The 53513-nt window shown below is 67.4% G+C and carries 56 protein-coding genes and 1 riboswitch; of the genes, 40 read left to right on the top strand and 16 right to left on the bottom strand.

The annotated features are described in order from the left end of the window. Positions 1-8: 8 nt before the first annotated feature. From VHL31_RS13445 to atpC, 3 genes are read left to right on the top strand one after another with little or no spacing between them, the layout of a single operon-like run. Complete coding sequence (locus tag VHL31_RS13445) at positions 9-893, top strand: F0F1 ATP synthase subunit gamma (protein ID WP_349262437.1); 885 nt, start codon at positions 9-11, stop codon at positions 891-893. A 25-nt stretch (positions 894-918) separates the two neighbouring features. After that, a complete protein-coding gene (gene atpD, locus VHL31_RS13440) occupies positions 919-2349 on the top strand; it encodes a F0F1 ATP synthase subunit beta (RefSeq protein ID WP_349262434.1) in 1431 nt (476 codons plus the stop codon). Between the two features lie 20 nt (positions 2350-2369). Further along, a complete protein-coding gene (gene atpC / locus VHL31_RS13435; protein WP_329661731.1) occupies positions 2370-2786 on the top strand; it encodes an ATP synthase F1 subunit epsilon in 417 nt (138 codons plus the stop codon). A 117-nt stretch (positions 2787-2903) separates the two neighbouring features. On the opposite strand, the gene VHL31_RS13430 is transcribed toward atpC, so the two are convergent. From VHL31_RS13430 to apbC, 3 genes are all read right to left on the bottom strand, one after another. Further along, on the bottom strand, positions 2904-4091 hold the full coding sequence (locus tag VHL31_RS13430; protein WP_329661730.1) for a GAF domain-containing sensor histidine kinase: 1188 nt from the start codon (positions 4089-4091) through the stop codon (positions 2904-2906). A gap of 95 nt (positions 4092-4186) precedes the next feature. Next, positions 4187-4573, bottom strand: a complete 387-nt coding sequence (locus VHL31_RS13425; protein WP_329661729.1) for a VOC family protein — start codon at positions 4571-4573, stop codon at positions 4187-4189. Then, positions 4573-5697, bottom strand: a complete 1125-nt coding sequence (gene apbC / locus VHL31_RS13420; RefSeq protein WP_329661728.1) for an iron-sulfur cluster carrier protein ApbC — start codon at positions 5695-5697, stop codon at positions 4573-4575. The genes VHL31_RS13425 and apbC overlap by 1 nt, the downstream gene beginning before the upstream one ends. Before the next feature lie 133 nt (positions 5698-5830). On the opposite strand from apbC, the gene hflK reads away from it, so the two are divergent. From hflK to VHL31_RS13400, 4 genes are all read left to right on the top strand, one after another. Next, positions 5831-7021 (top strand): FtsH protease activity modulator HflK, encoded by a 1191-nt coding sequence (hflK, locus tag VHL31_RS13415; protein WP_329661727.1) that lies wholly within the window; start codon positions 5831-5833, stop codon positions 7019-7021. Beyond that, positions 7018-8007, top strand: coding sequence for a protease modulator HflC (hflC, locus tag VHL31_RS13410; protein ID WP_329661726.1), 990 nt, complete (start codon positions 7018-7020; stop codon positions 8005-8007). Before hflK ends, hflC begins: the two co-directional genes overlap by 4 nt. Before the next feature lie 68 nt (positions 8008-8075). Next, positions 8076-8261: a DUF2065 domain-containing protein gene (locus tag VHL31_RS13405; protein WP_329661725.1), complete on the top strand. Its 186-nt coding sequence runs from the start codon at positions 8076-8078 to the stop codon at positions 8259-8261. Between the two features lie 148 nt (positions 8262-8409). Continuing rightward, positions 8410-9924 (top strand): DegQ family serine endoprotease, encoded by a 1515-nt coding sequence (locus VHL31_RS13400; protein ID WP_329661724.1) that lies wholly within the window; start codon positions 8410-8412, stop codon positions 9922-9924. A 33-nt stretch (positions 9925-9957) separates the two neighbouring features. Here VHL31_RS13400 and serB read toward each other — a convergent pair whose 3' ends face one another. Then, entirely contained in the window at positions 9958-10833 is an 876-nt protein-coding gene (gene serB, locus VHL31_RS13395) for a phosphoserine phosphatase SerB (RefSeq protein ID WP_329661723.1), read from the bottom strand. Positions 10834-10875: 42 nt separating this feature from the next. Here serB and miaA point away from each other — a divergent pair, with 42 nt between their 5' ends. From miaA to ilvC, 4 genes are all read left to right on the top strand, one after another. After that, positions 10876-11796, top strand: coding sequence for a tRNA (adenosine(37)-N6)-dimethylallyltransferase MiaA (gene miaA / locus VHL31_RS13390; RefSeq protein ID WP_329661722.1), 921 nt, complete (start codon positions 10876-10878; stop codon positions 11794-11796). Between the two features lie 124 nt (positions 11797-11920). Further along, the gene (locus tag VHL31_RS13385) at positions 11921-13723 is read left to right on the top strand and encodes an acetolactate synthase 3 large subunit (RefSeq protein WP_329661721.1); all 1803 of its coding nucleotides are present in this window, start codon (positions 11921-11923) and stop codon (positions 13721-13723) included. Positions 13724-13809: 86 nt separating this feature from the next. After that, complete coding sequence (gene ilvN / locus VHL31_RS13380; RefSeq protein ID WP_329661720.1) at positions 13810-14325, top strand: acetolactate synthase small subunit; 516 nt, start codon at positions 13810-13812, stop codon at positions 14323-14325. Between the two features lie 39 nt (positions 14326-14364). After that, complete coding sequence (gene ilvC / locus VHL31_RS13375) at positions 14365-15384, top strand: ketol-acid reductoisomerase (protein WP_329661719.1); 1020 nt, start codon at positions 14365-14367, stop codon at positions 15382-15384. Positions 15385-15514: 130 nt separating this feature from the next. Here the strand turns inward: ilvC and VHL31_RS13370 are convergent, their stop codons facing one another. Further along, positions 15515-16234, bottom strand: coding sequence for a hypothetical protein (locus tag VHL31_RS13370; RefSeq protein ID WP_329661718.1), 720 nt, complete (start codon positions 16232-16234; stop codon positions 15515-15517). Between the two features lie 212 nt (positions 16235-16446). On the opposite strand from VHL31_RS13370, the gene VHL31_RS13365 reads away from it, so the two are divergent. Further along, on the top strand, positions 16447-18255 hold the full coding sequence (locus VHL31_RS13365; RefSeq protein ID WP_329661717.1) for a pentapeptide repeat-containing protein: 1809 nt from the start codon (positions 16447-16449) through the stop codon (positions 18253-18255). Positions 18256-18492: 237 nt separating this feature from the next. Here VHL31_RS13365 and VHL31_RS13360 read toward each other — a convergent pair whose 3' ends face one another. Next, on the bottom strand, positions 18493-19521 hold the full coding sequence (locus VHL31_RS13360; RefSeq protein ID WP_329661716.1) for an alkaline phosphatase D family protein: 1029 nt from the start codon (positions 19519-19521) through the stop codon (positions 18493-18495). A gap of 287 nt (positions 19522-19808) precedes the next feature. Here VHL31_RS13360 and VHL31_RS13355 point away from each other — a divergent pair, with 287 nt between their 5' ends. The 13 genes from VHL31_RS13355 to VHL31_RS13295 all read left to right on the top strand — a co-directional run bounded on the left by VHL31_RS13355 (position 19809) and on the right by VHL31_RS13295 (position 33333). Then, the gene (locus tag VHL31_RS13355) at positions 19809-21362 is read left to right on the top strand and encodes a 2-isopropylmalate synthase (protein WP_329661715.1); all 1554 of its coding nucleotides are present in this window, start codon (positions 19809-19811) and stop codon (positions 21360-21362) included. A gap of 106 nt (positions 21363-21468) precedes the next feature. Continuing rightward, positions 21469-22044 carry an aminotriazole resistance protein gene (locus tag VHL31_RS13350; RefSeq protein ID WP_349262433.1) on the top strand — a complete coding sequence of 192 codons (576 nt, stop codon included), beginning with the start codon at positions 21469-21471 and terminating at the stop codon, positions 22042-22044. Between the two features lie 39 nt (positions 22045-22083). Further along, positions 22084-23604 carry an ABC transporter ATP-binding protein gene (locus VHL31_RS13345; RefSeq protein WP_329661713.1) on the top strand — a complete coding sequence of 507 codons (1521 nt, stop codon included), beginning with the start codon at positions 22084-22086 and terminating at the stop codon, positions 23602-23604. Next, positions 23601-24278 (top strand): energy-coupling factor transporter transmembrane component T, encoded by a 678-nt coding sequence (locus VHL31_RS13340; protein WP_329661712.1) that lies wholly within the window; start codon positions 23601-23603, stop codon positions 24276-24278. Before VHL31_RS13345 ends, VHL31_RS13340 begins: the two co-directional genes overlap by 4 nt. Continuing rightward, positions 24275-24898, top strand: a complete 624-nt coding sequence (locus VHL31_RS13335) for a phosphoribosyltransferase family protein (RefSeq protein ID WP_329661711.1) — start codon at positions 24275-24277, stop codon at positions 24896-24898. The genes VHL31_RS13340 and VHL31_RS13335 overlap by 4 nt, the downstream gene beginning before the upstream one ends. Positions 24899-25021: 123 nt before the next feature. Next, on the top strand, positions 25022-26062 hold the full coding sequence (locus VHL31_RS13330; protein ID WP_329661710.1) for a rod shape-determining protein: 1041 nt from the start codon (positions 25022-25024) through the stop codon (positions 26060-26062). 175 nt (positions 26063-26237) lie between these two features. Beyond that, complete coding sequence (mreC, locus tag VHL31_RS13325; RefSeq protein ID WP_329661709.1) at positions 26238-27149, top strand: rod shape-determining protein MreC; 912 nt, start codon at positions 26238-26240, stop codon at positions 27147-27149. After that, a complete protein-coding gene (gene mreD / locus VHL31_RS13320; protein ID WP_329661708.1) occupies positions 27146-27667 on the top strand; it encodes a rod shape-determining protein MreD in 522 nt (173 codons plus the stop codon). The genes mreC and mreD overlap by 4 nt, the downstream gene beginning before the upstream one ends. After that, complete coding sequence (mrdA, locus tag VHL31_RS13315) at positions 27651-29510, top strand: penicillin-binding protein 2 (RefSeq protein ID WP_329661707.1); 1860 nt, start codon at positions 27651-27653, stop codon at positions 29508-29510. Before mreD ends, mrdA begins: the two co-directional genes overlap by 17 nt. A gap of 9 nt (positions 29511-29519) precedes the next feature. Next, entirely contained in the window at positions 29520-30656 is a 1137-nt protein-coding gene (gene rodA / locus VHL31_RS13310) for a rod shape-determining protein RodA (RefSeq protein WP_329661706.1), read from the top strand. Between the two features lie 48 nt (positions 30657-30704). After that, positions 30705-30824: riboswitch (TPP riboswitch) on the top strand. After that, complete coding sequence (locus VHL31_RS13305) at positions 30818-31621, top strand: ABC transporter ATP-binding protein (protein WP_329661705.1); 804 nt, start codon at positions 30818-30820, stop codon at positions 31619-31621. (Overlaps the previous riboswitch by 7 nt.) Beyond that, positions 31618-32373, top strand: a complete 756-nt coding sequence (locus tag VHL31_RS13300; protein ID WP_329661704.1) for an ABC transporter permease — start codon at positions 31618-31620, stop codon at positions 32371-32373. The genes VHL31_RS13305 and VHL31_RS13300 overlap by 4 nt, the downstream gene beginning before the upstream one ends. Before the next feature lie 15 nt (positions 32374-32388). Further along, the gene (locus VHL31_RS13295) at positions 32389-33333 is read left to right on the top strand and encodes an ABC transporter substrate-binding protein (RefSeq protein ID WP_329661703.1); all 945 of its coding nucleotides are present in this window, start codon (positions 32389-32391) and stop codon (positions 33331-33333) included. Positions 33334-33355: 22 nt separating this feature from the next. On the opposite strand, the gene VHL31_RS13290 is transcribed toward VHL31_RS13295, so the two are convergent. From VHL31_RS13290 to VHL31_RS13255, 8 genes are all read right to left on the bottom strand, one after another. After that, positions 33356-33799, bottom strand: coding sequence for a hypothetical protein (locus VHL31_RS13290; RefSeq protein WP_329661702.1), 444 nt, complete (start codon positions 33797-33799; stop codon positions 33356-33358). Positions 33800-33928: 129 nt separating this feature from the next. Next, positions 33929-34843: an Hsp33 family molecular chaperone HslO gene (locus tag VHL31_RS13285; protein WP_329661701.1), complete on the bottom strand. Its 915-nt coding sequence runs from the start codon at positions 34841-34843 to the stop codon at positions 33929-33931. Then, positions 34840-35754, bottom strand: a complete 915-nt coding sequence (argF, locus tag VHL31_RS13280; RefSeq protein ID WP_329661700.1) for an ornithine carbamoyltransferase — start codon at positions 35752-35754, stop codon at positions 34840-34842. The genes VHL31_RS13285 and argF overlap by 4 nt, the downstream gene beginning before the upstream one ends. Beyond that, the gene (locus tag VHL31_RS13275) at positions 35751-36938 is read right to left on the bottom strand and encodes an aspartate aminotransferase family protein (RefSeq protein ID WP_329661699.1); all 1188 of its coding nucleotides are present in this window, start codon (positions 36936-36938) and stop codon (positions 35751-35753) included. The genes argF and VHL31_RS13275 overlap by 4 nt, the downstream gene beginning before the upstream one ends. Positions 36939-37151: 213 nt before the next feature. Further along, positions 37152-38195, bottom strand: coding sequence for an LLM class flavin-dependent oxidoreductase (locus tag VHL31_RS13270; protein ID WP_329661698.1), 1044 nt, complete (start codon positions 38193-38195; stop codon positions 37152-37154). A gap of 317 nt (positions 38196-38512) precedes the next feature. After that, a complete protein-coding gene (locus tag VHL31_RS13265) occupies positions 38513-39376 on the bottom strand; it encodes an ABC transporter permease (protein WP_329661697.1) in 864 nt (287 codons plus the stop codon). Positions 39377-39513: 137 nt separating this feature from the next. Continuing rightward, entirely contained in the window at positions 39514-39954 is a 441-nt protein-coding gene (locus VHL31_RS13260; protein ID WP_329661696.1) for a hypothetical protein, read from the bottom strand. A gap of 248 nt (positions 39955-40202) precedes the next feature. Then, the gene (locus VHL31_RS13255; RefSeq protein WP_329661695.1) at positions 40203-40430 is read right to left on the bottom strand and encodes a DUF6898 family protein; all 228 of its coding nucleotides are present in this window, start codon (positions 40428-40430) and stop codon (positions 40203-40205) included. Positions 40431-40695: 265 nt separating this feature from the next. Between VHL31_RS13255 and VHL31_RS13250 the strand changes: the two genes are divergently transcribed. The 15 genes from VHL31_RS13250 (at position 40696) to VHL31_RS13180 (ending at position 52615) form a co-directional block, all read left to right on the top strand. Beyond that, complete coding sequence (locus VHL31_RS13250; protein ID WP_329661694.1) at positions 40696-41613, top strand: ABC transporter permease subunit; 918 nt, start codon at positions 40696-40698, stop codon at positions 41611-41613. 3 nt (positions 41614-41616) lie between these two features. Next, positions 41617-43092, top strand: coding sequence for a high-affinity branched-chain amino acid ABC transporter permease LivM (gene livM / locus VHL31_RS13245; protein ID WP_329661693.1), 1476 nt, complete (start codon positions 41617-41619; stop codon positions 43090-43092). Continuing rightward, on the top strand, positions 43089-43934 hold the full coding sequence (locus tag VHL31_RS13240; RefSeq protein ID WP_329661692.1) for an ABC transporter ATP-binding protein: 846 nt from the start codon (positions 43089-43091) through the stop codon (positions 43932-43934). Before livM ends, VHL31_RS13240 begins: the two co-directional genes overlap by 4 nt. Then, positions 43934-44644, top strand: a complete 711-nt coding sequence (locus VHL31_RS13235; protein WP_329661691.1) for an ABC transporter ATP-binding protein — start codon at positions 43934-43936, stop codon at positions 44642-44644. Before VHL31_RS13240 ends, VHL31_RS13235 begins: the two co-directional genes overlap by 1 nt. Positions 44645-44654: 10 nt before the next feature. After that, positions 44655-45005 (top strand): DUF6867 family protein, encoded by a 351-nt coding sequence (locus VHL31_RS13230; RefSeq protein ID WP_329661690.1) that lies wholly within the window; start codon positions 44655-44657, stop codon positions 45003-45005. Between the two features lie 126 nt (positions 45006-45131). After that, complete coding sequence (locus VHL31_RS13225; RefSeq protein WP_329661689.1) at positions 45132-46250, top strand: branched-chain amino acid ABC transporter substrate-binding protein; 1119 nt, start codon at positions 45132-45134, stop codon at positions 46248-46250. Positions 46251-46414: 164 nt separating this feature from the next. Further along, the gene (locus VHL31_RS13220) at positions 46415-47551 is read left to right on the top strand and encodes a M20 aminoacylase family protein (protein WP_349262436.1); all 1137 of its coding nucleotides are present in this window, start codon (positions 46415-46417) and stop codon (positions 47549-47551) included. A 188-nt stretch (positions 47552-47739) separates the two neighbouring features. Next, a complete protein-coding gene (locus VHL31_RS13215) occupies positions 47740-47949 on the top strand; it encodes a hypothetical protein (RefSeq protein WP_329661687.1) in 210 nt (69 codons plus the stop codon). A gap of 4 nt (positions 47950-47953) precedes the next feature. Then, positions 47954-48097: a hypothetical protein gene (locus tag VHL31_RS13210; protein ID WP_329661686.1), complete on the top strand. Its 144-nt coding sequence runs from the start codon at positions 47954-47956 to the stop codon at positions 48095-48097. Next, on the top strand, positions 48094-49146 hold the full coding sequence (locus VHL31_RS13205) for a Rieske 2Fe-2S domain-containing protein (protein ID WP_329661685.1): 1053 nt from the start codon (positions 48094-48096) through the stop codon (positions 49144-49146). Before VHL31_RS13210 ends, VHL31_RS13205 begins: the two co-directional genes overlap by 4 nt. A gap of 2 nt (positions 49147-49148) precedes the next feature. Then, complete coding sequence (locus VHL31_RS13200; protein WP_329661684.1) at positions 49149-49907, top strand: hypothetical protein; 759 nt, start codon at positions 49149-49151, stop codon at positions 49905-49907. Further along, positions 49904-50104: a hypothetical protein gene (locus tag VHL31_RS13195; protein WP_329661683.1), complete on the top strand. Its 201-nt coding sequence runs from the start codon at positions 49904-49906 to the stop codon at positions 50102-50104. Before VHL31_RS13200 ends, VHL31_RS13195 begins: the two co-directional genes overlap by 4 nt. A 40-nt stretch (positions 50105-50144) precedes the next feature. Continuing rightward, entirely contained in the window at positions 50145-50852 is a 708-nt protein-coding gene (locus VHL31_RS13190; RefSeq protein ID WP_329661682.1) for an SDR family NAD(P)-dependent oxidoreductase, read from the top strand. A 104-nt stretch (positions 50853-50956) separates the two neighbouring features. Further along, positions 50957-51499: a hypothetical protein gene (locus tag VHL31_RS13185; RefSeq protein WP_329661681.1), complete on the top strand. Its 543-nt coding sequence runs from the start codon at positions 50957-50959 to the stop codon at positions 51497-51499. Further along, a complete protein-coding gene (locus tag VHL31_RS13180; RefSeq protein ID WP_329661680.1) occupies positions 51500-52615 on the top strand; it encodes an FAD-dependent oxidoreductase in 1116 nt (371 codons plus the stop codon). Positions 52616-52636: 21 nt separating this feature from the next. On the opposite strand, the gene VHL31_RS13175 is transcribed toward VHL31_RS13180, so the two are convergent. Beyond that, positions 52637-53224 carry a cell cycle transcriptional regulator TrcR gene (locus VHL31_RS13175; protein WP_414653723.1) on the bottom strand — a complete coding sequence of 196 codons (588 nt, stop codon included), beginning with the start codon at positions 53222-53224 and terminating at the stop codon, positions 52637-52639. 121 nt (positions 53225-53345) lie between these two features. Further along, the coding region (locus tag VHL31_RS13170) for an SDR family oxidoreductase (RefSeq protein ID WP_349262435.1) at positions 53346-53513 on the bottom strand (168 nt) is incomplete at its 5' end.

Raw genomic sequence — 53513 nt, 5'->3', positions numbered from 1 at the left:
GCCGAACCATGCCAAGCCTCAAGGATCAACGCGCCCGGATCGCGAGCGTCAAGCAGACGCGCAAGATCACGAGCGCCATGAAGCTGGTCGCCGCCAGCAAGCTCAAGCGCGCCCAGGACCAGGCCGAGGCGTCGCGCCCCTATGCCAGCCGCATGGCCCAGATGCTGGGCAACCTGGCGGCGGGCGTGGCGGGCCAGGCCGGGGCGCCGCCGCTCCTGGGCGGCACCGGGCAGGAGCAGACCTACCTGCTCATCGTCGCCACGGCCGACCGCGGCCTGTGCGGCGGTTTCAACACATCGATCGCCAGGGGTGCCCGCCGCCGGATCCAGGAGCTCCAGGGCCAGGGGAAGACGGTCAAGGTCATCTGTGTCGGCCGCAAGGGGCGCGACGCGCTCCGGCGCGACTACGGCAACCTGATCCTGCACACCTACGAGGGCGTGGCCGGCAAGAAGCGGATGGAGTTCGCGGATGCGGACGCCATCGCCGAACGTATCCTGACGATGTTCGACGCGGGCGAGTTCGACACCTGCGAGATCATCTTCAACAAGTTCCTGTCGGCGATCCGCAACGAGCTCACGCTGCTCCAGCTGGTGCCGGCGCAGATCCCCGAGGTCGCGACGAAGCAGGACGAGGCATCTGCCCCGTACGAGTTCGAGCCCGGGGAGGAGCAGATCCTCACCGAGCTGCTGCCGCGCAATCTGGGCGTGCAGATCTACCGGGCGCTCGTGGAGAACGCCGCGTCTGAGCAGGGTGCCCGGATGGCGGCGATGGACAGCGCCACCCGCAACGCGGGTGACATGATCAAGCGGCTGACACTGGTCTACAACCGGACCCGTCAGGCGCAGATCACCAAGGAACTGATCGAGATTATTTCCGGCGCCGAGGCGGTGTAGGCCGAAGGGAACCCCCATGAGTGACATGAGCAAAGAGAACATCGCCACCGGCCGGGTCACGCAGGTCCTGGGCGCGGTCGTCGACTGCCGCTTCGACAGCGGCAATCTGCCGGAGATCCTGACGGCGCTGCACCTGGAGAACCAGGGCAAGACCCTGGTGCTGGAAGTGGCCCAGCATCTCGGCGAGAACACCGTCCGCACGATCGCCATGGACTCGACCGAGGGTCTGGCCCGTGGCGTCGAGGTCATCAACACGGGTGCACCGATCTCCGTGCCGGTCGGCCGCGAGACGCTCGGCCGCATCCTGAACGTGATCGGCGAGCCCGTGGACGAGCGCGGCCCGCTCGGCAACACGCTGACCGCCCCGATCCATGCCCCGGCCCCGCTGTTCGTCGACCAGGCGACCGAGTCCGAGGTGCTGGTGACCGGCATCAAGGTCGTCGACCTGCTGACCCCCTACCCGAAGGGCGGCAAGATCGGCCTGTTCGGTGGTGCCGGCGTCGGCAAGACCGTGCTGATCATGGAGCTCATCAACAACATCGCGAAGGCGCACGGTGGCGTGTCGGTGTTCGCCGGTGTCGGTGAGCGCACCCGCGAGGGCAACGACCTCTATCACGAGATGATGGAGTCGGGCGTCATCAACCTGGAAGACCAGACCCAGTCCAAGGTGGCACTGGTCTATGGGCAGATGAACGAGCCGCCGGGCGCGCGTGCCCGGGTCGCGCTGTCGGGCCTGACCGTCGCGGAGTATTTCCGCGACCAGGAAGGGCAGGACGTGCTGTTCTTCGTCGACAACATCTTCCGCTTCACCCAGGCGGGCTCGGAAGTGTCGGCGCTGCTCGGCCGCATCCCCTCGGCCGTGGGTTACCAGCCCACGCTCGGCACCGACATGGGCGCCCTGCAGGAGCGGATCACGTCCACGAAGAAGGGCTCGATCACCTCGGTGCAGGCCGTGTACGTGCCCGCCGACGATCTGACCGACCCGGCACCGGCCACGACCTTCGCCCATCTGGACGCCACCACGGTGCTCAGCCGGCAGATCGCCGAGCTCGGCATCTACCCGGCGGTGGACCCGCTCGACTCCACCTCGCGCATCCTGGACCCCGGCACGGTCGGCCAGGAGCATTACGACGTCGCCCGTGCGGTGCAGTCGACCTTGCAGCGCTACAAGGGCCTGCAGGACATCATCGCGATCTTGGGCATGGACGAGCTCTCGGAAGAGGACAAGCTGGTCGTCGCCCGGGCGCGGAAGATCCAGCGCTTCCTGTCCCAGCCATTCTTCGTCGCCGAGATCTTCACGGGCTCGCCCGGCAAGCTCGTGTCGATCGAGGACACGGTGAAGGGCTTCAAGGGCATCGTCGACGGCAAGTACGACGACATCCCGGAGGCGGCCTTCTACATGGTCGGCACGATCGAGGAAGCCCTCGAGAAGGCCAAGAAGATGGCCGAAGCCTGAGCCGGGACGGGAGAACGGTCTTGGCCGACAAGGTGCAGTTCGATTTGGTTTCGCCCGAGCGGTCGCTCGTCAGCGAGGCGGTCGACATGGTGGTGGTGCCGGGCGTGGACGGCGATTTCGGTGTCCTGCCCCAGCATTCCCCGATGATGACCCTGCTGCGTCCGGGCGTGATCACCACCTACGAGGGTGACCGCCCGGTCAAGCGGATCTTCGTGGCGGGCGGCTTCGCGGAAGCCAACCCGGCAGGGGTGATCGTCCTGGCCGAAGCTGCCGACGTGGTGGGCGAAGTAACGGCCGATCAGGCGCGCCAACTCCTCAGGAACGCGGAGGAGGACTTGTCGGTCGCCGCCAGCGCGGCCGAGGCGGATCGGGCGAAGCTGGAGCAGGCTGTAGCGGTCGCTCAGGCCCGCGTCGAGGCGATGACCGCGCCGGCGTGACCGTCATCCGATCTTGCAGACACGAAAGGGCGACGTGCGGTTGTGCGTCGCCCTTCTTCGTTGCTGGATGAACCTGATCGGCCTGGTCAGCGCTGAGCTAAGGTGCTCGCCGGTGCGTCACCGGGCTTGGGTGGCGGAGCATCGGAAGGCGAACACCGTTCCCTCGCCCGGCGTCGAGGTCGCGCTTAGTTCGCCGCCATGTCCCCGCGCGATCTCCGCAGCAAGATAGAGGCCGAGCCCCAGGCTCGTCCGTGCCGGCCCCTGCGACGTACGTGGATGGGGCTGGAAGAATTGCGCCAGCACGTCCGGTGCGACCACCGCATCCCGGTTCGCGACGATCATCGTCAGTGTGTCATCCTCGAGCCGCACCGCCACCTCGACCGGCTGGCCGCGGGCGCCGCAGGACATGGCGCCGGCCATCAGGTTGGACAGGAGCTGGCCGAGCCGAGCCGGGTCGCAGGAGACAGACCCCTCGACCGCTATCTCGACGTCGATCCTGCGGTCCGGCTGTGTCTCGCGGTTCTCCTCGATCACCGTCGACAGCTGCTCCGCCAGATCCTCGACCGGCCGGCGGTCGATCGAGATCCCGCCGCCCAGCCGGCCCCGGGCGAAGTCCAGGACGTCGTCGATCAGCTTGCCCATCCGGGCACAGCTCTGCTGCATCTGGTCCAGGACGAAGGTGCCGCGCTCGTCCAACTCGTTCATCGACAGGAGGCGCAGGCCGGAGATGAGCGAGAAGAGGGGGTTGCGCAGGTCGTGGCCCAGCAGCGCGATGAACTGCTCGCGCAGCAGGGCGGCTTCCGTGGCATTGGCCAGCGCGAAGCGGCTCTCGCTCAGCTGGTCCTCCACCTGGAGCTGCGCACCGAGCAGCTGGGCGAACAGTTCTACGGTGGGCAGGATCTTCTTGTCCCGGAGCGACGCCGGCAGCGGGTCCAGCGCGCAGATCGTCCCGAACACCTGACCGTCGCCGAGGATGATCGGAACAGCGAGATAGCTCTCGAACCCGTACATCTTGGGCGTTGGATGCCTGCAATAGATCTCGTCCTCGCTGGCCTTCTCGATGACGATGGGCCGGTGAGAGTTGCAGATCTCCTTGCAGAAGGTCGTGTTGACCTCCAGCGGGTCGCCGCTCTTGAGCCCGAACTCGACCTGGTCCAGCACCGCACATGCGGTCCAGGACGTTGGCGTCACCCGGGCAACGGCCACGAACCTGAGCCCGGTGATCTCGGACACCAGGCGCAATATTGTCGGGACCGCGGTGAGCTGCTCGACCTTGGCGACGTCCCGCGCGATCGCAGGATCCATTCCAACCCCCAGAAGCGACCGGCAGGCCGCCGCGCCTTGTCCGGTGCTACTCTCGCGTCTGCGCGAGATCAAACGACTTGTATCGGCAGGGCGGGTCACGACCTCGCGTGCGTCACCGCCTCGATGCGGTTGCCATCCGGGTCCAGCAGGAAGGCGGCATAGTAATCAGCATGATAGGACGGCCGCAGGCCCGGCGGTCCGTCGCATCGGCCGCCATGGGCCAGGCCTGCGGCATGGAAGGCGTCGACGGCAGCCCGGCTCTCGGCCTTGAACGCCCAGTGCCGCCGGTCGGGTGGATAGGCCAGGCCCAGGCGCACCGTCAGGTAGGCACGCTCCGGGTGCTCGCTGTCCGCCCGCAGGCCAAAGCCCACGGCCTGCTCCTCCTGCCAAACGCAGGGATAGCCAAGCTTGGCCATGATCGCCGTGTAGAAAGCGAAAGCCTGCTCCAATCTGGCCACGGTGATCGACACATGATCGAGCATCACTGCCAGACGATCGTCGGGAACGGCTTCGCCGCACCGGTCATCGCGTCCATCTGCTGCCGCACCCCGGCCGCGATCGTGCGGTAGACCTCCGCATGGTGTGAAGCCGGGTCGGACGCCACGATTGGCGTCCCGCCGTCCGAGGTCTCCCTGATCCGGATGTCCAGCGGCACTTCCCCGAGGAAGGGCACGCCGTAACTGGCGGCACAGTCCCTGGCCCCGCCATGGGCGAAGATGTCGGAGCGATGGCCGCAATTAGGACAGCAGAAGTAGCTCATGTTCTCGACGATCCCGAGGATCGGGACGTCGACCTTTCGGAACATCTGGATGGCCTTGCGCGCGTCCAGCAGCGCGATGTCCTGCGGCGTGCTCACGATCACGGCCCCGGTGAGCGGCACCTTCTGCGACATGGTCAGCTGCGCGTCGCCGGTGCCCGGGGGGAGGTCGACCACCAGCACGTCCAGCTCGCCCCAGGAAACGTCGCTCAGCATCTGCTGGATGGCGCTCTGTACCATGGGCCCACGCCAGATCATCGGCGTGTCCTCCTCGACCAGATAGCCCATCGACATGGTCGGGATGCCCCAGGCCCGCATCGGCTCGAGCCTCTTGCCGTCCGGCGAGGTCGGCCGCCCGGTGGCGCCCACCATGCGCGGGATGGAAGGGCCGTAGATGTCGGCGTCGAGGATGCCGACCCGCTGGCCAATCGCGGCCAGGCCCAGCGCCAGGTTGATGGCGGTCGTCGACTTGCCGACGCCGCCCTTGCCCGAGGCCACGGCGATGATCGACCGGACACCTGGCACGCCCTGCGGTGCCGGCGGGCCCTGCGGCCGAGTGGCGCGGGGAGCATGATCGTGGCCATGGGCATGGCCGCCGGAACGCTCGGCGGTAAGAACCGCCGTGGCCGAGGTCACCCCCGGCAGCGCGCGCACCGCGGCCTCCGCGGCGCGCCGGACCGGTTCCATGGCTTCGGCCCGGGCAGGGTCGATCTCCAGGGAAAAGCCGACATTGGCTCCCTTGATGACGATGCCGCCGACGATGCCTGCATCGGTGAGCGTCGTCCCGCCGTCCGGCAGTCGGATGCCCGACAGTGCCTCCAGAACCCGTTCCTTGGTCAGATCAGCCATGTTGAACCCGATGGTTGTCGGGGACATATAGCGATAGGTAACGCAACTTGGAGGTGGAACGTGTACGTCCAGCTCCAGGAACGGCGTTTTTCACGAGATCCGGGACTGTGGTCCCTCCGGCAGGTGAGGCTCGATGCCCTGGAACCCGAATGGTGGTGGTGGTTGGAACGGAGGCCAGGGTGGCGGACCTTGGGCGCCTCGTCCAGGTGGCGGCGGATCGCAGCCGCCTGACCTCGAGGAACTGATCCGCAAGAGTCAGGAACGGGTTCGTCAGCTCTTCCCGGGGGGCGGGCGCCCGGGCTCGGGCGGCGGTGTGCCGAGCGTGCCGGTGGTCGCCACGATCGCCGGTCTGGCGCTTGGTGCCTGGCTGCTCAGCGGATTCTATTTCGTGCAGCCGGAAGAGAAGGGCGTCGAGCTCGTGTTCGGCAAGCTGAATGCCGTCACGGATTCGGGCCTGAACTACAATTGGCCCTGGCCGGTGGGCAACGTGCTCAAGCCGCAGGTCACCCGCGTGAACCGCGTCGAGGTCGGCTTCCGCTCGTCGGGTGTCACGACCGCCGGCAGCCGCATCAACGCCCGCGAGGTGCCCGAAGAGGCGCTGATGCTGACGGGCGACGAGAACATCGTCGACATCAATTTCGTGGTGTTCTGGCGGATCAGCGACCCCGCCCTGTTCCTGTTCAACATCCGCGATCCCGCCGAGACGGTGAAGGCTGCGGCCGAGAGCGCCGTGCGCGAGCTGGTCGGCCAGACTCCGATCGCCGAGGCCACCACCGAGGGGCGGCGCCAGATCGAGCAGCAGGGCCGCGAGATCATCCAGAACCTGATGAACGAGTACGGCTCGGGCATCGTGATCGACGAGGTTCAGCTGCAGAAGGCCGACCCGCCGCAGGAGGTGATCGACGCCTTCCGCGACGTGCAGCGTGCCATGGCCGACCGCGAGCGTGCCCAGAACGAGGCGGAAGCCTTCGCCAACGACATCATCCCGCGCGCCCGAGGCGAGGCGGAACGCCTCCTGCAGGAAGGCCAGGCCTACAAGCAGGAAGTGGTGGCCCGCTCCGACGGTGAGGCGCAGCGCTTTACCTCGGTGCTCGAGGAATACCGCAAGGCCCCCGACGTCACCATGCAGCGCCTTTATATCGAGACGATGGAAAGCGTCCTGGCCGGCACCGACAAGGTCCTGGTCGACCAGCAGAACGGCCAGCCCGTGGTCCCCTATCTCGCGCTGCCCGAGCTGCAGCGCAATAGCGGCCCGTCGCGCCAGGCTGATGGTGTCACCCCCACTGGGCGGCCGAACCAGCCTTCGGTCGGAGGCACGCAATGAACAACCGCCTGTTCATCACGATCGGTGCAGCGGCACTGGTCCTCCTGATCGGCATCTACTCCAGCGTGTTCACGGTCAACGAGGCCCAGCAGGCGCTGGTCGTGCGCTTCGGCAACCCGGTCCGCGAGGTCCGCGAGGCCGGCTTGCACATGAAGGTCCCGTTCATCGACAACGTGGCCTATTTCGACAAGCGCGTGCTGGACTACGACGCCAGCTCGGTCGAGCTGATCCTGGGCGACCAGAAGCGGCTCGTGGTCGACGCGTTTGCCCGCTACCGGATCAACTCGCCGACCCGGTTCCGTCAGGCAGCCGGCGACGAGGAGGCCTTCCGCAGCCGCCTTGGCCCCATCCTCTCCTCCAACCTGCGTGGTGTGCTGGGCGAGGTCGGGCTCATGCAGGTGCTGAGCACCGAGCGCAGCACGCTCATGCAGCGCATCCGCGAGCAGACCAACCGCTCGATGCAGGGCTTCGGCGTGGAACTGGTTGACCTGCGCATCAAGCGGGCCGACCTGCCCGAGCAGAACAGCCAGGCGATCTTCCAGCGGATGCAGACCGAGCGGCAGCGGGAAGCCAACGAGCTGCGTGCGCAGGGTGCTGAAGTGGCGCAGCGCATCCGGTCGCGGGCCGACCGCGAGCGGCGCGTGCTGATCGCGGATGCCCAGCGCCAGGCCGAGGTGTTCCGTGGCGAGGGCGACGCGGAAGCCACCAGGATCTTCGGCGAGGCCTTCGGCGCGGACCAGGACTTCTACCAGTTCTACCGCTCCATGCAGGCCTACCGCCAGTCGCTGGCGGACGGGCGGACCAACATGGTGATCTCGCCCGACAGCGAGTTCTTCCGCTTCTTCAACCAGCCGAACCTGTCGCCCGAATCGGCCAGCCCCGCGCCGGCCGTGCAGGGCAATGCGGCAGCAGCGCCTGTGGACGAGGCAGGTGCCGATCCGACCAGGCTGGGTGCTCTTGATCCGCAGCCGGCCCTGCAGCCTTGAGTGGCGGTTCGGCCTGAACGGTTCGAGGCTGGCGGGAAGCTCCCGCCGGTCGAAGGGAACGGCTTGCGATGATGGAGTTGCTGCAGGGCCTGGCGCTCGTCCTGGTCGTGGAAGGCGTGCTCTGGGCGCTGTTCCCGGGTGCGATGCGTCGTGCTGCCCAGACGGCGGCCGCGAGCCGGGACGGCGCGCTGCGCTTTGGCGGCCTCGTCTTTGCGATGGTCGGCGTCGCAGCGGTATGGCTGCTGCGGGGCTGATCGGCTGGTGCTGCGGGATTCGCAGGTGGCTATGGTTCTTGCTGGACCATCGACCTAGTTTGTTCTTGTACCGAGCCTTGGCTCGATATCCATTCCCGGCGAGGCCGGCTTTTCCGGCCGTCGCTGCCGTGCCTTCGGGATGTCGCGTATGATCGTTCGCAAGCTCGCTTCCCTTCGGCCGTCCAAGCGTACCGCGCTGGCGGCTGCCCTTGCGGCCGTGCTGCTGGGCGGGAGCCTGCCGACCGGTGCGGTACTGGCGCAGCAGGTGTCGCCGCCCAGCTTTGCGCCGCTTGTGGAGAAGGTGGCCCCGGCGGTGGTGAACATCTCCACGAGCAAGCAGGTCAAGGCCGGCGATCAGCAGGCCATGCCGATGCCGCAGTTCCCGCCGGGTTCGCCGTTCGAGGAGTTCTTCAAGGAGTTCTTCGACCAGAACCGTCGTCAGCAGCAGCAACAGCCCGAACAGCAGCGGCGGGCCTTTTCGCTGGGCTCAGGCTTCCTCGTTGATCCCGCCGGCTTCGTGGTGACCAACAACCACGTCATCGCCGATTCGGACGAGATCAAGGTCATCCTGAACGACGACAGCGAGTATGTCGCGAAGCTGATCGGCAAGGACTCCAAGACGGATCTGGCGTTGCTCAAGATCGAGCGGGACGAGCCGTTCCCGTTCGTGGAACTCGGTGACAGCGACCAGATCAAGGTCGGCGACTGGATGCTCGCCATCGGCAATCCGTTCGGCCTGGGCTCGACCGTCACGACCGGCATCGTCTCGGCGCGCAACCGCGACATCAATGCCGGCCCCTATGACGACTTCATCCAGGTCGACGCCGCGATCAATCGCGGCAATTCGGGGGGGCCGTCCTTCTCGCTGGATGGCAAGGTTCTGGGCATCAACACCGCGATCTTCTCGCCGTCCGGCGGCAATGTCGGCATCGGCTTCGCCATCCCGGCCAATATCGCGCGCCCGATCATCGATAGCCTGAAGACAACCGGCCGTGTGGCCCGTGGCTGGCTTGGCGTGCGCATCCAGAACGTGACCCAGGAGATCGCCGAGAGCCTGGGTCTGCCGGAAGGGAAGGGGGCGCTGGTCGCCAGCACCCAGGAAGGTGGTCCCGCGATCGCCGCCGGAATCCAGCCGGGCGACGTGATCCTGGAGTTCGACCACAAGGAGATCGGCAAGATGCGCTCGCTGCCGCGCATCGTTGCCGAGACCGCGGTCAACAAGGAGGTCGAGGTCCTGATCTGGCGCAAGGGCCAGGAGCGGACCGTGAAGGTGACGCTCGGCGAACTGCCCGAGGACGAGGTGCCGGCCGAGACCACCACGGGCCAGACCGAGCCGCAGGCCACACCTGGTGCCGTGGTCGCCGTGGACGCGCTCGGCCTGAAGGTGCAGGCGCTGACGGCTGAGAGCCGCTCGCAGTTCCAGCTGGGCGACGATGTCACCAAGGGCGTGGTCGTGACCGAGGTGACGCCCAACAGCGCCGCCGCCGAGGAGCAGCTTCAGCCGGGTGACGTCGTGGTCGAGGCTGCGCAGGACCCGGTGAACACGCCGGAGGATCTGCTGAACAAGGTCAGGCAGGCCCAGTCCGAGGGCAAGAAGAACGTGCTGCTGATGGTCGAGCGGCAGGGCGACCTGCGCTTCGTGGCGCTGCGTCTCGCCAGCTGAGCCGGCCGATGAGCCCGCGCCGGCGGCGCGGGCTCAGTGCCTGAAGGCGCTCTTTGGATAGCCCTGGATGAAGAGCAGTGCGGTCAGGTCGCCATTGCGGATCACGGCCGGTGCCACGGCGGCGACCTTGGCATGCGGCCTGAATCCGACGCCCAATCCGGCTGCCTTGATCATCGGGATGTCGTTCGCCCCATCCCCCGCGGCCAGCACGTCGTCGCGTGCCAGCCCTAGGCGCGCCGCCAACTCGTCGAGGGCCCGCAGCTTGGCATCGGCATCGAGCAATGGCGGCAGGAGCCGTCCGGTCAGCCGGTGGTCCGCAATCTCGAGCTCGTTCGCGCGATGCTCGTCGAAACCGGCCCGCGCCGCGACCGGGCCTGTGAACCGGGTGAACCCGCCTGAGATCAGGGCCGTATGCGCTCCATGCGCCCGCATCGTACGCACCAGCGTGCCCGCACCCGGCGTCAGATGGATCCGCTCGGCCAAGAGCCGCTCGATGGCACTTTCCTCCAGGCCCTCCAGCAGCGCCACCCGCGCCTTGACTGAGCTGGCAAAGTCCAGTTCGCCGTTCATGGTGTGCTCGGTGATGGCCGCCACCTCCGCGCGGATTCCGAGCAGGTCGGCCAGCTCGTCGATGCACTCCGTCGTGATGACGGTGCTGTCCATGTCGCAGATCAGGATGCGCTTGGTCCGGTTCGCCGCTGGCGTGACGACGATATCGACGGGCTGGTTGTCCAGGATGCCGGTCAGCCTCTGCCGCAGTTCCTGGTCGACGGCAGGCAGCCGGAACGCCACCGCCTCACGGTCGGCCAGGACCTCGGGCTCGGCCCCCAGCGCCTGCGCCAGCCCCGTGACCAGGTCGGGAACGAGGGCCAGCGCTTCCGGATCGCTCACCAGCGTGACCACGTTCATCCGACATCTCCCGGCCCGGCATCACGAATGCTGCACTGCAACATGACGCGGCTGCTGATCGTGATAGGCGGCCCCACCGCCAGCGGCAAGTCGGCCCTGGCGGTCGTACTGGCCCAAGGCATCGGCGGCGTGGTCGTCAACGCCGATGCGATGCAGCTCTACCGCGATCTGCCGATCCTGACGGCGCGACCCTCGCCAGAGGAGGAGGTGCTGGCTCCTCACCGGCTGTATGGTCTCTGGGGGGCGTCCGTCCAGGGATCGGCCGGCCGATGGCTGGACCTCGTCCAGCACGTGCTGCGTGACGAGCCGAATCGCCCGCTGATCGTAGTAGGCGGGACTGGTCTTTATCTCCACGCCCTGCTCCATGGGATAGCGGCCGTCCCGGAGATCGACCCGGCGGTGCGCGCCGACGTGCGCTCCATTCCGGCCCAGGCCCTGCATCCCCTTCTCCAGCAGGAGGATCCGGCGCTGGCCGCTATCCTCCATCCGACGGACCCGCAACGCCTGATGCGCGGCCTGGAGGTCATCCGCGCTACCGGACGTTCCCTACTGGCGTGGCAGTCGGACGAGCCCTACCGGATCGCGCTGGGTGCGGCCGATATGATCGGCATCGCGCTGATCCCGCCGCGCGCATCGCTGGTGGCCCGCATCGAGCGACGGCTGGCCACGATGATCGAGACAGGCGCCCTGGCCGAGCTGGAAGCCTTCCTCGCCGACCCGGCCAGCGCAAGTTCGCCGCTGCGCAAGGCCGTGGCGGTACCCGACCTGATCGCCCACCTGGCCGACGGGATACCCCTGGACACCGCCCTGGCCGCGGCGGTGATCTCGACCCGCCGCTATGCCAAGCGTCAGGTGACCTTTCTTCGCCATCGGCTGAGCCAGCTTCAGCAATACGCCGCTTTCGGCGACGAGGCGGCGCTTCAGCAGGAAATCCTCGACATGGTACGCCGCCACGTCCGTTGACGCTGGAATGCCACGAAGCTAGCTTGCCGCGCCCTTGGAAAAGGGGGCGTCCCTATTTCTTTGCCCAAGGGCCAAACCACCAAACCGTAGTCCCGGGCCAGGCATGCCCGGCGGAGTTCGACCGATGACCGACACCACCAAGCTCGCGACCGCAACGGCCGCCTCGCACGCCATGACGGGTGCCGAGGTAGTGCTCGCGGCCCTCGTAGAGCAGGGTGTAGAGGTCATTTTCGGCTACCCTGGCGGCGCCGTCCTTCCGCTCTACGACGCGATCTTCAAGCAGGACAAGATTCGCCACGTCCTGGTGCGTCATGAGCAGGCCGCCGTGCATGCCGCGGAAGGCTATGCCCGCTCGACCGGCAAGGTCGGCGTGGTGCTGGTGACCTCCGGCCCCGGTGCCACCAACACGGTGACCGGCCTGACCGACGCCCTGATGGATTCGGTGCCGCTTGTCTGCCTGACCGGCCAGGTGCCGACCCACATGATCGGCAACGACGCCTTTCAGGAGGCCGATACGGTCGGCATCACGCGTCCCTGCACCAAGCACAACTATCTGGTGAAGGACGTCGAGGAACTCGCACCCGCGATCCACGAGGCCTTCCATGTCGCCCGTACCGGCCGGCCCGGCCCGGTCGTGGTCGACCTGCCCAAGAACATCCAGATGGCCAAGGCGCCCTACCGGACGTCCGACGAGTCCCGGATCCGCGGCCGGGTGGAGGTGCGCGAGCCGTCCATGGAGCGCGTCGAGCAGGCCATCGACTTGCTCAAGCGCGCCGAGCGGCCGGTCTTCTACGTGGGCGGCGGCGTGGTGAATGCGGGACCCGAGGCCTGCGCGGTGCTGACCGAGCTGGTCCGCGCCACCGGCTATCCGATCACGCTGACGCTGATGGGGCTGGGCGCTTATCCGGCCTCAGACCCGCAGTTCGTGGGCATGCTCGGCATGCACGGCACGTACGAAGCCAACATGGCGATGCATGGCTGCGACGTGATGGTCTGCATCGGCGCCCGCTTCGATGACCGGGTCACCGGCGTCACCACGAAGTTCTCGCCGAACTCGAAGAAGATCCACGTCGACATCGACCCGTCCTCGATCAACAAGAACATCGCGGTCGACCTGCCGATCGTGGGCCACGCCCTGCCGACCCTGCGGGCCATGCTGAATGCCTGGAACCGCCGGGGCAACGAGGAGCCGGGCGGCGAGCGCACGTCGGCCTGGTGGAGCCAGATCGAGGAGTGGCGCGGCAAGAACTCCCTGGGCTTCCGCAACAGCCCCGCCCTGATCAAGCCGCAATACGCCATCCAGCGCCTCTACGAGCTGACCAAGGACCAGGACGTCTACATCACGACCGATGTCGGCCAGCACCAGATGTGGGCAGCACAGCACTTCAAGTTCGAGAAGCCGCTGCGCTGGATGACCTCTGGCGGCCTGGGCACCATGGGCTACGGCTTCCCTGCCGCGATCGGCACCCAGATCGCGCATCCCGACTCGCTGGTGGTCTGCGTGTCGGGCGATGCCTCCTGGCTGATGAACATGCAGGAGATGTCGACGGCCATCCAGTACCGCCTGCCCGTGAAGTCGTTCATCCTGAACAACAGCTACATGGGCATGGTCCGGCAGTGGCAGGAGTTCTTCCACGGCAACCGGCACGCCGAGAGCTACATGGACAGCCTGCCGGACTTCGTGAAGCTCGCCGAGGCATTCGGCGCGGTGGGCCTGCGCTGCACCGATCCGGCCGACGTCGACGACGTGATCCGCGAGATGCTGCGCGTGGACAAGCCGGTGATCGTCGACTGCGTCACCGACCGGGCCGAAAACGTCTATCCGATGATCCCCGGCGGCGCCGCGCATAACGAGATCCAGCTGGCGCCGGACGATGATTGGGGCGAGACGGTGAAGGGTGCCGAAGACGGCATGGTAACCGTCTGAACTGAGCCTTTCGCTCGATCTCGCCGCGGCCGGCATCAAAGTGCCGGCCGCATCCGTACATACGTTCAACGGGGATACCCCCGCACATGTCGATGCCTGAGGAACGCCACACGATCGTGGTGCTCGTGGACAATGAACCCGGCGTGCTGGCGCGCGTCATCGGCCTGTTCTCCGGCCGGGGCTACAATATCGAGAGCCTGACCGTAGCCGAGGTCGACAAGGAGCGCGGCCTGTCGCGCATCAACATCGTCACGATCGGCACGCGGCTCGTGATCGAGCAGATCCAGAACCTGCTGGCCCGGCTCGTCCCGGTCCACAAGGTCCAGGACCTGACCGTGGAGGGGCCGCACGTCGAGCGCGAGCTGGCGCTGGTCAAGATCAGCGGCGATCGGGAGCGGCTGGTGAGCGCGCTTCGAATCGCCGACTTCATGCATGCGCGGCTGGTCGACAGCGCTACCGGCTCGTTCGTGTTCGAGGTGACCGGTACCTCCGACGAGGTCGATGCCTTCATCTCGCTGGTCGAGCCGGCCGAGGTGTCGAGGGCCGGTGTCGTGGCAATCGCACGCGGCAGCAACATGCTGCAGAGCGACCGCAGCGAGTGATCTTTTTTTCATTCTTCTTGGGGCCGGGAGGGGCGAACCATGCGCGTCTATTATGATCGGGATGCCGATCTCAACCTGATCAAGTCGAAGAAGGTGGCCGTCATCGGCTACGGCAGCCAGGGCTTCGGCCATTCCAACAACCTGAAGGAAAGCGGCGTCGGCGAGGTCGTGGTCGGCCTGCGCGAGAACTCGCCCTCCCGCAGGAAGGTCGAGGCCGCGGGCCTGCGCGCCATGACCCCGGCCGAGGCCGCCAAGTGGGCCGACGTCGTCATGGTCCTGGTCCCTGACGAGCTGCAGCAGGACCTCTACCAGAACGAGCTCGCCGCCAACATGAAGCAGGGTGCCGCCCTGCTGTTCGCCCACGGCCTGAACATCCACTTCAAGCTGATCGAGGCCCGCCCCGACCTCGACGTGCTGATGGTCGCACCCAAGGGCCCGGGCCATCTCGTCCGTGCCGAGTACACCAAGGGCGGCGGCGTGCCCTGCCTGATCGCGGTCCACCAGGATCCATCCGGCGGCGCCCTTGACCTAGGCTTGTCCTATGCATCGGCCATCGGCGGCGGCCGGGCCGGCATCATCGAGACGACCTTCAAGGAAGAGGTCGAGACCGACCTGTTCGGCGAGCAGGTCGTGCTCTGCGGCGGCATGTGCGCCCTGATCAAGGCGGGCTACGAGACGCTGGTCGATGCCGGCTATGCGCCCGAGATGGCCTATTTCGAGTGCCTGCACGAGGTGAAGCTGATCGTGGACCTGATCTACGAAGGCGGCCTCGCCAACATGCGCTACTCGATCTCCAACACGGCCGAGTACGGCGACTACAAGACCGGCCCCCGCATCATCACGGACGAGACCAAGGCCGAGATGAAGCGCGTGCTGGCCGACATCCAGGAAGGCCGCTTCGTCCGCGACTGGGTGCTGGAGAACAAGGCGTCGCAGGCCAGCTTCAAGGCGATGCGCGCCAAGGAAGCCGCCCACCCGGTCGAGCAGGTCGGCGAAAAGCTGCGCGCGATGATGCCCTGGATTGGGACGAACAAGCTGGTGGATACGGCGAAGAACTGACCGTTCTCCACGGCTGATCCAGGACGAACGGGCGGAAAGGGCGACCTTTCCGCCCGTTTTTCATTTGGTCCTCGAGGCTCGACAGGCCGGATGTGGCCACTGCCAAGAGGCAGTCCGCCGGTGCCTTGCGTCAGATCCGAGGCTCGGGATGATGCCGCCGTGCCGGTGCCCAGTGGAGGCTGGGAGCATCTGGACTGCGGACGGCATGGCTGTTCCGTCCCACCCGCAGCTGCACCAGCACCACCAGCATCAGCACCGGCAGCATCAGCTCCCCAAGCTCCTCCACCGCCAGCAGGTACTTCACCCCCACCTCGCCGACCGGCATCCCGACCTCGCGCGCCATTCTCGGCAGGGCGTCGAAGAGCTTCAGCACCGGCAGGAGCAGCACGATCGTCGCCAGCCCGATGATCGTCGCGTTTCGGGCCCGTGCCAGTCGCGCCAGCTCCTTCCAGCTTGCCAGCACGCCGCCTACGACCAGCGCCAGCACGACGAGCAGCGCACTGCCCGCCAGGATCTTCTCCAGCAGCGGCGGGCCCGGCCGGAAATACTCCTTCGTGCTGAAGATGCCGTGGGTGGTGAAGGCGGTGTGGAGATCGATCTCGCGCGCGCCCATCAGGAAGCTGGCGATCGCGAGCAGGCCGAACAGGCCGCCCCGGCGGGTCCAGAGCAGCAACGCGATCGCCGCCACTAGGAACTGCAGGGCGGCACTGACGATCTCGACGGGACCGCCTTCGACGAGCAGCCGCTGCGCGCTGTCCACGGAGATCCCGGCCGCCGCCAGCAGCGCCACGACCACGCCCAGCAGGGCCAGGACCGGGACGAGCCATGTCTGTCGCAGGATGTCGTGCAAGGCGATGACCACCGGATCGGGCGAAGGAGAACAAGCCTAGCGGGCCATGCGTCGCCATTCGAGGCGCAACGCCGTGGAATGTGACGGTAGCATGGCAAGTGCAGCATTCCTGCCGGTGATCTGCGTCACCCCCATCCGCGTTGCTCTCGCGGTTCATCTATGGTCCTCTTCCTGCCATCCGCGAATCCTTGTGCGTGGAGGCTCGACCGGAGGTGGACCGGGAAGTTGCCGAAAAGGCATTGGCAGCCGTCAACGAGGCGAGCGGGCAGGTGGCCCTGGCCTGGGCGTCGTTCCTCTCGGTCGGCACCTATCTGGCCGTCACCATCGGCAGCACGACCCATGTCGACCTCCTGCTCGGCAAGCAGATCACGCTGCCCGTCCTGGGCGTCGACCTGGGGCTGGTCACGTTCTACTGGGCTGCACCGCTCCTGTTCTTGCTGTTCCACGTCTATTTCCTGATCCAGCTCTATGCGCTGGCCGGCAAGATCCATGCGTTCAACGCGCTGATGGCCGAGGCGGGGCCGCAGGCGGCGGCGATCCTTAGGGCCCGGCTGCACATCGTCATGCTGACCCAGGCCCTGGCCGGCCCGAGGCCCGGGATCGTCGCCCAGTTCGTCCGGCAGGTGACGCTCTGGCTCACGGCGGTGCTCCTGCCGGTGAACCTGCTGGTTCTTTTCCTGGTCCAGTTCCTGCCCTACCACGACGAGTGGATGACCTGGTGGCACCGGCTCGCCATCCTTCTGGATGTCCTGTTCCTGTTCGTGCTCTGGCCGATCATCCTCCACCCCAGCGGCGCCATGTGGCCGATCTGGCGGGACATGGGACGGCTGTGGCGGGGGATGCACCTGCCCGGCAGCGCACATGCCCATGTCGATCATGTGAGGGGCGTGCGGCAGTCGGTCGTGGCGGTAGGGCTGGTTTCCCTGCTCCTGCTGGTCGCGATCCCCGCGGTCCTGCTCGTGGCGACCATTCCGGACGAGTGGCTTGAGCGTCGTCTGATAGCCTTCAGCGACCGCTGGATGCCCTCGGCCGTGGTCGGGCGGGCGCCCGAGGGGCGGCGGATGCTGGCCGTGACCGCGTGGCTGTTCGAGGGCGAGATCAACGAGGTCACGCTGGCGCCGGAAAGCCTCTTCACCCGCAATTTGGTGATCGTCCAGCAGGACCTGGTCGATGATGCCGGCTCGGAGAAGGTCGAGTACAGCCTGAACCTGCGCGGCCGCCGGCTGGAGAACGCAGTGTTCACCGGCTCCGACCTCCACAAGGCCGACCTGTCCGGCGCCGACCTCCATCGGGCTACGCTGCGGGATGCCAACCTGCAGGGTGCCAGGCTTGCCTGTCCGGCCAGCGGGCGGATCGAGGAGTGCACGAGGCTGGACCGGGCGAACCTGCAAGGCGTGCAGTTGCAAGGAGCCAGCCTGTGGCGCGCCAGCCTGAAGCACGCCTTCCTGGCCGGCGCGCAGTTCCATGCCGCCGACCTGGGCGAGGCGCAGCTGGCGGGCGACCTCGGCGGGGCCGCGTTCGACGGGGCGATGCTGGGCGGCGCCCAGTTCCTCGATGCGCGTGGCGTGACCGAGCGGACGTTCGCCAGGGCGAGCTGGGCGAACATGCCGCGCCCGCCGGACCTGAACTGGCGCCAGCACCTCCAATGCGGCAACAGCCGGGGCACGGTCGACTTGGTCTTCATGGCCCAGGGACCGATGCCGCTGGTCTGCGATGCGTTCGCCCAGGCGGAGATCAGGCTGGCCGAGGCGCTGGCCCTCTATAAGCAGGCGGCCCTTGCCATCCGCGACCCGTCGACCCGCAACCGGGCCCGGCGCCAGCTTGCCGCGCTGCTGGAGCAGGGCGACGTCTGCACGGCCTTGCAGGAAGCGGCCTATCCCTTGGGTGTGGCCATGCCGGATGAATTGATGGACCAGTGGACGATGGACGTGCGGGCCGTGCACGACCAGCCGGACTGCCCGAACTTGGCCGCGCTCAAGGGCCGAGGCCTGCAGGAAATCGGCGGACCAGCCACGCGCTGACGGGCGAATAGGACCACAATCCATTGCATGTTATGCTCGGGCCGATCTGTCCGAGGCAGGAGCTGGCTCGACATGGCCATGCGCATCGATTTTGCACGAACGAACCCGAGCTGCCTGCGCTTGCAGCCTTCGCCGCTCCGCCCATCCGATCCGCTCGATGGCACGAACGAACCCGAGCTTTACCCTGGGATGACGACGCCCGTTCGCACGAACGAACCCGAGCCCGGTTCCCTGACCTCAACGGGCGAGCACGATCTCCAAGGAGCGCTCGACCTTGCCGTCCACCCCGCGTACCGCCAGCAAAGCGCGCCCCGGTACCACATCGATCGTTCCGAAGTTCGGGGCGGCGAACGGTGGGGCCAGCCGGTGCGGGTCGGGTTCGCGGACCTCGTCCACCCCCTCGTACACCATGTTGATCCCGGAGCTGGTCACCTCGACCAATGGCCGCGACGACAGGTCGGCGCGCCGGTAGATCGCGCCGAAATGCCGGTCGCCGGACAAGAGCAGCACGTCGCCCGTGCATCCATCCAGGAGGGCGAGGAGCCGGGAGCGCTCTCGCGGCAGGAGTCCCCAGCGCTCGAACCCGTGCGCGTCGCTCAGCACCTGCATGGAGCTGACCACGATCCTGAGGTCGGCCGGTTCGACAAGGACCGAAGCCAGCCACGCCCATTGCACCGCGCCCAGCACCGTCTTGCCGGGGTCGTCGTCCGGCAGATACTGCTCCTTGCCCCTGGCGCGGGGCTTGTCGGTAGGCTTCCAGCGGGACTTGAAGCTGCGCGTGTCGAGCAGGACGAGCTGGAGCGTGAAGGGCGGGGCACCCAGGATCCTGCTGCTGTAGATGCCCGGGCGCGACCATCGCGGGTCGTCGGCCGTAAGCTGCCAGTAGTCGCAGAACAGCGTCTGGGCGTTGGCGCGCCAGATGGCGTCGGCACCGGCATCGTCGCCGCCATAGTCATGGTCGTCCCAGGTGGCGGCATGCGGGACCGTCGCGCGCAGCCGGGCCAGCCCCGGTACCTCGCGTGCCAGCCGGTAGGCCTCGCGCAGCTCCGTGCACTCCGGGCCGCTGACGTCGCCATAGACATTGTCGCCGGTGAACAGGAACAGCTCCGGCCGCCAGTCGAGCACCGCGTCCCAGATTGGCTGCGGCTGGCGCTGGTTCATGCAGGAGCCGAACGCGATCCGCCGGGGTGCGGCCGAAGCTGCCGACAGGCTCCCCGCCGCGAGCGGCATGGCGGCGGCGGCCTTGATCAGCGCGCGTCGATCCAAGGGACGGTCCTCCAAAGGCCGCGAAGGCCCTTTACATGCAGGGGCGGTTGGCGGCATTTACCGCACCGACAACGGCGGAATGGTCACACTGCCGTCTGGACCGAACAATGGGTTTTCGTCCGCACGATCGCGCCACCATGCAGGGCAAGCTGCCCTCGATGGCGCACGTCCGGATCCTCCTGGGCTCGCTTCGACTTATCCGCCCCTGAGTGCGGCGCATCCGGTGCGCGCGTTCAGGGGAACGTGATCCGTCGAATCCTTCTGCCAGCTCTGCGAGTTCTACCTTCATGACCCAGTCCATCGACCAGCAGAACATCATCATCTTCGACACGACCTTGCGCGACGGCGAGCAGGCTCCCGGCTGCTCCATGGACGTCGGCGAGAAGATCCGCGTCGCCGAAGTGCTTGAGCACATGGGCGTGGACGTGATCGAGGCCGGCTTCGCGATTGCCAGCGAGGGCGATTTCCAGTGCGTGAACGAGGTGTCGAAGCTCGTTACGGAAAGCGTGGTCTGCTCGCTGGCCCGCGCCAATCCCGCCGACATCGACCGTGCCGCCGAGGCCCTGCAGCCGGCCAAGCGCAAGCGCATCCACACCTTCATCGGCACCTCGCCCCTGCACCGGCAGTTCCAGCTGAACCTGGACCAGGAGCAGGTGCACCAGCGGATCATCGACAGCGTCACCCGTGCCCGCCGCTATACGGACGATGTCGAGTGGAGTGCGATGGACGCGTCGCGCACCGAGAAGGACTATTTGTTCCGCTGCATCGAGACGGCGATCGCCTGCGGTGCCACCACGGTCAACATCCCGGACACGGTGGGCTACGCCTATCCCGAGGAGTTTGCCGACCTGATCCGCGAGATCCGCAACACGGTCCCCAACATCGACAAGGCGGTCATCTCCGTTCACTGCCACAACGACCTGGGCCTGGCGGTTGCCAACAGCCTGCTCGCGGTGAATGCCGGTGCCCGCCAGATCGAGTGCACCATCAACGGGATCGGCGAGCGTGCCGGCAATGCTGCGCTCGAGGAAGTGGTGATGGCGGTGCGCACCCGGCCGGACGTGCTGCCCTACCGGACCCGGGTCGTGTCGCAGGACATCATGAAGGCGTCGCGGCTGATCTCGGCGATCACTGGCTTCAGCGTCCAGCCGAACAAGGCGATCGTCGGCGCCAACGCCTTTGCCCATGAGAGCGGCATCCACCAGGACGGGATGCTGAAGAACGCCCAGACCTATGAGATCATGCGGCCCGAGGATGTCGGCCTGCATCGCTCCAGCCTGGTCATGGGCAAGCATTCCGGCCGCCATGCCTTCAAGAAGAAGCTGGAGGAACTGGGCTACGAACTGGGCGACAACGCGCTGAACGAAGCGTTCGTCCGCTTCAAGGCTTTGGCCGACAAGAAGAAGGATATCTACGACGAGGACCTGGTGGCCCTTGTCGACGACGAGATCCAGACGGGCGAGCAGACGATCAAGTTCAACCGTCTGCGCGTGATGTGCGGTTCCGACATCAAGCCGGAAGCTTCCATCGACATGGAGGTGAATGGCCAGCACATGACCTCGGTGGCGCTGGGCGACGGGCCGGTCGACGCGACGTTCAAGGCGATCGAGCGGCTGGTACCCCACCAGGCCGAGCTGCAGGTCTTCCAGATCAATGCCGTCACCGAGGGCACCGACGCCCAGGCCGTCGTCTCGGTCAAGCTCCAGGAGAACGGCCGGTCCGTGAACGGCCAGGCCTCCGACGTCGACATCATCGTGGCGTCGGCACGCGCCTACATTTCAGCGCTCAACAAGCTGATCACCAAGCGCAACAAGACGGCACCTGCCGCCCTGTCGGCCTGATTTCTGCCTGTTTTCTGTGCAGTCACCTGCCTGGACCCCCTTCACGGCGGACCGGGCGGGTGACTGGTCCTCATCTTGCTGGTGGGCAGCGTCCTCTGCTGAACGGATGAGACCCATGGCGACTGCCTACACTCAGGAAAAGAACACGCTGTTTCCGATTGTCCTCGCTTTGGTGGGGGCTGCGGCGACCGGCGTGTTGTGGGCCTATGCCAACCCCATCCAGCTGGTTCCCGGCGTGATCCAGTGGCGGATCTTCGCTTTCCTGCCGCCGCTCATCGGCATCCTGCTGGGCTCGAAGAGCGGCTTCATCTGCGGCTATCTCGGCACCGTCATCTGGTCCTTGCTCGCCGGCACCTTCATCCCTGCTCATTCCCTGATCGTCGACGGGATCGCGGTCGGGCTGACCGGCTTCATCCCCGGGCTGATGTTCGACCCGGCCAAGACCAGGATGGGCCGTGGCACGCTGGTGAAGATCGCCCTGGTTTGCCTCCTGGTGGGCGTGGGCATGGTGATCGTCGTGGCGGCGAGCCTGGCCTATCTCGGCATCTTTCCATTCCTGTGGGGCCTCACTTATCTGGGCCTGTCCGACGTCGTCCCGATGGTCATCGGCACGCCGCTCCTGGTGGTGCCCGCCCTGAAGATCCTGAAGAGCGCGCAACCCTCCGGCTTCACACGCTTCTGACGTTCGCTTTCCCCTGCAACCTGGAGGTCGAAGGCCGGCGTGCTTTCCATCGTGGATCTGAACGTGGGCTTCGGCGACCGTGATGTCCTGGCCGGCGCTGCCTTGCAGGTGGAGCCGGGGCAGGGTGCTCTGGTCTGCGGCGCCGGGGCCACCGGCAAGTCGACCCTTCTTGCCGCTGCGTGCGGGATCATCCCCCGGCTGAACCATGCCGACCGGTACGCAGGCGACATCCGCCTGTTCGGCCAGAGCGTCCTGGAATTGCCGCGTGCAGACCTGTTCTCGCGCATCGGCATCGTCTTCCAGAACCTGGACGACCAGCTCTGGGATCTGGAGGTCGAGGACGTCGTCGCGGCACCTTTGGAGAACCGCGGCCTGCCCCGCCCGCAGATCCGCGACCGACTGCATGAACTGTTCATCGCTCTGCAACTCCGGCCGCTGTCAGGCCGCCGCGTGCTGACCCTGTCCGGAGGTGAGCGGCGTCTGGTCGTGCTGGCGGCCGCGCTTGCGGCACACCCGCAGCTCCTGGTGCTGGACGAGCCGACCACGGGGCTGGATCCAGCCGCCCGTGCCCGCCTCGACGAGGCCCTGCTGGCCGTCCGGGACCAGATCCCGCTTGTTCTGGCCGCCGACCAGGACGCCGCTTCACTGGCCCGCTCCATCCGGCAGGTGCACCTCCTTTCGGGCGGCAGGATCGGCGCCAGCTGGCCGGCCCACGAGGCGCTGTCGTTGCAGGCTCCCTGGCTGGACGCCGGCGTCCTCCCGCCCAGGCGCCACCGCCAGTCCGTTCGCCCATCGGCTGCCACCGGCGCGGTCCTGCTCGAATCCGACCAACTGCGCACGCGCCTGGCCCGTCCTAGCGGCGAGCCGGTCCTGCGCGACGTCTCCTTCTCGATCCGTGCTGGCGAGATCGTCGGCCTGATCGGCCGCAACGGGGCCGGCAAGTCGACCCTCATCCAGGCCATCCTGGGCATGGCGGCCACCGCGTCCGGCACCGTCGCCATCGAGGGCGAGAACAGCTCCAGATGGACGACGGCGCGCCGTGCCCGCCGCATCGGCTATCTGCCCCAGAACATGCGCCGCATGCTGTTCAACCTGACCGTGCTCGACGAGGTCGCCTTCAGCTTGGCCGGAACCACATCCGGCATGTCCGACCCGTCCGTCCGGCAGCGTGGCCTGGAAGCGCTCCGCCCCTACGGCCTTGAGGACCTAGCCGAAGCCACGCCCTTCGCGCTCTCGGCACGTCAGCAGGCGCTGCTGGGCCTTGCCTGTGTCGCTGCGGCGGGCTGCGCGGTGGCGATCCTGGACGAGCCGCTCCTGGCCCGTGACGTCCGCGGCCGCGCCATGCTCGACCGCTTCCTGGACGACATGCTGGGAGCGGGCCGGTCGGTGGTGCTGATCTCCCACGACCTCGACCTTGTCGACGAATTGTGCGGCCGGCTCCTGATCCTGGACGAAGGCCGGATCGCCTTCGACGGACCGACCGACGGTGGCTGGACGTCGGAAGCCTTCATGTCGCTGGGCTGGCCGTCTCCCCGCGAGCGCTGGCGGGCAGCATCATGAAGCGGCTCCATCAGCTGAACTTCCTGGTCAAGCTCGCTGCAGCCTTCCTGGTGATGATCGCCGCCTGGATCGTCTCCGAGCCGCTGCCGGCGCTGGTCATCGCCGCACTTGTCGTGATCGGCCTCGTGGCGGCGCGCGTGCCGGGCGTGGGAGGATACCTCAAGGGCAGCGCCATCCTGGTCCTGATGGTGCTCCTGACTTGGTCGCTCAACATGACGCTGCAGGGCCAACCGCTTGCGGCGGCGGTCCCGGTGGCCCTGCGCATGGCCGCTCGCCTGGTGGCGACGACCGGCGCCTTCTTCTTCGTCATGGAGACGAGCACGCCGGGCTCGATCCTCGCCGCCGCCAGCGCTGCCCGCTTCCCCCCCATGGTGACGCTGGTCCTGTCCCTGATCTTCGGCATCATCCCGATGCTGCGCGAAGAGTTCCTGCGCATCGCGGACGCCCAGCGGGCACGAGGCATGGAGATCGACGGCGTACCGTTCCACACCCGCCTCCGCTACGCGCTGGCGCGCGGCGTGCCGCTCCTGGTCCAGTCGATCCGGATGGCCCAGGCGATCTCCACCTCGCTCACCGTCAACGGCTTCGATGCAGCCACCAAGCGCACGACCTGGCGGCAGGTCGGGCTCTCCGTCGAACGCAGCCTTCCCAGCCATGAGGCCCGCCCGTCATGAACCCTTCCCCCGTCACCGAGCATCACTGGACGGTCGACATCGCCGGACGTGCCGTCGACCTGCCGCTGGTCGCGATCAAGCCGGACTTCGCCATCTCGCTGATGATGGTGATCGACCTGGGCGTGGACTTTCTGACGCATGTCGGCCGTGAACTTGCGGCGCGGCTGCAGTCGCACCGGCCGGATGTGATCGTGGGCGCAGCAACGCTTGGCATTCCCATCGCCATCGAGGTCAGCCGGGCGCTCGGCCTGGACCAGTACGTCGTCCTGCAGAAGTCGCCGAAGATCCATCTGGCCGACGCGCTGGTCGAGCCGATCACCTCGATCACCTCCAAGGGCGAGCAGCGCCTCCTGCTCGACCGCCGGGCCATTTCGCTGCTCGACGGCAAGCGTGCCGTGGTGGTGGACGATGTGGTGGCGAGCGGCTCCAGCCTGAAGGGCGCGATCGCGCTCACCCGTGCAGCCGGTGCCAACGTCGTGGGAGCCGGCGTGGTCCTGACGGAGGCCTATGACTGGCAGACCGTGCTCGGGGCCGATGCCGGCTCGGTGGTGAGCCTCGCGCACATTCCGCAGTTCGCTCCCACCTCCACCGGCGGTTGGGCTCCGATTTCGGGCACATGACGGTGGCGGCGAACCTGTCGCAGGCGGGTCGCCATGGAACCGTGACTTTTTTTCTGGCACTGCTTGTTCGCCGGAGGGTTGCGCTGCCCCCGGCCTGCTTGCAGCGCTGCGGACCTCGCCCGGATGTTCCTTTCCAGACTGCTCGGGATCTTCTCGACCGATCTCGCGATCGATCTCGGGACAGCCAACACGCTTGTCTACATGAAGGGCAAGGGCATCGTACTCAACGAGCCCTCCGTGGTTGCCATCACGACCATCAAGGGACGCAAGCAGGTTCTCGCGGTCGGCAACGAAGCCAAGCAGATGGTCGGCCGCACGCCCGGCAACATCGAGGCGATCCGGCCCCTGCGCGACGGAGTCATTGCGGACTTCGAGGTCGCGGAGGAGATGATCAAGCATTTCATCCGCAAGGCCTACAGGCGCCGCCGCTTCGCCGCACCGTCGATCATCATCTGCGTGCCCACCGGCTCGACGGCGGTGGAGCGCCGCGCGATCCAGGAGAGCGCGGAGGGGGCAGGGGCCAGGCGGGTGCAGCTGATCGAGGAACCAATGGCTGCGGCGATTGGAGCGGGCCTGCCCGTCACCGAGCCCAGCGGCTCCATGGTGGTCGACATCGGCGGCGGGACCACCGAGGTGGCGATCATGTCGCTTGGTGGCATCGTCTATGCCCGATCGGTCCGGGTCGGCGGCAACAAGATGGACGAGGCCATCATCAACTATGTCCGCCGCAACCATAACCTGCTGATCGGCGACACCACCGCGGAGAACATCAAGAAGTCGATCGGCTCGGCCTGCCTTCCCGAGGAAGGCGAGGGCAAACTCATGGAGATCAGGGGCCGCGACCTGATGAACGGCGTGCCCAAGGAGATCGTGGTCAGCCAGAAGCAGATCTCCGAGGCGCTGGCCGAGCCGGTGATCGCGATCATCGAGGCGATCAAGACCGCCCTGGAGCATACTGCGCCGGAACTCGCTGCCGATATCGTCGACAAGGGCATCGTACTGACGGGTGGCGGCTCGCTGCTGGGCAACCTGGATTTCGTGCTGCGCTACACGACAGGCCTGCCGGTGAGCCTCGCCGACGACCCGCTCACCTGCGTCGTCATGGGAACCGGGCGGTGCCTTGAGGAAAAGGAACTACGCCACGTTCTCCAGACGGCCTATTGATGCGGACTGAACGCACGGCAAGCCGATCGTCTAAGCCTTGAGTTGAATCTTCTATTAATCGATGCACCCATGGTAGAAAACTTGGCGGTGCAGCTGTACCGGAGATGAGGTCTAGGTGAGCGTGATGAGCATCGAGGATGGTCTGGCCGCGCCGGCAAGAGCAGGCTGAGCTTCGATGAGCCGGCGACTGTCCCGTCTTGCCGTTCCGTTCAAGGTCCTGGTCGACCGGATGACCATGGCGGTGCTGCTCGTGGCGTCGCTGCTGCTGCTCGTGGTCGGCAAGGTCGATCTGAAGCTGATCGACATGGCGTCCAACCATGCAGGCGATCTGGCGGCTCCCGTGCTCGGGATGATGGCGATGCCGGTCCATGCGGCGCGCGGCTTGGCCGAAACGGTGGGGGGCATGCTGGCCCTGCAGGAAGAGAACGAGCGGCTGCGCATGCAGGTGGATCGGCTGCTGGCCTGGCAGGCGGAGGCCGCCCGCCTCGATGTCCAGAACAGGGCGCTCAGGCGGATCGTGGACATGCCGCCGATCGAGCGGGCCATTCCCGTCGCCACGGCGTCGATCGTCGGTGATGTCGGCGGCGGCTTCATCCAGACGCGGCTGGTCGATGCCGGCTCCAGCCGCGGTGTGATGGTGGGCCAGGCGGCGGTCGACGCGCGCGGTCTGGTCGGGCGGATCGTGGCCGTCGGGCAGCGCAGCGCGCGAGTGCTCCTGATCACCGACATGAGCGCGAAGATCCCGGTGTTCGTCGATCGGTCGGGCGATCGGGCGCTCCTGGAAGGCGGCAACGACCGGCTTCCGCGCCTGCGCTTTCTTCCCCGCGATCCCCGGTTCGCGCTGGGGGACCGGGTGATCACCTCGGGTGAAGGTGGCCTGCTGCCGGCTGGGATCCCGGTGGGCGTGATCAGTCGGATGGCCAGTGGCGAGGTGGATGTCACGCCGGTAGCCGACTGGGAGCGGCTGGACGTCGTGCAGATCCTGCGTGCCCTGCCGGTGGAGCCACCCGAAGCTGCCCTGCCTGTGCAAGCGGCCAGCATCGAGGCGACGAGCGCCACCCGCCTTGCGGCCGAACTGCCGCGATGACCACGGGCACGACCGAGCACCGCCTGCGCCAGTTCCTGCCGACGCTTTCCCTTGCCTTGGCAGCGCTGGTCGATCTTGCGCCGATTCCGGATGCGGCGCCGGCAAGCCGCGGGCCTGATATCCTGATCGCCGCCCTGTTCTTCTGGTCGCTCCACCGCGCGGAGCTGGTGGCGCCCATACCGCTGTTCGCGCTGGGCCTCGCCACCGATTTCGTCGCCGGCTCGATGATCGGCCTCACACCGGCCTTGCTGCTACTGACGCGCGAGGCCGTGGTCCGCCAGCACAAGCTGCTGCTTGCCATGTCGTGGCCGGTCCTGACCGCGAGCTTCGCCTCCTATGCTGCGGCATTAGGTTTCCTGCGTTGGGTGATGGCCTCGCTGATGGCTGGCCGCTGGTACCACCCGATCCCGGCTGTGCTTGGGGTCCTGCTGACCGTCCTGGCTTGGCCCTTTGTCGTCCTTCTGCTGATGCGGCTGCAGACAGCGTTGCCGAGAATGCGCCATGCAGCAGGAAGCTGAACGCATCCGCTGGTTCCGGCGCCGTTCCGTGCTGCTGGGTGCGGGCACATTCGGCGTGTTCGGCGGGCTGGTCGGTCGCCTCTGGTACCTGCAGATGGAGCAGGGCGAGCGCTACCAGCTCCTGTCCGAGGAGAACCGGGTCAACCAGCGCCTGATTCTCCCGCCGCGCGGACGCGTCCTGGATCGGGCGGGACGGCCGCTGGCGGAGAACATCCCGACCTACCGGGTCCGAATCATCCGCGAGCTCACCAAGGACGTGCCGGGCACCCTGGAACGATTGGCGGCCGTCATCCCGGTGACGCCCGAGCGGATCGCCGAGGTGATCAGGCAGGTGCAGGCGCGCCCGCGCTTCGTGCCGGTGAGCGTGCGGGATGATCTCGATTGGGAAGAGGTCTCACTCATCGCCGTGCGTGCGCCGGAGTTGCCCGGAATCATCCTCGATTCCGGCATGGTCCGTCGCTATCCCGAAGGTCCTGCCGCGGCTCATGTCCTGGGCTATGTCGGCCCCGTGGACGAGCCGGAACTCAAGAGCGATGCGGACCCGCTGCTGCAACTGCCTGACTTCCGCATCGGCAAGCAGGGTGTCGAGCGCTCCTACGATCCCGTGCTTCGTGGCAAGGCCGGCCTGTCTCGGGTCGAGGTCAACGCGGTCGGTCGCGAGATCCGCGAACTGGATCGCGACGAGGGGCAGCCCGGCCAGGACCTCGAGCTTTCCCTCGACCTCGAGCTGCAACGCTTCTGCATGAACCGGCTGGCGGCCGAGACCAGCGCCGCTGCTGCTGTCGTGGACGTGCGGACTGGCGGTGTGCTGGCGCTCGCATCGGTGCCGAGCTTCGACCCGACCCTGTTCCAGAACGGCATCTCCACCAGGAACTGGGGAGCGCTTCGCGACGACAAGCTGGCGCCGATGGTCAATAAGGCCTTCAAGGGCGAGTACCCGCCAGGCTCGACCTTCAAGATGATGATCGCACTGGCCGGCCTGGAAACCGGTGTGATCAAGCCGGACACCCGGATCCGCTGCTCCGGGTCGACCTGGCTCGGCCGGATCGAGTTTCACTGCTGGAAGAAGGGCGGCCATGGCGCGGTCGACCTCCAGCGTTCGCTGGAAGTTTCCTGCGACGTCTACCATTACGAGGTTGCCCGACGGCTAGGTATCGACCGTCTGGCAGAGTACGCGCGCCGCTTCGGGCTGGGCGAACGGACCGCTATCGACTTGCCAGGCGAGCGGCCAGGCGTCATGCCGACGGTAGCCTGGAAGAAGGCCAAGCTGAAGCAGCCCTGGCACAAGGGCGAGACCCTGATCTCCGGCATCGGGCAAGGCTATGTGCTGGCCACGCCGCTGCAACTGGCCATCATGACCGCCCGCCTGAGCAATGGTGGCTACAAGGTCAGCCCTTGGCTGGTCCGTGGCGGCCCGCGCCATATGGCCTGCTGTGGTGCCATGGCCGAGCCGGTAGGGGTTGCCAAGGAGCATCTGGATCTCGTCCTTGGTGGCATGCACCGTGTGGTGAACAGTCCGGCGGGCACCGCGCGTGCCGCTGCCCTCCTCACGCCGGGCGTCCAGATGGGCGGCAAGACGGGTACCTCCCAGGTGCGCCGGATCAGCAAGGCCGACCGGCTGTCCGGCGCCTACAAGCGCAAGGACATCCCCTGGGAACAGCGCGACCATGCCTTGTTCGTGGGCTACGCGCCCTTCACGGAGCCCCGCTATGCGGTGGCCGTGGTGGTCGAGCATGGCGGGGGCGGCTCCGCCGTGGCGGCACCCATTGCGCGCGACATCCTCGACCGCGTCCTGCAACTGGACGGTCAGCCCGTCCAGGCGCCGGACGGCAAGTCCGCCTGAGGACCTGCCATGGAAGAACGGCTGCGGGCGACCGACCTATCGCTGGGCGAGAAGATCCTGTCGATCAACTGGCTGCTCGTCGCGCTGCTCTGCGTGATCGGCGGCATCGGCTATGCGGTCCTGTATTCTGCCGCGGGCGGCTCACCGGAACCCTGGGCCTTCCGCCATGCCGTGCGCCTTGCCGCCGGGATCTGCGTCATGCTGGTCCTGGCCATGATCGACGTGCGCTTCTGGTTCAGGATCGCCTATCCGGTGTTCATGGTGGGAGTGGCGCTGCTCCTGGCAGTCGACCTCTCCGGAATCGTCGCCAAGGGCGCCCAGCGTTGGATCGATCTGGGCCCAATCCAGCTCCAGCCGTCCGAGGTCATGAAGATCGCCCTGATCCTGGGACTGGCGCGCTGGTTCCATGCCGGCTGGCTGGACGACGTGAAGCGGCCGCTGTTCCTGGTCCCACCCCTCCTGATGGTGGCGGTGCCGGTAGCACTCGTGATGCTCCAGCCCGACCTTGGCACCGCCATCACCTTGATCTCGGTGGGCGGCACCCTGTTCTTCGCTGCAGGCGTACGCTGGTGGAAGTTCGCCCTGGTGATCGCCATCGGCCTGGCGGCCCTGCCGGTGGGCTGGGAGATGATGCATGACTATCAGCGCCAGCGGGTGCTTACCTTCCTGAACCCGGAAGAGGACCCGCTGGGCTCCGGCTATCATATCATCCAGTCGAAGATCGCGTTGGGTTCGGCCGGCCTTTGGGGCAAGGGCTACCTGCACGGCTCGCAGGCCCAGCTCAATTACCTGCCCGAGAAGCACACGGACTTCGCCTTCACCACGCTCGCCGAAGAAACCGGCTTCGTGGGTGCCACTTTCACGCTCTTCCTGTTCTTCGCGGTCGTGGTCCTGGGCATCGTCGCGGCGACCCGGGCCCACAGCCAGTTCGCGCGGCTGGTCATCATCGGGCTCAGCATGAACTTCGCCGTCTACGTCGTGATCAACACGTCGATGGTGATGGGCTTGATCCCGGTCGTCGGCATTCCGCTGCCGATGATCAGCTATGGCGGCACCGCCATGCTGACCGTCCTGCTGGGCTTCGGCATCCTCCTGTCCGCCGACGTCCACCGCGACACCCCGATCCAGCGTTTCCCGAAAAGCTGAGCCGGCCGACAAAGCCTGTTCCCAAACCGGGGACGAGAACCTATCACCCACCCATCCAAGGGGAGTCCCGGCAAGGGGCTGAGAGGCCATCGGCACATCCGTGCAGCATGGCGACCCTTCGAACCTGATCCAGTTCACACTGGCGAAGGGATGGGAACAGCATGCAGATCAGCCAGGCACCGCCCGTTGTCCGCTCCCCAGAGGAGCCGCCGCGCCTGCTTGGACCCGAGGTGGAGGTGGAGGTGCCCCACCTCGTCTATGGCGGACGCCCTGTATTCCAGGACCTGCGGCTGCGGCTTCCGGCCGGCAAGTGGACCTGCCTGCTTGGTCCGTCCGGCGTCGGCAAGACCAGCCTGCTGCGCCTGATCGCCGGTCTGGAAGCCGGTGCCGTTGTTCGTCCGGACCCGGGTCGCCTTGTCGGCAAGATCGCGCTGATGGCCCAGCAGGACCTGCTGCTGCCCTGGCTGAACGTGCGCGACAACGTGCTCCTTGGCCACCGGCTCCGCGGCAGATCGCGCGATGCCATGAAGGTTCTGGCCGCCGAAGCCGATGCGCTCCTCGCGCGGGTGGGGCTGGCCGGCAAGGGAGATGCGTCGCCGTTGGTCTTCTCCGGCGGCATGCGGCAGCGCGTCGCCCTGGCACGCACGCTGATCGAACATCGGCCGGTCGTCCTGATGGACGAACCGTTCTCGGCCCTGGATGCGGTCACCCGCCATCGCCTGCAGGATCTCGCGGCCGAGCTGCTGGCCGATCGCACGGTCCTGCTGGTGACGCATCATCCCCTGGAAGCCATCCGGCTGGGACACCGCATCTGGGTGATGGCTGGCAACCCCGCGAAGCTTCGCGGGCCGATCGAGCCATCCGGTCCCACGCCGCGCGATCCAGCAGATCCCGGCGCCATCCGCCTGCAGTCAGACCTCATGAAGGAACTTCTGGCATCGGCCGAACTGGTAGAAACCCAATGAGCCTGTTCCGTCCGGCTGTGACGGCTGTTGGCCTGCTGTGTTCGTGGCAACTGGTGGTCTGGCTGAGCGGCGTGCCGCCCTTCATTCTTCCGGGTCCCCTCACGGTGGCGCTGGCCGGCTGGCGCAACTTGCACCTCCTGGCGGAGCACGCCGCCACGACCGGCCTGGAGATCGTGCTCGGCCTCCTCATCGGCAGCCTGATCGGCGCCCTGGCTGCCCTCGTCCTGGTGAGTTCCGCACCTGCGAGGCGGTGGCTGCTTCCCGTGCTGGTGATCAGCCAAGCATTGCCCGTGTTCGCGCTGGCCCCGCTGCTCGTGCTGTGGCTGGGCTATGGCCTCCTCTCCAAGGTCGCGATGGCGGTCCTGATCATCTTCTTCCCCGTGACGCTCGCCTTCTTCGACGGGCTGCGCCGCACCGAGCGCGGTTGGCTGGAACTGGCGCGGGTCATGGATGCACCACCTTTGGCTGTGCTCCGGCAGATCCGCGTTCCGGCTTCGCTGCCAGCCCTCGGATCAGGTCTCCGGGTGGCCGCCGCGGTGGCACCGATCGGTGCCGTCGTCGGGGAATGGGTCGGCTCGTCGGGCGGCCTGGGCTACCTGATGCTGCACGCCAACGCACGGATGCAGGTCGACCTGCTGTTCGCTGCGCTCGTGGTGCTGTCCGCCATGGCGCTCAGCCTCTGGTGGCTGGTCGACCGGGTCATGACCCGGTTCAACCGCTGGCAACCCGCCAGCTACCAGACCAATCGATAGAAAGGATCCCGAACCATGCTGCGCCTTTTCGCGCTGGCGACGCTGTTCCTGTGCGTGGCGGGCACTGCCCGGGCGGCTGACAGGCTCACAGTCCTGCTGGACTGGTACGTCAACCCGGATCACGGTCCGCTGGTGGTCGCCCGGGAGAAGGGGTTCTTCGCGAAGGAGAACCTCGAGGTCGAACTGATCGCGCCGTCCGACCCGAACGATCCGCCGAAGCTGGTCGCGGCCGAGCAGGCTGATATCGCAGTTACCTACCAACCCCAGCTCCATCTCCAGGTTGCCGCCGGATTGCCGCTCGTCCGTATCGGGACCCTTGTTTCCACGCCATTGAACACGGTGGTGGCGCTGGCCGACGGCCCGATCTCGTCGCTGGCCGACCTGAAGGGCAAGCGCGTCGGGTTCTCGGTGGCCGGCTTCGAGGACGTGCTGCTCGGCACGATGCTTAAGACCCATGGACTGAGCCTTGCGGACGTCAACCTGATCAACGTCAACTTCTCGCTGTCGCCGGCCTTGATCAGCGGTCAGGTCGATGCCGTGATCGGCGCCTTCCGCAACGTCGAGATCCCCCAGATGGCGCTGCTCGGCCATCCCGGCCGTGGCTTCTACCCGGAGGAGGAGGGTGTGCCTCCCTATGACGAGCTGATCTATGCGGCCCACCGCGACGGCCTGGACCGCCCCGAGCTGCGGAGGTTCCTGCGTGCCGTCGAGGCGGCGACGCAGTGGGTGCTCAACCATCCTGGGGAGGCTTGGGAAGTGTTCAAGGCGACCGACGCAGCGCTGGACAACGAAGCAAATTACCAAGCTTGGCTCGAAACGGTCCGGCGGTTTGCGCACAGCCCCGCGGCGCTGGATCAGGGGCGCTACGACCAGTTTGCCACGTTCCTGAAGGAACAGGGCCTGCTGCAGGAGGTCCCCGAGCTGTCGAGCTATGCAGTCGACCTGAACGCCACGAGGTAGGCCCGGCTGCCGGGCTCCCGTGTCAGGCCAGCCAGGAGTAGAGCCGTTCCCTGGCCGATTCGCGCAGCGTCACGATCAACAGGCGGATCGTTTCCTCGAACAGCTGGTTGGCCTGGTCCTGTTCGGCCGGGGCGGTGGTGCCGGCCAGAATAGGGCTGGTCCGGGAAACCTCGCCGCCTGCTCTGGCCAACTCCAGGCCGCTCGGATCCACGATCACGAGGTCAGCCGCAAGGCGCGACCACAGTTCGCGCGTCGGCTCAAGACCGAGCTGGCTCGCCACATCGCCGCTTGCAGGAAGAGCGCGAACGCGGAGGTCGGCCGCCACGATCTCGACCCTGACGACGTCATTGCCGCCCATGGGCTGAACTGCACTTCGCAGCGCAGCCTGGACGCGCTGGCGCAACTGCTCCTGCCGCCGCTCCGCCGCGACGTCGCCAGAGGTCGATCCGGCCGCGAGGGCGGACACGACGTCCACTCCACCGACCGCGAGACGGATCGGCTCCAGGGGCGGCAGCGGCGGGACGGAAGGTGCAGCCGAGCAGCCGACGACGGAAGCTCCTGCAGCCAGCAGCAGACTGCGCCGGGCGAGGCCCACCTAGTGCCGGGTCTGGTGGCGGATCGATCCGATCGAGTCCGCTTCGAACCGATAGGTGCGGTTGCAGAACTGGCAGGTCGCGGTGATCGAGCCATCCTGCTGCTGCATGTCGGAAACTTCCTCAGCGGAGAAGCCTCGGATCACCGCTGCAAATCGCTCGGCGCTGCAACGGCAGCCATGCGCGAGCTGCAGGGGCGGGTAGACCCGGACGATCTCCTCGTGGAACAGCCGGTGCAGCACCGTGTCCACGTCGAGGGCCGGGCCGATCAACTCGTCGTCCGTCACCGTGCCCAACAAGACCATCGCGCGACGCCAGCCGTCCTCGTCGGTGATGTCGATCGGCGCATTGCCGCCCTCGTCGGGCAAGGCCTGAACCACGATGCCGCCGCCCTGCCAGCTGCCGTCGATATCGCGCTTGAGCGCAAAGCGCATCCCAGTACGCACCTGTTGCGAGCGCTGGAAATAGGTGAGCATGCAGTCGGTGAGCGAGGCACCTTCGAGCTCCACGATGCCCTGCTGCGTCTCGCCACCCACGGCCGACTGGTCGAGGGTGACTGCCAGCAGCCCGTCGCCGCAGAGATCCCCGATCTCCTCGGACGGAAAATCAGCACCTTGCTCGAAGGAGGCATAGCCGCGGATCGCACCCTGGTTGGTGCAGTCCGCGACCATCAGCGTCACCGGCCCCTTGCCGCGCACCTGCAGGCTGAAGCTGCCGTCGAACTTCAGCTCGCCCGCCAGGGCCGAGGCGAGCAGGACGAGCTCACCCAGGCTGCGCGCGATGGGATCGGGATAAGCGTGTCGCTCCAAAATCTCGTCGATCGCCGGCCCCAACCGCACGAACCGGCCACGAAGGCCGGTCCGGTCGAGCTGGAATGGCCGGCTGCTGTCGATTGGCACATGTTCGGCGCTGCTCACGCGCGCATTCCCTCCAGGCACCAGGCGAGGATTGCCTTTTGCGCATGGAGGCGGTTCTCCGCCTCGTCGAATACGACGGACTGGCGTCCATCGATCACGGAGGCGGTGACCTCTTCACCACGATGCGCAGGAAGGCAGTGAAGGAAGACCGCTCCTTCGTTCGCCTTGCCCATCAGATGGTCATCCACCCGGTAAGGCTCAAGGATCCGATGGCGAACGTCCGCATCGGCCTGCCCCATCGATACCCAGGTATCGGCGATGACTCCGTCCGCGTCCGTCACGGCCTCGATCGGATCGCGCAGCACGCGCACGCGTCCCTGATGCTTTTCGGCCCATGCCACCACCTCGGGTGCCGGCTGGAGCTCACGCGGGCAGGCGATGTCCAGGCGGAAATCGAACCGCACGGCGGCGTGGATGAAGGAGTGGCTGACATTGTTGCCATCGCCGGTCCAGGCCAGCTTGCGCCCGCGGATCGGACCCTTGTGCTCCTCGAAGGTCAGGACGTCGGCCATGATCTGGCAGGGGTGGCTGAAGTCGGTCAGGCCGTTGATCACCGGCACCGTCGCATGGTGCGCCAGCTCCAGCAGCTTCTCGTGGGAGTCGGTGCGGATCATGATCGCATCGACGTAGCGCGAGAGCACCTTGGCCGTGTCCGCGACCGTTTCGCCGCGCCCCAGCTGCATCTCCTTCGACGAAAGGACCACCGGATGCCCGCCTAGCTGGCGCACGCCGACCTCGAAGGAGACGCGCGTGCGGGTAGACGGCTTCTCGAAGATCATCGCAAGCGAGCGTCCTGCCATCGGCAGGCTCCGGTCGCGTCCGTGCTTCAGCGCCGTGGCACGCTGCAGGATCGACCGGAGGTCACCAGCTTCGACCTCGCTCAGATCCAGGAAGTGGCGGATCTGGCTCATGCGGCCATCTCCGCACAGACCCGGTCGAGCATCTCCAGGCCCTGGTCGATCTCGTCGCGGCTGATGGTCAGGGGCGGAAGCAGGCGCACGACGTTGTCGGCGGCCGCCACGGTGAGCAGGCCATGCTCGCGCGCCTTGGCAGCCACCTCGGCGTTGGACGGATGGACCTTGAGGCCGCGGATCAGGCCACGGCCGCGAACCTGCTCCACCACCCCCGGATGGCGCGCAGCCAGCGCTTCCAGGCCGGCACCGAGATGATCGCCACGGTCCATGACCTCGTCCAGGAAACCAGGTGCGAGCAGGACGTCGAGCACTGCCCCGGCGACGGCACTGGCGAGCGGGTTGCCGCCGAAGGTCGAGCCGTGGGTGCCCTGGCTCATGCCGCTGGCTGCCCGCCCGGTCATCAGGCAGGCGCCTACCGGAAAGCCGCCGCCCAGGCCCTTGGCGATGCCCATGATGTCGGGCGTGGGAGCACCCAGCGCTTCATAGCCGAACAGCCGGCCAGTGCGGCCGATCCCGCACTGGACCTCGTCATAGACCAGCAGGAGCCCGTGCTCGTCGCAAAGTCCCCGCAGGCTGTGCAGGAAGGCCTCCGGAGCCGGCCGAATGCCACCCTCGCCCTGAATCGGCTCCAGCATGATGGCAGCGGTCTGGTCGCCCAGCACAGCCTTGACCGCATCCAGGTCGCCGAACGGAACGTTGTCGAAACCGTGCAGCAGAGGTGCGAAGCCCTCTGTCAGGCGCTGGGCGCCGGCTGCCGAGATGGTCGCCATGGTCCGGCCATGGAACGCACCCTCGAAGGTGACGATCCGGTTGCGCTCGGGGCGGCCGTTGGCGAAGTGGTAGCGGCGGGCGACCTTGATGCAGGCCTCCATCGCTTCCGCGCCGGAATTGCAGAGGAACACCGTCTCCGCGAACGAGGCGCCTACCAGCCGGTCGGCCAGCCGCTCCAGTTCCGGGATCCGGTAGAGGTTGGACACGTGCCAGAGCTTGGCAGCCTGGGCCTGCAGCGTGGCCACCAAATGTGGGTGGGCGTGGCCCAGGCCGTTCACCGCGATGCCGCTGCCGAAGTCCAGGAATCGTCGCCCGTCGGTCGCCACCAGCCACACGCCTTCGCCACGCTCGAAGGCGAGGTCGATGCGCTTGTAGACGGGAAGCAACGAAGGAACGGCGGCGTTCTGCATGCTCGTTTCGCTTGGAGGGTCGGAGACTAGGTCTCGATTTTGGGGGAAGCGGGTTCAATGGGGGTGGGACGGTCCGATGTCAACGATCGGCCGGTGATGGCCGCGCAGCAGCGGACCGCCCAGGCAGTATCCGGGTGCCGTGCGCCCATGCTTCCGTCCATGGGCAACGCCGGATCAGGTAGGCTGCGGTGGCCTGGACTCGGAGGAGCGGCCCTAAGTGGCTGCGACACCGAGTGCCTTCCTGACCGCCGGAGCCACGACCGTGCCGTACAGCTCGATCGACCGCATGATCTTCCTGTGCGGCATGGTGCCGACGCTGAACTGGACCAGGAATCGCTGGTGTCGGAAGATCTCGTGCTGGGCGAGGATCTTGTCGATTACCTGCTGGGGACTGCCGATGAAGTCGGCACCGCGCGGTGAGCGCTGCGCCTCGAAGCGTGGCCTGGTGTAGGGAGGCCAGCCGCGTTCCCGGCCCAGACGGCCCATCACGTCGGCATAATAGGGATAGGCGTCGTCGGCGGCCTGCTGGGAGTCCTCGGCGATGAAGCCGTGCGAATTGATGCCGACCGGGAGGCTGGCGGGGTCGTGGCCGGCGCGGGCGGCGGATTCGCGGTAGAGGTCGACGAACGGGCGGAACCGCGCCGGCTCGCCGCCGATGATCGCCAGCGCCATCGGCAGGCCCAGCGTCCCGGCACGGACGGCCGAGGGCGGGTTGCCGCCCACCCCGATCCAGACGGGGAAGGGATCCTGCACAGGGCGGGGATAGACCGGCTGGTCGCGCAGGGGTGCCCGGTGACGGCCGCTCCAGGTCACCCTGGGCGAGGTGCTGAGCTTGAGCAGCAGGTCCAGCTTTTCCGCGAACAGCTCGTCGTAGTCGTCGAGATCGTAGCCGAACAGCGGGAAGGATTCGATGAAGGAGCCGGGCCCCGCGATGATCTCGGCGCGGCCGCGCGAGAGCAGGTCGAGTGTCGCGAAGCTCTGGAAGACGCGCACGGGATCGTCCGAGCCCAGCACGGTCACGGCGCTGGTCAACCGGATGTGCCGAGTCCGCGCGGCAGCCGCGGCCAGGACGACGGCCGGTGCCGAGACCGCGAAGTCCGGGCGGTGGTGCTCGCCGATGCCGAACACATCCAGGCCGAGTTGGTCGGCCAGCTCAATTTCCTCGAGCAGGTCGGCGAGGCGCTGGTCGGCCGGCGGGATCTGCCCCGTCGCCGGGTCCGGGCTGGTCTCGCCGAACGTGTAGATGCCAAGCTCCATGGCTCACGGCTCCGCATGAATGGACCGCCGCCAGGCACGCAGCCTGGTCGGCTCCCGTCCAGATGGGGATGCAGCGATGCCAGCCCGAGGGCCGGCAGCGAAACGGACTGTTTCCTTCCGGACGGTACCGGCGGCAACGGGACGTGGTCGTCGAATAGATCCAAGTGGTTGAATCAGGCCCGGTTCTTGGGTTCGTTCATGCCATTCAACGAGCGTGCGGTCCTGCATGACGACATCCGGGCGGCCGAGGGTCGGACTTGCCAGGATAGCATTGTTAGGCCGAAGTTCCTAGAACAGGTGCAGTGCCGTATGGGTGGTCAGGCCTTCAGGCGCCAGCCGGAGGCGAGCGCGCGGTAGGCCGCGTACCAGAGTGCCACGACGGTGACCGTCAGGATCAGCGCGCCCAGCCAGGGCTGGCCGTCGGCGTGGCCGGTTATCGCGAACCGGATGCCGTCGATCATGTAGAAGAACGGGTTGATCAGGGCCAGGAGATGGAAGGGCTCCGGCAGGTCGTGGATTGAGTAGAACGTGCCGGACAGGAAGGAGAGCGGGGTGATCACGTAGTTGGTGACGGCCGCCATCTGGTCGAACTTCTCGGCCCACAGCCCGCCGATTAGGCCCAGCAGCGATAGCATGGTGGCTGCCATCACCACGGTATGGATGAGCAGGAAGGGATGGCCGACCTGGAGGTCCACCACCGGGATCATGGCCAGGCCAACCACGATGCCGACCAGCACGCCCCTGGTGACGCCGCCGGCCACCACGCCGAACACGATCTCGCCGGGGCTCAAGGGTGGCATGAGATAGTCGACGATGTTGCCCTGGACCTTCGCGATCAGGATGGCGCTCGACGTGTTGGCGAAGGCGTTCTGCACGATCGCCATCATGATCAGCCCCGGCGCCAGGAACTGCAGGTAGGGGATGCCGCCGATCTGCCGAGCGGCGCCGCCCAGCGCCATCGCGAAGATGGCGAGGAAGATCAGGGTGGTCACCAGCGGTGCCACCAGGGTCTGCCCGAACACCTTCAGGAAGCGGCGCACTTCCTTCAGGTAGAGCGTCTTCAGGCCGATCAGGTTCAGGTCGAACGGCGTGCCGAAAGTGGTGCCGTCGGACGGCGTCGTCTCCAGGAAGCGGCGGTCCATGCCCACCGCCAGCCGCTTCGATGCGGTCTCCGTTGCCATCTTGCTTCCGTATCGTTGCAGGCCCGAGCACCGACGCTGGACGTTCCTGGGCCAGGCAGGACCGCCACCATGCCGGATGGTCCTGCCATGAACAGCCAGATGGGCATTCCGTGCCGCTGGAGGGCTGAGGTAGCCCATCAGGCCCAGGCGATCCAGCATCCACCCGACGGGCGCACGGCGCAGAACAGGAGCCGGATGCCGGCGAAGCCCACCATCGCCGGTGGCCGCTCCTTGTCCTGCTGCCCTCGGTGCAGCAGGAGGCAGGTGGCGGCTGGGGCGGACTGGCTCCCGGCCGCCCGGGGATGCGCAGGTCCTGGACAGTCATCGCCCGACAAGCAGGGCGATGAGCGTTCGATACCGTCGGCGGCTCTGTTCGCTCGCGCCGCACCAGGAGGATCGCCTTGGATCAGGTCGGAGCTTGGTCCCGGGCCAAAGATGCCCGAGAGCTTCTCCGGGATCGCGAACGGGCGGCCCGTGCCACTGCTGGAGAAGCAGGGCATCGAGGAGACCAATGGCGGATAGACAGGCTGCTCGATCGATACCCGGTGCATCGGCAGCAAGGCTTGGACCGCACTCAATCGACCGCACCGCCTTTTGCACCAACGGCCGCTCCCACCTTCTTGCTGGCCGCAAGCGCCTCGCCGCCGAAGGGTCTGATCCGGCTGATGGCAGAGGCCCCGCAGGCCTCCGTCACCACGTCCTCATGCGGATCGGCGGCGAGATGTGGTCGCCGGGCGGAGGGAAAGGCCGGCTGCCGCCTGCCGGCTCCCGGCGATCGGGCGGCCGACAGTCGACGAGGGGAAATGCGGTTCTTGAAAGGTCATGCCTAGTCCGTGGCATTGCGGCGGTCGGCCGCGCGGTCGAGTGCCCAGGCCAGCTTGCGCAGGACCAGTCGCTCGAGCGCCAGGGGATCACGGGCCGCGGGACCCTGGATCACCACCTCCAGGCCCGTGGCGGGATCAATCGCGGCGACCCGCACCACGCTCCCGATCCGCCGGCGTTCCAGGATCGGCTGTTCGGCTTCTCCATCGGCGCCATGGTCATCTCGATCCATCCTGTCCTCCGTGACCCTAATCTAGCGCCCTCCAGTTAATGAAGGGTTGTCGCCGGATCGAATCCCGGCATCCACGGCGCCGGCCATAGGAGGGTGCAGCGGCCGGATCGTATCGAGACACTTGAGGGGTGGTCGGGGTTCGTGTACCGCCGATGGCTTACAAAGGGGTGAATGCGCCGTCAGAACGAGGCTCGGCCGGATCGCGATCGGCATTTCGTCGCGATCGTTCCGGTGGGCGCGCACCTTCGCAGGAGCCTCGTCGCGAATGGAATATTTCCTCCAGCAGCTGGTGAACGGCGTCACGCTGGGCGCGGTCTACGGCCTGATCGCCATTGGCTACTCGATGGTCTACGGCATCATCGGCATGATCAATTTCGCACATGGCGACATCTTCATGATCGGCGCCTTCCATGCGCTGATCGTGTTCCTGATCCTGGGGGCGGTCGGGATCTCCTGGCTGCCGCTGGCGCTTCTGGTCGTGCTGATCGTGGGGATCCTCCTGACCTCGCTCTATGGCTGGTCGGTGGAGCGGATCGCGTATCGGCCGCTGCGGGCCTCGCCCCGGCTGGCGCCGCTGATCTCGGCGATCGGCGCCTCGATCTTCCTGCAGAACTACGTCCAGCTGGCGCAGGGTGCGCGGCCCAAGCCACTCGAGCAGATGGTGTCGGGCGGCATCGTGCTGATGCAGAGCGACGCCGGCTTCGCGGTCCGGCTCAGCTACATCCAGGTCGTGATCGTGCTCCTGACTCTCGTGCTGATGGCGGTGTTCACCTGGCTGATCAAGGGGACGGCGCTCGGCCGTGCCCAGCGCGCCTGCGAGCAGGACCGCAAGATGGCGTCGCTCCTGGGCGTCGACGTGGACCGCACGATCTCGCTGACCTTCGTGATCGGCGCCTCGCTGGCCGCCGTCGCCGGGCTGATGTTCACGCTCTACTATGGCGTGATCGACTTCTTCATCGGCTTCGTGGCGGGCATCAAGGCGTTCACGGCGGCCGTGCTGGGCGGCATCGGCTCGCTGCCGGGTGCCATGCTGGGCGGCCTCCTGATCGGCATCATCGAGGCGTTCTGGTCGGGCTATTTCTCGGTCGAGTACAAGGACGTGGCCTCGTTCGGTGTGCTGGTGCTGGTGCTGATCTTCCGGCCCACCGGCCTGCTGGGCCGCCCCGAGATCGAGAAGGTCTGAGCGATGACGGGTCTTCTCGGTGGCCTGGACGGCCGCAAGCTCGCCCGCCACGTCCTGGGCGCGGTCTTCATCACCTTCCTGATGACCAGCCTCATCCTGGGGCTGGAACTGGCCGCTTCCCAGACCGGCCTCACGCTGCAGCCGCGCTACCATATCGTCCTGTATTGCGTGCTAGCCGTGGCGCTGGGTTCCACGGCGGTGTTCGCACTGACCGAGCGGACCTGGCACCTGCCGATCCTGGTCGGGATCGTGATCGCGGCATTGCTGCTGGCACCGCTGCTGACGGGCAACCTGGACTCCAGCCTGGCCTTCCTGCTGCCGTTCCCGGTGGCGCCGCTCAACTGGGTGGCGCTTCTGTTCCCGGCCTTCATCCTGGTCCGGGCTGTCCAACTCGCCCGTGCCGCCTCCAGGCCGAGGTCGGCCGGCACGGTGCGCCGGCGCGAGATGAGCACCACCGCCAAGCGGATCTCGCTGGCCTTCGGCTTCCTCCTGATCGTGGCGGCGTTCGCCTTTCCGGTCAGCCCGTTGGGCGAGCGCCAGCTGGTCGACATCATGACGATCGTGCTGATCTACATCATGCTGGGCTGGGGCCTGAACATCGTGGTGGGCCTGGCCGGCCTGCTCGACCTGGGCTACGTCGCCTTCTACGCGGTCGGCTCCTACTCCTATGCGCTGCTGGCGGAGTATTTCGGCTGGAGCTTCTGGGTCTGCCTGCCGCTCGCAGGCCTGTTCGCCGCGAGCTTCGGCGTGATCCTGGGTTTTCCCGTCCTGCGGCTGCGCGGCGACTACCTGGCGATCGTGACGCTGGGATTCGGTGAGATCATCCGGGTCGTCCTGATCAACTGGTACGAGTTCACCGGCGGCCCGAACGGGCTGGGCGGCATCCCGCGCCCCTCCTTCTTCGGCCTGCCCTTCCAGGCGAACCCGCCGCCCGGCGGCGGCGAGACCTTCGCCAGCTTCTTCGACATCCCGTTCAGCCCGTACCACCGGATCGCGTTCCTCTACTACGTGATCCTGGTGCTGGCGCTGTTCACCAACTGGTTCACCATCCGGATCCGCAAGCTGCCGATCGGCCGGGCCTGGGAGGCCCTGCGCGAGGACGAGATCGCCTGCCGGGCGCTCGGCCTGAACCCGACGATGGTGAAGCTGGCCGCGTTCGGCATCGGCGCCATGTTCGCGGGCTTCGCCGGCTCCTTCTTCGCGGCGCGGCAGGGCTTCATCAGCCCGGAGAGCTTCGTGTTCATCGAGAGTGCCGTGATCCTGGCGATCGTCGTGCTGGGCGGGCTCGGCAGCCAGATCGGCATCGTGTTCTCCGCCGCCCTCCTGATCGGGCTGCCGGAGTTCTTCCGCGAGCTGGAAGACTACCGGATGATCTCGTTCGGCCTGGTGATGGTGCTGATCATGATCTGGAAGCCCAGCGGGCTGGTCGCGCACCGCGAGCCGACCATCCGGCTGCATCGGCGGGGAGAAGGCGCATGACCCTGCTCGACGTCGAACACCTCACCATGCGCTTTGGTGGCCTGGTCGCCGTGGACGACGTGTCGTTCACCGCCGACCAGTCCCGGATCACCTCGATCATCGGCCCGAACGGGGCTGGCAAGACGACGATGTTCAACTGCCTGACCGGCTTCTACAAGCCGACGGTCGGGCGGCTGTCCCTGTCGGGCGAGAAGGGCGACTGGCTCCTGGAGCGGCTGGACGGGCACGACATCGTGCGCAAGGCGGGCGTCGCCCGCACCTTCCAGAACATCCGCCTCTTCGCCGGCATGTCGGTGCTGGAGAACCTGATGGTTGCCCAGCATGCCGAGCAGATGCGGGCCTCGGGGTGGAGCATCAAGGGCCTGCTGGGGCTGCCCTCCTACCGGCGTGCGGAAGAGGAGGGGGTGCACCTGGCCCGCTCCTGGCTGGACCGCATCGACCTCACCGACAAGGCGGACTGGCCGGCCGGCGCGCTGGCCTATGGCGACCAGCGCCGGCTCGAGATCGCGCGGGCGATGTGCACCAAACCCGTGCTGCTCTGCCTGGACGAGCCGGCGGCCGGCCTGAACGGGACCGAGTCGTCTGCGCTGAACGACCTGCTCCTCTGGATCAAGGAGATCCACGGCATCGGCGTGCTGCTGATCGAGCACGACATGAGCGTGGTCATGGAGATCTCGGACAAGATCGTGGTGCTGGACTACGGCAAGAAGATCGCGGAAGGCACGCCTGCCGAGATCCGCGACGATCCCCGGGTCATCAAGGCCTATCTGGGCGAGCCCGAGGAGGAGGACCTGCCGCCGGAGGTGGCGGCCGACCTCCATCTCGATCCGGGAGCGCGCTGATGCTGGTGATCGAAGGCATCCACGCCTTCTACGGCCGGATCGAGGCGCTCAAGGGCGTGTCGCTGGAAGTGAAGCAGGGCGAGATCGTGACGCTGATCGGCGCCAACGGTGCCGGCAAGTCGACCCTGCTCATGACGATCTGCGGCCAGCCGCGCGGGCAGGGCGGGCGGATCCTCCTGGAAGGGACCGACATCACCGCGATGCCCACGCACGAAATCATGCGCCGGGGCATCTCGCAGTCGCCGGAGGGCCGCCGCGTCTTCCCGCGGATGACGGTATTCGAGAACCTTCAGATGGGGGCGATCAACGTCGACACCGCCCATTTCGACGACGACCTCGCCCGCTGCTTTTCCCTCTTCCCAATCCTGGAGCGCCGGCGCGGCCAGCGGGCCGGCACACTGTCCGGCGGCGAGCAGCAGATGCTGGCGATCGCCCGGGCCATGATGGCGCGCCCCAGGCTGCTCCTGCTGGACGAGCCGTCCCTGGGCCTGGCACCCCTCATCGTCCGGCAGATCTTCGGGGTCATCAAGGAACTGAACGAGCAGCAGGGGGTGACCGTGCTGCTGGTGGAGCAGAACGCCTACCACGCGCTGAAGCTGGCGCATCGCGGCTATGTCCTGATCAACGGCCAGATCACCATGACGGGCACGGGCCGGCAGCTCCTTTCCGATCCGGAAGTGCGGCGCGCCTATCTCGAAGGCGGGCATTGAGGGAACAACGATGCTGGAAACCCTGACCGGCCAGTCGCTCGCCGTCTTCATCGGGCTCACCCTGGTCCTGGCCGGCGCCGCCTCCATGTCGATGGGGCGGGCGTTGGCCCGGACCTGGCGGCCGATCTGGCAGATCATACCGTATGGGGTCCTGCTGGGCGCCACCGATCGGTTCCTGTCCTATGCCCTGTTCGGCGAGGAACTGTTCCACGTCACCGGTTTCGTGGTGATTTCCGCGATCCTGATCCTGCTGGCGCTGATGGCCTACCAGATCGCCCGGACCAACAAGATGGTCGCGCAGTATCCCTGGCTTTACGAGCGGGGGAGTCCATTCAACGTGCGCGAACGTCGGGCAGCCTGAAATGCTCGTGCTTGCCCGGCCCAAGCGGACGGCTAGACTTCACCCACGATGACTGCCAGACCGATGGCGAGATCGGCTCTTCTGACGAACATTCTCTACATGACCCAAGAAAAACGGGAGCAGCATATGACGTTCACACGGCGCCTCGCGGGCGCGGTTTTCACCGCGGCCCTTCTCGGTGGCTCGGCCCTGGCCCAGGCCGAGATCGTGATTGCTTCCGCCGGCCCCATGACAGGCCCTTATGCCGCGTTCGGCGAGCAGCTCCGCCGTGGTGCCGAGCAGGCGGTGAAGGACATCAACGCTGCAGGCGGCGTGAACGGCGAACAGCTGACGCTGGCGATCGGCGACGATGCCTGCGACCCGAAGCAGGCGGTGGCGGTCGCCAACGACTTGGCCGGGCAGGGTGCCGTGTTCGTGGCCGGGCATTTCTGCTCGGGCTCGTCGATCCCGGCCGGCGACGTCTATGCCGAGGAAGGCATCCTGCAGATCTCGCCCGCCTCGACCAACCCCGCCTTCACCGAGGACCCGGCTGCGAACGGCATCACCACGGTATTCCGAACCTGCGGCCGCGACGACCAGCAGGGTGACTTTGCCGGCAAGTGGCTGGCCGAGAACTACAAGGGCAAGAACGTCGCGATCGTTCATGACAAGTCGACCTACGGCAAGGGCCTGGCCGACCTGACCATGCAGAACATGAACGCGGCCGGCCTCAAGGAAGTCGCCTACGAAGCGATCACCGCCGGCGAGAAGGACTTCTCCTCGCTGATCACCAAGCTGAAGTCGCTGGGCGTCAACGCGATCTACTTCGGTGGCTACCACACCGAGGCGGCGCTGATGGCCCGCCAGGCCAAGGAACAGGGCCTGAACGCGCCGCTGTTGTCGGGCGATGCGCTCAACACGGTCGAGTATGCGCAGCTGGCCGGCCCCGCGGCCGACGGCACGCGCTTCACCAATGCCGCTGAAGCCCGCAACCTGCCGACCGCACAGGCGGTGGTCGCCGAGTTCAAGGCCGGCGGCTACGACCCCGAGGGCTACACGCTCTCGACCTATGCGGCCGTGCAGGTCTGGGCGGCGGCAGCCAACGAGGCCAAGACCACCGAGGCCGCCAAGGTTGCCGAGGTCATCCGCTCCAAGCGCTGGGACACGGTGATCGGCAATATCGGCTTCGACGAGAAGGGTGATCTCACCGAGAACACCTATGTCTGGTTCGAGTACCAGGACGGCAACTACGCCCAGGTGCAGTGACCTGCCACGTTCGGCCGCAGCCGGACGTCTTGGTTAGTGCCGGAGGCCGCAAGGCGCTGGTAGAGATGGGGGAGCCCGGCCGGGCTCCCCTTTTTCGTGTTTTGCCCCAGCGAGCGGAGAGCAACTTGCGCATTCCAGCAGCCGTCGAGGCCCTCGTGCCGGAGATGACCACCTGGCGCCGGCACCTGCACGCTCATCCGGAGCTGGGATACGAGGAGCACGCCACGTCGGCCTTCGTGGCGGAGAAGCTGAAGGAGTTCGGCGTCGACGAGGTCGTGACCGGCATGGCCAAGACCGGCGTGGTCGGCGTGATCCGCGGCAAGCGGCCGGGCAACCGGGCGATCGGGCTGCGGGCCGACATGGATGCGCTGCCGATGACCGAACTGACGCAAGCACCCTGGGCGTCCACCAACCCTGGCCGCATGCATGCCTGCGGGCATGACGGGCATACCACGATGCTGCTGGGCGCCGCCCGGCACCTGTGCCAGACCCGCGACTTCGCCGGCACGGTCGTGCTGATCTTCCAGCCGGCCGAGGAAGGTGGCGGCGGGGCGCGCGTGATGATGAACGAGGGGCTGTTCGAGCGCTTCCCCGTCGAGGTGGTGTACGGTCTGCACAACTGGCCGCAACTCCCGTTCGGCACCTTCGCCATGCCGAGGAGCGCCGCCATGGCGGCCACCGACGAGATCAGGATCGAGATCGCCGGGCGGGGCTGCCATGCCGCGATGCCGCACAACGGCCTGGACCCGATCGTCTGCGCCGCCCAGCTCGTCTCGGCCCTGCAGAACATCATTAGCCGCGAGACCGACCCGATGGACCGGGCGGTCCTGTCGATCACCTCGATCCAGGCCGGCGAGGCCTTCAACGTCGTGCCGGACACGGCGACCCTGAAGGGAACGGTGCGCACCTTCCGCAGCGACACGAGGGCACGGATCGTCGGGCGGATCCGCGACATGGTGGAGGCGTTCGGCAAGGGGTTCGGCGTGAACGCCACCCTGTATCACCGCCAGGGCTATCCGCCGACGATCAACCATGCCGAGGAGGCCGCGTTCGGGGCCGACGTCGCGGAGACGGTCGTGGGGCCGGAGAACGTCCAGCGCGACCCGCTGCCGTCCATGGGGGGCGAGGACTTCTCCTACATGCTGGAGAAGGTGCCGGGCGCCTATATCTGGCTGGGCGTGGGTGGCGCCGACGAAGGCAGGATCCTGCACAACGCCCGCTACGACTTCAACGACGAGGCCCTGCCGGTGGGTGTGGCCTGGTGGACCGGGCTGGTGGAGCGGCATCTCTCGGCCGGGTGAGCGCGCGCCAGCGGCCGCTGCAGGCGAATAGCCGGCTGTCTCACGATTGGATCGCGTGATCCGGCTCGGGCGCACCCAGAGATTCGGCTGAAGAAGCGCAGGCCGTGTCACCAAATCGCCTGCTGCAACGTAACCCTCGCTGAGGCACTGTAGATCGTCGGTGCCGTCGGTGAGTGGAGACGGGGCGCATGTGGCTTGCCGGATGGATCGTCGAGGCGGTGCGGGTCTACGGCGCCGTGGGACTGGCCGTGGCGGTGGTGTTCCTCCTCCACGGCATCGACCGGATCGACCCCTCCGCCCAGCGGGCCTATGCCGTCCGCGCCCTGCTGCTGCCGGGCGTGGTGCTTCTCTGGCCAGTCGTGCTGATGCGCTGGCACGCCGCCCTGCGGGCAGGGTGACGCCATGCAGCGCCGCCACCGGACAGCCCATGCCCGGATCTGGATCGTACTCGCGGTGATGCTGCCGCTGGTGGTCGTGCTGGGGCTGGTCGTCCGTCAGGACGGACCGGGCGAGCGGCCCGCCGTGCTGCTGGAGGCGCCACGATGAGTGTCCGCTACACGCCGGTCGGCTGGAACCGGAACAAGGCGATCTATGACGGCGTCCTCGTCGCGAGCGTGGCCGCCTATCTCCTGCTCTACCTGCCGGTTGCACCGGCCTTCCAGGACCTGACCCGCCCGCTCGACGGGCCGACGCTGCGCATGCAGGCCTTCGGCAGCGCCGCCTTCCTGATGCTCTCCATGGTGCTGGCGATCGGGCCGCTGGCCCGGCTGGACCGGCGCTTCCTCCCGCTGCTCTACAACCGCCGCCATTTCGGCGTGCTCACCTTCGTGGTGGCGCTGACCCATGCCGGCCAGGTGCTGGGCTGGTACTTCGACTTCGGCGTGGCCGATCCCTATGTCGCCCTGCTCGGCACCAACACGAGCTATGGGCAGGTGCTGGGATTTCCCTTCGAGCTGTTCGGGATCCTGGCGCTGGTCGTGCTCGCCGTCCTGGCGGTCACCAGCCACGATTTCTGGCTGAACTTCCTGACCCCGCCGCTGTGGAAGACGATGCACATGGGGGTCTATGCCGCCTATGCGGCGGTGATCCTCCATGTGGTGCTGGGGCGCCTGCAGTCTGGCCAGAATCCGCTGCTGGCGGTCCTGGTGGCCGCCTCGGTGGCGATCCTGTCGGTCCTGCACGTCCTGGCGGGCAGGCGGGAGCGCGCACGTGACCTGGCCGGCGTGCCGGTGGTCGATCCACCTTGGGTCGATGCGGGCAGCGTGGATGCGATCGCCGAAGGGCGAGCCGTGGTAGTGCCGCTGCCGGGCGACGAGCGGGTGGCGGTGTTCCGCCACAAGGGCCGCCTGTCCGCGGTGTCGAACCTCTGCGCCCACCAGAACGGTCCGCTCGGCGAGGGCAAGGTGATCGGCGGCTGCATCACCTGTCCCTGGCATGGCTTCACCTACCGGCTGGCCGACGGCCGGGCACCGGCACCCTATACCGAGAAGCTCGCGACCTACCGGTTGAAGCTGGACGGACGTCGGGTGCTGCTCGACCCGCGCGCCAACCCGCCCGGCACCTATGTCGAGCCCATACCGATCCCGGAGACCTGAGCATGCCAGAGCCCAGCGCCCATGACGCGTTCTTCGTCGGCTACGGCAAGAAGGTGCCCCGGCGCCTCGCGATGTTCCTGGCTGCCGCCGGTGCGGCGACGCTCGGCGGCTTTGCCGCGACGGGCTTGGCGCTGGGGCTGACCACCGACGATCCGGGCGATGGCGACTATGCCGGGCAGCACCGCTATGCCGGCATCGTCCAGCGCCGACCCTACCCGCTCCTGCGCCTGCCGCCCGACCAGGAGCATCCGGCACCGCGCACGCTGATGCTGTCCGGGAGCGGCAAGCGTGGCGTCCAGGCGCTGGCGGCAGGCCTGGACGGGCAGATGGTCGAGGCGAACGGCACGCTGCTGAGGCGTGGCCCGCTCGCCATGCTGCAGCTGGATGGCAGTGCTGCGATGAAGCCGCTCCAGCCGTCGTCCCCGTTCAGCCCGGCGGCACCGGTGCCGCTCGGGCGCTGGCGGCTCGCCGGGGAGATCTGCGACGGCAAGTGCTACAGCGGCGCGATGCGGCCGGGCAGGGGCCTGTCGCACAAGGCATGCGCCAATCTCTGCCTGACTGGCGGCGTGCCGCCGGTGTTCGTCAGCACGGGGACGATCGAGGGAACCTCGTTCTTCCTGCTCGCCGACCAGGATGGCGGGGCACGGGCTGAAGCATGGCGTGACCTCGTCGCCCTCGCCGTCGAGATCGAAGGCTCTGTTGAACGGTTCGACGACCTGCTCGTCGTGCATGCCGAAGCCGAGCGGGTACGGGTCCTGTGAGCCTGCTTGGCGTATGGGTGGCGCCAGCCCTGACCATCCTCGCGACCTTGGCGGCCCTTGCCGCCTGCTGGTGGGCGCACCGTCTCGTGGCCGGCACGCCGCTCGCCGACCTGGGCCTTGCCGTCAATCTGGCCGCCGTACTCGCCGTTCTGGGCGTGGTCGACTGGCTGCTCGAGCGGTTCGGCCAACGGCATTGATGTGCGAGGAGATCCCACTAACCGCTGTAGAGGAACCTGGATGTTTGCCGACGACGTGATCATCGTGACCGGTGCCGGAGGCAATCTCGGCGCTGCCTGCACGGCCCTCCTGGCGAGCCGTGGCGCCCTGATGGTGGCGGTTGACCGGACGCAGGAGACGCTGGACAAGGTCCTGGGCGACCTGGACTCGCCCGGGCGCCACCTGGGCGTGGCGGGCGTCGACCTCACCGATGCCGCGGCCTGCGCACGCCTGGTCGAGCAGGCACGACAGCGGTTCGGGCGGATCGACGGGTTGGTCAACACGGTCGGCACATTCGCGATGGCGGGCATCGAGGAGGCCGACGCGGCGCAGTGGGACCTCATGTTCAAGGTCAACCTGACCACCGCGCTGAACATGTGCCGCGCGGTCGTGCCGGTGATGCGCAGCGCCGGGCGCGGCAGCATCGTGAACATCGGCTCGATCCCGGCGCCAAAGGCGCCCAAGGCGCTGGCCGCCTATGCGGCGTCGAAGAGTGCCGTGCTGCGGCTGACCGAGAGCCTGGCCGACGAGCTGAAGGGGCAGGGCATTCGGGCCAACACGGCCCTGCCCAGCACGATCGACACCCCGCAGAACCGCGCCATGATGCCCAAGGCCGATCCCGCCAAGTGGGTGACGCCGGTTCAACTGGCTGAAGTGATCGCCTTCCTGGTGTCCGCCGCGGCCAGCGGCGTGACCGGGGCGGCTGTCCCGGTCACCGGGCGCGGCTGAGACGGGTGATTTGCCGCAGAACTTGCGTACCGGGTGACGTTGCCTACTTCCGGGAGGGTTAGGGATTCCTTAATCTCGTCGGACATGGCGTCGGGGCGAGCTGAATGCAGCGGGAACGTTATCCGGGTGAGCAGCGTGGGTTGACGCTGTTCCTGGCCGAGCTGCAGCCGGTGGTGGAGCTGGTGCTAGGCCAGGACCATCTCCTCTGGCATGCCGTCCGGCGCGCCCTGCAGAAGGGTAGCCTCGAATCGCTCCGCCATGCGCGGCAGGTCTTCAACAACCAGCCACGCGAGATCAAGCAATTGCTCTCGCTGGGCATGGTGGAGGAGGAGCGGGCAGGCGTTCCATCGAAGGACGACCTGCTGGACAGCTATGCGACGCGCCAGCCCGAAGAGTTCGTGAGCTTCGACGTGGCGGCCACCGCGGAAGGGGACGAGCCGGTCGTGCGCCTGCGCCACGAACTCGTGGACATCCCGGCGATCCGGGTCATGGTGCGTCCCGGCACGCTGCCCAGCAGCGTCGCCTCGAAGCTGCGTGCCATCGCCGACCTGATCGAGCGGGACCGCCGCCTCCTCTCGCAGCGCTTCTGGTCGGACCGTCACCTCCATGTCGAGCACGACGCCTCCGACAGCGTCGAGCGCGGCTGAGTGGAGCAGGTCGATGTCGTGGTGGTCGGTGCCGGCATCGCCGGTGCCGCCGCGGCCTTTGCTATTTCGCAACGGCACAAGGTCTGCCTGATCGAGCGCCAGCCGCAGCCGGGTACCCAGGCGAGCGGCCGGTCGGTCACCATGTTCGCGATCGCCTATGGCGACCGGATCACGCGGGCGCTGTCGCTTGCCAGCCGCCGCTTCTTCGAGGACCCGCCACCGGGCTTCACGGACGGTCCGCTCCTGGCGCGGCGCGGCATGCTGCACGTGGCGTCGCCGGGGCAGGAGGAGGCGCTGGAGTCGTTCCTGGCGGAGACGAAGGATGCGGGGCCGGACCTGCTGGCCTTGGATCCCGCTGCCGTGCGGGCCCAACTGCCGTTCCTGCGGCCGGAGATGGTCATCGGCGGCGTGCTCGACCGTGCGGCGGCCTCCATCGACGACCATCGCTACCTGCAGGCCTGCCTGCGCGGACTGAAGGCGAATGGGGGCAGCCTTCGCTGCGGCGTCGAGATCCGCACGATCGAGCCGCACGGCCAGGGCTTCCGACTGCAGACCGACAGTGATGGCCTGGAGGCGGCGTATCTGGTGAACGCTGCCGGGGCCTGGGCGGACGAGGTGGCGGGACTGGCGGGCATGCGGCCCTTGAGCCTGCGTGCCCTGCGCCGCACGGCGGTGACGGTCGATCCGCCGGCGGGACTGGACCCGATGGGCTGGCCCATGGCGATCGATGTCGAGGAGGCCTGGTACGTGAAGCCGGAGGCCGGCCGGCTCCTGATCTCGCCGGCGGACGAGACCGAGGTTCCACCGCACGACGTGCAGCCAGAGGAATGGGACGTAGCCGTCGCCGTCGATCGCTACGAGCAGCTCACGGGCGAGACGGTCCGGCGCATCCACCACCGCTGGGCTGGCCTGCGCACCTTCACGCCGGACCGCGCACCCGTGGCCGGCCGCGCATTCGGCCACGATCGGTTCATCTGGCTGGCCGGGCAGGGCGGGGCCGGCTTCATGACGGCGCCAGCCATGGCGGAGATCGCCGCGGCCCTCGTGGACGAGCGGGAGCTGCCGCCGCAGATCAGCCTGGCGCCGGCCGATCTGGCGCCGGGACGACGCCTCTAGCGGCGCCTCCGGCTTCCTTTATTACTCGAAGGTCGGGAGCTCTTCGCCCTCGGCCGGGAGCGGCTCGGTCCTGACGGCCTTCGGGTTGGCGATCCGGGCGCGGGCCACCGCGTCGTCCAGCTCCAGCTGGGCGCACAGGCCGAGCAGCACCGGGTCGCGCGGCCGGATGTCCTGGCTCTTCCAGTGGGTGCGGTCGCGCACCTGCTGGATCGTGTTCTTGGTGGTGCCCAGCAGCTTGCAGATCTGCTGCTCGGCCAGCTCCGGATGATGGCGCAAGAGCCAGGCGATCGCGTCCGGCCGATCCTGCCGCTTGGACAGGGGCGTGTAGCGCGGCTCCTTCTTCTTGGGTCCGAGCTTCGTGTCGGCGATCGACCGCTGCAGGCGCAGCCTGGCGTTCGGGTCCTTGACCGCGCGGTCGATTTCCTGGCGGGTCAGCATGCCGGCGCCGATCGGGTCCAAACCACGGACACCCGCATTCACTTCGCCGTCGGCGATGCCCTTGATCTCGAGCGTGTGCAAGCCGGTGAACTCCGCGATCTGCTCGAAGGTCAAACCGGTATTCTCCACCAGCCAGACGGCGGTGGCTTTCGGCATGAGCGGGCGATCCATCGCGATCCACCTCCTGGTGCAAACGACGACGCGGCGCTCTTCGCAAGGAACGCCGCGTCGCCGAAGTTGACATTGCTAGGCGCTCTATTGGCCGAACGCCTCGCACGGTTCAAGCGGGCTCTCAGTCCCGGACCGGCACGGTGTAGTTCAGGCCGAGCCGTCCGCCATCCACATAGACCGTCTGGCCGGTGACATAGGCGGCATCGTCCGATGCCAGGAAGAGCACCACGCTCGCCACCTCGGCAGGCTCGCCGCACCGGCCGAGCGGCGTGCGCGAGAGGATCTTGGA

It is taken from the genome of Geminicoccus sp. (genome assembly GCF_036263595.1).
Taxonomy (GTDB): domain Bacteria; phylum Pseudomonadota; class Alphaproteobacteria; order Geminicoccales; family Geminicoccaceae; genus Geminicoccus.
The sequence above is the reverse complement of the archived record's forward strand: the minus strand, read 5'-3'. Positions and strand labels throughout refer to the sequence as shown.

Coding starts and splice junctions, on each gene's coding strand:
- VHL31_RS13445 (WP_349262437.1), top strand. CDS start 9: ATGCCAAGCCTCAAGGATCAACGCGCCCGGATCGCGAGCGTCAAGCAG.
- atpD (WP_349262434.1), top strand. CDS start 919: ATGAGCAAAGAGAACATCGCCACCGGCCGGGTCACGCAGGTCCTGGGC.
- VHL31_RS13430 (WP_329661730.1), bottom strand. CDS start 4,091: ATGGATCCTGCGATCGCGCGGGACGTCGCCAAGGTCGAGCAGCTCACC.
- VHL31_RS13425 (WP_329661729.1), bottom strand. CDS start 4,573: ATGCTCGATCATGTGTCGATCACCGTGGCCAGATTGGAGCAGGCTTTC.
- apbC (WP_329661728.1), bottom strand. CDS start 5,697: ATGGCTGATCTGACCAAGGAACGGGTTCTGGAGGCACTGTCGGGCATC.
- hflK (WP_329661727.1), top strand. CDS start 5,831: ATGCCCTGGAACCCGAATGGTGGTGGTGGTTGGAACGGAGGCCAGGGT.
- hflC (WP_329661726.1), top strand. CDS start 7,018: ATGAACAACCGCCTGTTCATCACGATCGGTGCAGCGGCACTGGTCCTC.
- VHL31_RS13405 (WP_329661725.1), top strand. CDS start 8,076: ATGATGGAGTTGCTGCAGGGCCTGGCGCTCGTCCTGGTCGTGGAAGGC.
- VHL31_RS13400 (WP_329661724.1), top strand. CDS start 8,410: ATGATCGTTCGCAAGCTCGCTTCCCTTCGGCCGTCCAAGCGTACCGCG.
- serB (WP_329661723.1), bottom strand. CDS start 10,833: ATGAACGTGGTCACGCTGGTGAGCGATCCGGAAGCGCTGGCCCTCGTT.
- miaA (WP_329661722.1), top strand. CDS start 10,876: ATGACGCGGCTGCTGATCGTGATAGGCGGCCCCACCGCCAGCGGCAAG.
- VHL31_RS13385 (WP_329661721.1), top strand. CDS start 11,921: ATGACCGACACCACCAAGCTCGCGACCGCAACGGCCGCCTCGCACGCC.
- ilvN (WP_329661720.1), top strand. CDS start 13,810: ATGTCGATGCCTGAGGAACGCCACACGATCGTGGTGCTCGTGGACAAT.
- ilvC (WP_329661719.1), top strand. CDS start 14,365: ATGCGCGTCTATTATGATCGGGATGCCGATCTCAACCTGATCAAGTCG.
- VHL31_RS13355 (WP_329661715.1), top strand. CDS start 19,809: ATGACCCAGTCCATCGACCAGCAGAACATCATCATCTTCGACACGACC.
- VHL31_RS13350 (WP_349262433.1), top strand. CDS start 21,469: ATGAGACCCATGGCGACTGCCTACACTCAGGAAAAGAACACGCTGTTT.
- VHL31_RS13340 (WP_329661712.1), top strand. CDS start 23,601: ATGAAGCGGCTCCATCAGCTGAACTTCCTGGTCAAGCTCGCTGCAGCC.
- VHL31_RS13335 (WP_329661711.1), top strand. CDS start 24,275: ATGAACCCTTCCCCCGTCACCGAGCATCACTGGACGGTCGACATCGCC.
- VHL31_RS13330 (WP_329661710.1), top strand. CDS start 25,022: ATGTTCCTTTCCAGACTGCTCGGGATCTTCTCGACCGATCTCGCGATC.
- mreC (WP_329661709.1), top strand. CDS start 26,238: ATGAGCCGGCGACTGTCCCGTCTTGCCGTTCCGTTCAAGGTCCTGGTC.
- mreD (WP_329661708.1), top strand. CDS start 27,146: ATGACCACGGGCACGACCGAGCACCGCCTGCGCCAGTTCCTGCCGACG.
- mrdA (WP_329661707.1), top strand. CDS start 27,651: ATGCAGCAGGAAGCTGAACGCATCCGCTGGTTCCGGCGCCGTTCCGTG.
- rodA (WP_329661706.1), top strand. CDS start 29,520: ATGGAAGAACGGCTGCGGGCGACCGACCTATCGCTGGGCGAGAAGATC.
- VHL31_RS13305 (WP_329661705.1), top strand. CDS start 30,818: ATGCAGATCAGCCAGGCACCGCCCGTTGTCCGCTCCCCAGAGGAGCCG.
- VHL31_RS13300 (WP_329661704.1), top strand. CDS start 31,618: ATGAGCCTGTTCCGTCCGGCTGTGACGGCTGTTGGCCTGCTGTGTTCG.
- VHL31_RS13295 (WP_329661703.1), top strand. CDS start 32,389: ATGCTGCGCCTTTTCGCGCTGGCGACGCTGTTCCTGTGCGTGGCGGGC.
- argF (WP_329661700.1), bottom strand. CDS start 35,754: ATGAGCCAGATCCGCCACTTCCTGGATCTGAGCGAGGTCGAAGCTGGT.
- VHL31_RS13275 (WP_329661699.1), bottom strand. CDS start 36,938: ATGCAGAACGCCGCCGTTCCTTCGTTGCTTCCCGTCTACAAGCGCATC.
- VHL31_RS13270 (WP_329661698.1), bottom strand. CDS start 38,195: ATGGAGCTTGGCATCTACACGTTCGGCGAGACCAGCCCGGACCCGGCG.
- VHL31_RS13265 (WP_329661697.1), bottom strand. CDS start 39,376: ATGGCAACGGAGACCGCATCGAAGCGGCTGGCGGTGGGCATGGACCGC.
- VHL31_RS13255 (WP_329661695.1), bottom strand. CDS start 40,430: ATGGATCGAGATGACCATGGCGCCGATGGAGAAGCCGAACAGCCGATC.
- VHL31_RS13250 (WP_329661694.1), top strand. CDS start 40,696: ATGGAATATTTCCTCCAGCAGCTGGTGAACGGCGTCACGCTGGGCGCG.
- livM (WP_329661693.1), top strand. CDS start 41,617: ATGACGGGTCTTCTCGGTGGCCTGGACGGCCGCAAGCTCGCCCGCCAC.
- VHL31_RS13240 (WP_329661692.1), top strand. CDS start 43,089: ATGACCCTGCTCGACGTCGAACACCTCACCATGCGCTTTGGTGGCCTG.
- VHL31_RS13235 (WP_329661691.1), top strand. CDS start 43,934: ATGCTGGTGATCGAAGGCATCCACGCCTTCTACGGCCGGATCGAGGCG.
- VHL31_RS13230 (WP_329661690.1), top strand. CDS start 44,655: ATGCTGGAAACCCTGACCGGCCAGTCGCTCGCCGTCTTCATCGGGCTC.
- VHL31_RS13225 (WP_329661689.1), top strand. CDS start 45,132: ATGACGTTCACACGGCGCCTCGCGGGCGCGGTTTTCACCGCGGCCCTT.
- VHL31_RS13220 (WP_349262436.1), top strand. CDS start 46,415: ATGACCACCTGGCGCCGGCACCTGCACGCTCATCCGGAGCTGGGATAC.
- VHL31_RS13215 (WP_329661687.1), top strand. CDS start 47,740: ATGTGGCTTGCCGGATGGATCGTCGAGGCGGTGCGGGTCTACGGCGCC.
- VHL31_RS13210 (WP_329661686.1), top strand. CDS start 47,954: ATGCAGCGCCGCCACCGGACAGCCCATGCCCGGATCTGGATCGTACTC.
- VHL31_RS13205 (WP_329661685.1), top strand. CDS start 48,094: ATGAGTGTCCGCTACACGCCGGTCGGCTGGAACCGGAACAAGGCGATC.
- VHL31_RS13200 (WP_329661684.1), top strand. CDS start 49,149: ATGCCAGAGCCCAGCGCCCATGACGCGTTCTTCGTCGGCTACGGCAAG.
- VHL31_RS13190 (WP_329661682.1), top strand. CDS start 50,145: ATGTTTGCCGACGACGTGATCATCGTGACCGGTGCCGGAGGCAATCTC.
- VHL31_RS13185 (WP_329661681.1), top strand. CDS start 50,957: ATGCAGCGGGAACGTTATCCGGGTGAGCAGCGTGGGTTGACGCTGTTC.
- VHL31_RS13175 (WP_414653723.1), bottom strand. CDS start 53,224: ATGGATCGCCCGCTCATGCCGAAAGCCACCGCCGTCTGGCTGGTGGAG.